This is a genomic window from Arthrobacter sp. CAU 1506 (assembly GCF_005047635.1).
Classification (GTDB): domain Bacteria; phylum Actinomycetota; class Actinomycetes; order Actinomycetales; family Micrococcaceae; genus Crystallibacter.
On sequence record NZ_SUKC01000025.1, the window covers coordinates 1 to 42,821 of the forward strand.

Annotated in this window: 36 protein-coding genes; 17 read left to right on the forward strand and 19 right to left on the reverse strand. The window is 64.2% G+C overall.

Going from position 1 to position 42,821, the window contains the following annotated elements; translation table 11 throughout:
* Nucleotides 1-1,177 precede the first annotated feature (1,177 nt).
* The 8 genes from E4J89_RS18625 to E4J89_RS18660 all read right to left on the reverse strand — a co-directional run bounded on the left by E4J89_RS18625 (nt 1,178) and on the right by E4J89_RS18660 (nt 11,889).
* Nucleotides 1,178-2,263 (reverse strand): MBL fold metallo-hydrolase, encoded by a 1,086-nt coding sequence (locus E4J89_RS18625; RefSeq protein ID WP_136787709.1) that lies wholly within the window; start codon nt 2,261-2,263, stop codon nt 1,178-1,180.
* A gap of 89 nt (nt 2,264-2,352) precedes the next feature.
* Complete coding sequence (locus E4J89_RS18630) at nt 2,353-4,470, reverse strand: hydantoinase/oxoprolinase family protein (protein ID WP_136787710.1); 2,118 nt, start codon at nt 4,468-4,470, stop codon at nt 2,353-2,355.
* A 2-nt stretch (nt 4,471-4,472) separates the two neighbouring features.
* Entirely contained in the window at nt 4,473-6,251 is a 1,779-nt protein-coding gene (locus E4J89_RS18635) for a hydantoinase B/oxoprolinase family protein (protein WP_136787711.1), read from the reverse strand.
* A 426-nt stretch (nt 6,252-6,677) separates the two neighbouring features.
* Complete coding sequence (locus E4J89_RS18640) at nt 6,678-7,427, reverse strand: helix-turn-helix domain-containing protein (RefSeq protein ID WP_136787712.1); 750 nt, start codon at nt 7,425-7,427, stop codon at nt 6,678-6,680.
* A 365-nt stretch (nt 7,428-7,792) separates the two neighbouring features.
* On the reverse strand, nt 7,793-9,073 hold the full coding sequence (locus tag E4J89_RS18645) for an acyl-CoA dehydrogenase family protein (RefSeq protein WP_136787713.1): 1,281 nt from the start codon (nt 9,071-9,073) through the stop codon (nt 7,793-7,795).
* A 136-nt stretch (nt 9,074-9,209) separates the two neighbouring features.
* Entirely contained in the window at nt 9,210-9,827 is a 618-nt protein-coding gene (locus tag E4J89_RS18650; RefSeq protein ID WP_136787714.1) for a flavin reductase family protein, read from the reverse strand.
* Nucleotides 9,828-9,840: 13 nt separating this feature from the next.
* On the reverse strand, nt 9,841-10,902 hold the full coding sequence (locus E4J89_RS18655; RefSeq protein WP_136787715.1) for an asparaginase: 1,062 nt from the start codon (nt 10,900-10,902) through the stop codon (nt 9,841-9,843).
* Between the two features lie 6 nt (nt 10,903-10,908).
* Nucleotides 10,909-11,889 carry a VOC family protein gene (locus tag E4J89_RS18660; protein ID WP_136787716.1) on the reverse strand — a complete coding sequence of 327 codons (981 nt, stop codon included), beginning with the start codon at nt 11,887-11,889 and terminating at the stop codon, nt 10,909-10,911.
* A gap of 516 nt (nt 11,890-12,405) precedes the next feature.
* Here E4J89_RS18660 and E4J89_RS18665 point away from each other — a divergent pair.
* The 10 genes from E4J89_RS18665 to bcp all read left to right on the forward strand — a co-directional run bounded on the left by E4J89_RS18665 (nt 12,406) and on the right by bcp (nt 23,225).
* Nucleotides 12,406-13,242 carry an ABC transporter permease gene (locus tag E4J89_RS18665; RefSeq protein ID WP_169304069.1) on the forward strand — a complete coding sequence of 279 codons (837 nt, stop codon included), beginning with the start codon at nt 12,406-12,408 and terminating at the stop codon, nt 13,240-13,242.
* On the forward strand, nt 13,239-14,123 hold the full coding sequence (locus E4J89_RS18670) for an ABC transporter permease (RefSeq protein WP_169304070.1): 885 nt from the start codon (nt 13,239-13,241) through the stop codon (nt 14,121-14,123). The genes E4J89_RS18665 and E4J89_RS18670 overlap by 4 nt, the downstream gene beginning before the upstream one ends.
* On the forward strand, nt 14,123-14,911 hold the full coding sequence (locus tag E4J89_RS18675) for an ABC transporter ATP-binding protein (protein ID WP_169304071.1): 789 nt from the start codon (nt 14,123-14,125) through the stop codon (nt 14,909-14,911). The genes E4J89_RS18670 and E4J89_RS18675 overlap by 1 nt, the downstream gene beginning before the upstream one ends.
* Nucleotides 14,912-15,019: 108 nt before the next feature.
* Complete coding sequence (locus E4J89_RS18680) at nt 15,020-15,997, forward strand: ABC transporter substrate-binding protein (RefSeq protein ID WP_169304072.1); 978 nt, start codon at nt 15,020-15,022, stop codon at nt 15,995-15,997.
* A gap of 1 nt (nt 15,998) precedes the next feature.
* Nucleotides 15,999-16,826 (forward strand): SDR family oxidoreductase, encoded by an 828-nt coding sequence (locus E4J89_RS18685; RefSeq protein ID WP_205754541.1) that lies wholly within the window; start codon nt 15,999-16,001, stop codon nt 16,824-16,826.
* Nucleotides 16,823-18,058, forward strand: coding sequence for a styrene monooxygenase/indole monooxygenase family protein (locus E4J89_RS18690; protein WP_205754542.1), 1,236 nt, complete (start codon nt 16,823-16,825; stop codon nt 18,056-18,058). Before E4J89_RS18685 ends, E4J89_RS18690 begins: the two co-directional genes overlap by 4 nt.
* A 37-nt stretch (nt 18,059-18,095) precedes the next feature.
* Nucleotides 18,096-19,223 carry a flavin reductase gene (locus E4J89_RS19500; RefSeq protein ID WP_169304073.1) on the forward strand — a complete coding sequence of 376 codons (1,128 nt, stop codon included), beginning with the start codon at nt 18,096-18,098 and terminating at the stop codon, nt 19,221-19,223.
* A 760-nt stretch (nt 19,224-19,983) separates the two neighbouring features.
* Nucleotides 19,984-21,381, forward strand: a complete 1,398-nt coding sequence (locus E4J89_RS18700; protein WP_136787720.1) for an MFS transporter — start codon at nt 19,984-19,986, stop codon at nt 21,379-21,381.
* A gap of 374 nt (nt 21,382-21,755) precedes the next feature.
* Nucleotides 21,756-22,622, forward strand: coding sequence for an SGNH/GDSL hydrolase family protein (locus tag E4J89_RS18705; protein WP_136787721.1), 867 nt, complete (start codon nt 21,756-21,758; stop codon nt 22,620-22,622).
* A gap of 159 nt (nt 22,623-22,781) precedes the next feature.
* The gene (bcp, locus tag E4J89_RS18710; protein ID WP_240691992.1) at nt 22,782-23,225 is read left to right on the forward strand and encodes a thioredoxin-dependent thiol peroxidase; all 444 of its coding nucleotides are present in this window, start codon (nt 22,782-22,784) and stop codon (nt 23,223-23,225) included.
* A gap of 140 nt (nt 23,226-23,365) precedes the next feature.
* On the opposite strand, the gene E4J89_RS18715 is transcribed toward bcp, so the two are convergent.
* Nucleotides 23,366-24,610 carry an MFS transporter gene (locus E4J89_RS18715; protein WP_240691988.1) on the reverse strand — a complete coding sequence of 415 codons (1,245 nt, stop codon included), beginning with the start codon at nt 24,608-24,610 and terminating at the stop codon, nt 23,366-23,368.
* Between the two features lie 97 nt (nt 24,611-24,707).
* Here E4J89_RS18715 and E4J89_RS18720 point away from each other — a divergent pair, with 97 nt between their 5' ends.
* The 3 genes from E4J89_RS18720 to E4J89_RS18730 all read left to right on the forward strand — a co-directional run bounded on the left by E4J89_RS18720 (nt 24,708) and on the right by E4J89_RS18730 (nt 26,416).
* Entirely contained in the window at nt 24,708-25,805 is a 1,098-nt protein-coding gene (locus E4J89_RS18720) for a glycoside hydrolase (RefSeq protein ID WP_205754543.1), read from the forward strand.
* A 15-nt stretch (nt 25,806-25,820) separates the two neighbouring features.
* Nucleotides 25,821-26,123: a MoaD/ThiS family protein gene (locus E4J89_RS18725; protein WP_240691989.1), complete on the forward strand. Its 303-nt coding sequence runs from the start codon at nt 25,821-25,823 to the stop codon at nt 26,121-26,123.
* Nucleotides 26,124-26,194: 71 nt separating this feature from the next.
* Entirely contained in the window at nt 26,195-26,416 is a 222-nt protein-coding gene (locus E4J89_RS18730) for a hypothetical protein (protein WP_136787725.1), read from the forward strand.
* Between the two features lie 85 nt (nt 26,417-26,501).
* On the opposite strand, the gene E4J89_RS18735 is transcribed toward E4J89_RS18730, so the two are convergent.
* Complete coding sequence (locus E4J89_RS18735) at nt 26,502-27,056, reverse strand: DinB family protein (protein ID WP_136787726.1); 555 nt, start codon at nt 27,054-27,056, stop codon at nt 26,502-26,504.
* Between the two features lie 34 nt (nt 27,057-27,090).
* Here E4J89_RS18735 and E4J89_RS18740 point away from each other — a divergent pair, with 34 nt between their 5' ends.
* The gene (locus E4J89_RS18740) at nt 27,091-27,675 is read left to right on the forward strand and encodes a TIGR00730 family Rossman fold protein (protein WP_136787727.1); all 585 of its coding nucleotides are present in this window, start codon (nt 27,091-27,093) and stop codon (nt 27,673-27,675) included.
* Between the two features lie 289 nt (nt 27,676-27,964).
* On the opposite strand, the gene E4J89_RS18745 is transcribed toward E4J89_RS18740, so the two are convergent.
* From E4J89_RS18745 to E4J89_RS18765, 5 genes are all read right to left on the reverse strand, one after another.
* Nucleotides 27,965-28,945: an ABC transporter substrate-binding protein gene (locus tag E4J89_RS18745; protein ID WP_136787728.1), complete on the reverse strand. Its 981-nt coding sequence runs from the start codon at nt 28,943-28,945 to the stop codon at nt 27,965-27,967.
* 204 nt (nt 28,946-29,149) lie between these two features.
* The gene (locus tag E4J89_RS18750; RefSeq protein ID WP_136787729.1) at nt 29,150-30,841 is read right to left on the reverse strand and encodes a long-chain-fatty-acid--CoA ligase; all 1,692 of its coding nucleotides are present in this window, start codon (nt 30,839-30,841) and stop codon (nt 29,150-29,152) included.
* Nucleotides 30,842-30,952: 111 nt separating this feature from the next.
* Nucleotides 30,953-31,552 (reverse strand): transglycosylase family protein, encoded by a 600-nt coding sequence (locus E4J89_RS18755; RefSeq protein WP_136787740.1) that lies wholly within the window; start codon nt 31,550-31,552, stop codon nt 30,953-30,955.
* An 850-nt stretch (nt 31,553-32,402) separates the two neighbouring features.
* Nucleotides 32,403-32,927 carry a metallophosphoesterase gene (locus E4J89_RS18760; protein WP_136787730.1) on the reverse strand — a complete coding sequence of 175 codons (525 nt, stop codon included), beginning with the start codon at nt 32,925-32,927 and terminating at the stop codon, nt 32,403-32,405.
* A 22-nt stretch (nt 32,928-32,949) separates the two neighbouring features.
* Nucleotides 32,950-33,570 carry a LysE family transporter gene (locus tag E4J89_RS18765; protein WP_240691990.1) on the reverse strand — a complete coding sequence of 207 codons (621 nt, stop codon included), beginning with the start codon at nt 33,568-33,570 and terminating at the stop codon, nt 32,950-32,952.
* 70 nt (nt 33,571-33,640) lie between these two features.
* Between E4J89_RS18765 and E4J89_RS18770 the strand changes: the two genes are divergently transcribed.
* The 3 genes from E4J89_RS18770 (at nt 33,641) to E4J89_RS18780 (ending at nt 37,534) form a co-directional block, all read left to right on the forward strand.
* On the forward strand, nt 33,641-34,540 hold the full coding sequence (locus E4J89_RS18770) for a LysR family transcriptional regulator ArgP (protein WP_136787731.1): 900 nt from the start codon (nt 33,641-33,643) through the stop codon (nt 34,538-34,540).
* A gap of 121 nt (nt 34,541-34,661) precedes the next feature.
* Nucleotides 34,662-36,182 (forward strand): acetyl-CoA hydrolase/transferase family protein, encoded by a 1,521-nt coding sequence (locus E4J89_RS18775; RefSeq protein WP_205754544.1) that lies wholly within the window; start codon nt 34,662-34,664, stop codon nt 36,180-36,182.
* Nucleotides 36,183-36,349: 167 nt separating this feature from the next.
* Complete coding sequence (locus tag E4J89_RS18780; protein ID WP_136787733.1) at nt 36,350-37,534, forward strand: GGDEF domain-containing protein; 1,185 nt, start codon at nt 36,350-36,352, stop codon at nt 37,532-37,534.
* Nucleotides 37,535-37,565: 31 nt separating this feature from the next.
* Here the strand turns inward: E4J89_RS18780 and E4J89_RS18785 are convergent, their stop codons facing one another.
* From E4J89_RS18785 to E4J89_RS18800, 4 genes are all read right to left on the reverse strand, one after another.
* The gene (locus E4J89_RS18785; RefSeq protein WP_136787734.1) at nt 37,566-38,390 is read right to left on the reverse strand and encodes an oxidoreductase; all 825 of its coding nucleotides are present in this window, start codon (nt 38,388-38,390) and stop codon (nt 37,566-37,568) included.
* 9 nt (nt 38,391-38,399) lie between these two features.
* Nucleotides 38,400-39,518 carry a hypothetical protein gene (locus E4J89_RS18790; protein WP_136787735.1) on the reverse strand — a complete coding sequence of 373 codons (1,119 nt, stop codon included), beginning with the start codon at nt 39,516-39,518 and terminating at the stop codon, nt 38,400-38,402.
* Nucleotides 39,519-39,879: 361 nt separating this feature from the next.
* The gene (locus E4J89_RS18795; RefSeq protein ID WP_240691991.1) at nt 39,880-40,764 is read right to left on the reverse strand and encodes a DMT family transporter; all 885 of its coding nucleotides are present in this window, start codon (nt 40,762-40,764) and stop codon (nt 39,880-39,882) included.
* A 529-nt stretch (nt 40,765-41,293) separates the two neighbouring features.
* The coding region (locus E4J89_RS18800) for a sulfatase-like hydrolase/transferase (protein ID WP_136787737.1) at nt 41,294-42,821 on the reverse strand (1,528 nt) is incomplete at its 5' end.

Sequence of the window (42,821 nt, forward strand, 5' to 3'; positions counted from 1 at the left end):
TAGCGTTGGACACGTCGAGGTCTTTCGGATGGGCAGTGTGAGAACTTCCATCATCGGAAGACCTCGACCTCTATCCGGGAACCGACGCGCCAACGCTATCTACACTCTCGATTCCGATGAGCCGGTAAACGAGACTCAAGCCTCCTGACGCGAAGGGGCCCTTGCATCTCTGCTGCATCCCGGCCAAAGACTACAGCAGCAGGGCGAAGCGTGAATTCCGAAATCCCATTGAAGTTCGAAACCTTTTTTATGACGACACACTCATGAAAAGTGGCTGACCCCTGTGTCGAGACGAAGAGTAGATTGCCAGGGACTCCGATACCTTCAGTCCAAGCGTCAACTCTTTCCGAAGGCGCTCCATCGAAAATGTCATAGAGAAACGCAATCTTGAGGACTGGGCCGTAGGTTTCGTCATGGAGCAGGGTTCCATATGCTGCGAACTCCTGGCCAGGGGCCACAAATATGGCGCCAGGTAGAGAGGTTCCTGGCAGGATTTCAGCGAGTTTGCTCATGCAGTCGATCCTAAGCCGATTGAACGATCGCGCCGCTCCCATCAGTCCCAGCAAAGGGTACTGCTCTAAGCGCTGAGAATATCTCAGTGAGGCATATTGATGAGACGAGAGCGGTCCGGGGAATCAGAGGGTAAAGGAGCAAGGTGACCACATGGTCGCCCTGTCTCGGCAAACGGTCCTTTGCTGAGACGGCTAGAGAGCATCCCGATGGGTGGAGTTCGACGCCTCCTAAGGGACTGCCCCGAGTTCAGTTGACTCAGGCGGTTAGTGGTTTCACCGCGGCTTTGAGGGGCGCGTTTATTGTCTCAAACTCGATCGGGGTGAGCACGCTAGCAGAAGCAAGGCAATTGGTAACGCCCTCTGCTTTAATGGCTCGATCAAGGGGCCACCGGAGATCAGCTTGTTCGGTAATTTGCCGTAGACGCGGATAACAGTGCTTGCGTCGCATGAGCAGTGGATGCGGCGACGGCTCCTTGGTACAAAGTCATTGAGCATAGTGCGGGCTGTTTGGTCCGGGCCAGTAGTCTAGGCTTCCATGCTCCAAGGGTGTCAGTTATCCATTAGTGAAGGTCCCAGTCTCCTAAGACTGGGACCTTCACGTCGAAGGGATGGTCACTAAGAGTGTTTCTGTATATCGATGTTCTGTTGGCTCCCGCAGGCGATGTTCAGGATATGGCACCGCTCACGGTTTCCTGGCGCCCTTTTAAACCCGGGGTTTCAGAGGGCAGACCGCCGCCAGGCATTTCGATCTTGAGGAGGTCCCGGCCGACCAGCACCTTGCCTGTGAAGCCGCGGCGTGCCCGGCGGGCCCACTCCTCGTCCTTCACCGCGGTGACATCGGCGGGCACAAGGTGGCTCAGTGCCAGTGTGTGTACTCCGGCGGACTCAGCCACTGCACCCACTCTGTCGACGGAGGTATGGGACTCCTCCAAGTGCTCGGCGATTCCGGGCGCCAGCGCTTGGGAGCGTACCCAGTCGAGCGCGATCACTTCGTGGACCAGGATGTCAGCACCGGAAGCGAGCCGGACGAGGTTTTCGCTGGGTGCCGTATCACCGGAGACGACTACGGATCCGAATGCGGTGTCGAGACGAAACGCGAAGGCAGGAAAAACCGGCGGGTGGACGACAAGCACCGCAGACACACGGACATGCTCATCCTCGAAGATGACGAACGGCTCCATGTCGGGGCACAGGTCCCCGTCTGCAGCAGCTCCAACTGACGGGATCTCGATGTCACGGGGAACGATTCTGGTCCGGATGTCGTGCCAGCCTTCGTCCCTTATTCGGATGTTGAGATCGTAGGCCATGGCCGCCGTTGTGTGCTCGATAAGATCGACCGTCCCGGGCGTCGGGTTCTCCGGGGCGACCGTCGGCACCTGTCTGCCCCCGCGGGCCGGCGGGAGAGCGCCGGCCCTGCCAGGTCCCACGATATGGAGGGGGCGTTTGAGCCCGCCGAGGCCTCCGTGCCGCAGGAACGGCAACTGGTAGAGCTCCGATACGTGGTCGGAGTGCAGATGAGTGACGAACACGCCGCGGACGTCGGCCACGTCGAGTCCCGCGTTGTGCAACTGGGTGAAGCTCCCGTGTCCCATGTCGATGATGTACGTGGCACCTTTTACGGTCAGCGCGGTGCAGATCCCGGACCGTCCGGGCAGCGGAGTTGGTCCGCCGGCTGTGCCGAGGAGGGTGACGAACGCTTCGCTCGGTGCGGAGCGTTCGTCACCCCTTGCCGTGTCAGACCTGGCCGACATGAGTACCTCGCTCTGCGACTTGCGCCGTTGGGGGCACTCTCGGTCCGGAGGCGACCAGTTGGTGAGCATGCCGTTCACCTGAATAACGCTTAGACATGGACTGGTGTGCTCCCTGTCTGGATACGCTCCCGCATCTCCGACGCACGTTCACGCAGATACAGCACAAACGAACCCGAGACATCGACCACGGCGTCATACTCGTCGAGCACGACGATGCTGGTTGTTCCGAGCTCGATGATGGCAGGGCCCTGAATCTCTGCGCCTGGGCCCATGGATGAGCCGGAGTAGATATCGGCTTCGACCATCCTGCGGTGCAGCGGGGACCAGATTTCCCGTCGTCCGAGGTGCGCGTCGAGTGCTGTTCCCCCTTCCCGCTCGGAGGGCTGGGTCGAGCCCTCGACAAGACCGGTCGCCGTGAGGCGGACGTTCAGCACCTCGATGTCTGTGTCCTCGGTGTGGTAGCCGAACTGCTCATTGTGGATCTGGTGGAACTTATCGGCCGCCGCCGCGATGTCCAGGCTGTCCAAGGAACTTTCGTCGAGCGGGACGTTGATTTCGAACCACTGCCCCCTGTATCGCATGTCCAGGGACGGGAGGAAGGAGATCCTGTCCGTGGAGACGCCCTCGTCCATGAGGGTCGTGCGGCCTTGTTCGGCCATGGACGCCCAGATCCCTGTTACCTCGCTCGTTTGCATGCTGCTGAGGTTCCATTGCTGACTCTGGACGTAGTCGTGCCGGAAATCGCACACGAGCATGCCGGCTGCGCAGAAGATCGAGGACTCGCGGGGGACGACGAGCAGGGGGATCTCGAGCTCCCGGGCGATGGCTGCGGCGTGCACCGGGCCGGCACCGCCGGCCACGACGATCGGGAAGTCGCGTGGGTCGAGACCGCGCCGCACAGTGATTTCCCGCACCCCGGCGGCCATCGACACGTTGACCACTTCGTAGATCCCTGCTGCCGCTTCCGTCGGGTCCAAGCCGAGCGGCTCGCCGATCTGCTGGGCGATCGCCTTGCGCGCAGCATCAACATCGAGGGTCATTTCTCCACCGAGGAAGCTTGTCGGGGCAATGTAACCGAGCACGACGTCGGCATCGGTGGTGGTCGGTTGTATTCCACCGCGTCGGTAGGAGATTGGGCCGGGGACTGCACCGGCGCTCTGCGGACCCACGCGGAGCATGCCGCCTTCGTCGACACTTGCGATGCTGCCACCGCCGGCACCGATGGTGTGGATGTCGACCATGGGCAGCGCAATGCGCCAGCGATCAATTGTGCCGTCCGTTTTGACCAGCGGACGTCCGCCGTCAACAATCGCAGCGTCGAAGCTGGTTCCGCCCATGTCGACGGTCAGGCAGCGGTCCCAGCCATGCGGGGCTACCTCCAGCAGACCCGCGGTGGGGGCAGATGCCGGACCCGAGAGCAGCGAGAGAGCGGCACGCGCGGTAAGGCCTTCGGGAGTAGTGACGCCCCCGTTCGATTGCATGATGAGGAGAATTCCCTTGAACGAAACCTCCTCAAGCGTGGCGGTCAGCACACCGATGTAGTCGCGAATGATCGGACCCACGTACGAGTTGAGAACAGAGGTGCTCGTACGATCGTAGTAACGGGCCTGTGCCAACAGTTCAGAGGACCGTGTGATGTAGGCACCGGGGATTTCCTGGGCGAGGATCTGCTCCGCCCGCACCTCGTGCTCTTCGTTCGCGTACGAGTGCATGAAGGAAATGGCGATGCTGGTGATGCCACGCTCGTGGAACAGCTGACCAGCTGCGCGCACTGCGTCCTCGGACAGTGCGGTGACTTCCTCACCGGCGGACGTCACGCGTCCGGGCACCGCAAGAGTGTCCCGCCGCTCTACGATAGGAGTCGGCGGCAGCAGCCGGTTGTCGTATGCCTCCTCGCGCGTCCCGTCACGCAGTGCGAGCACGTCACGGAACCCTTCGGTCGTCAGCAGTCCTGTGCGGTTGCCCCGCCGGGTGAGTAAGGCATTGGTTGCCACCGTCGTCCCGTGGACAATGGTGTCGACGCCGGCAAGGAATTCCTCGATCGCCAGGCCCTGGGTCTCTGCTATTTCCCGGAGCCCCTGCGTCACAGCTCGCGCGGGGTCCGACGGTATCGAACTGGTCTTGTGGACGAGCCGGGATCCGTCGGGATTGATCAGGAGAAAATCGGTAAACGTGCCGCCGACGTCAATTCCAATTCGTGCACCCATTGTCACTTACTTCCTTTCAGGTATGCGCCACTGCGAAATGCAAGAGTCGCCCTCTCGTCAAGTTCCTGTGTACCGGGGGCAACGATCACGCCATAGTCCTCACGCGCCTTCTCGACGGAAAGCAGCCCTGACTGGATCTCGGCGACGACGTCGTCGACGTCGCGCTCCAAAGGGTCCCCGTAACCGGCGCCACCGCCACACCACGACCGGATCACGGTGCCCGGGGGCAAGGACACCATCTCTTTGGACCCCCACTCCTTCGTGCTGCCGTCAGGGAACTCAAGGACCATTCGGCTTAGACTGGCGTCACGTCCGCCGAAGATCCCCCGTCCCGGAAGCGCTCCTTCGGCTTCCAAGCCTTCGCCCATGGAAACGCCGTGTGCACCCACTCCTTCCGTGCGCCAGGCTGATCGTGTTCCGTACCCTCCGCGCCATGTTCCTGCTCCCGCAGAGTCCGGGAGGAGTTCGTGATACTCCATAAAGTGCGGCGATGTGATCTCAAGCATCTCTGGATCTGTAGACCGCATCTGGCCGGCCGTCCCGCTGAACCCGAATGCGTCCCAGCCGTGGGTGCCCTGCATCGCACCGGGACCGTTGCGTTGGAACACCGTAAGGGTGACGTACGGGTCGTCCGTGACAGGGTCCCGCCCATGGAGGGCTGTTGACACGTACTTCCCCCATCCTGCCGTCACCCGGTCAGGCAGCGCGTCCGCCAGCGCGGACATGATGCACTCCATGATCTCGTCGCTCATCTGGTTGCCGAAGATCGTCGCCGCCGGGAACCGAGGATTCAGCAATGAGCCCTCACGGAATACTGTTCGGATCGGAGCGAACAATCCCTCGTTGGTCGGGATGATGACGTCGCCTGCGGCGACGAGCATAAGGAACGCGATCCTCACCGCACCCGCAGCCGACGCGGGGGGCATATTCGTGAATCCGGGTGCCTGGTCATCAGTCTCGGAAAAATCAAAGGAGATTTCCTCCCCTGCAATCGTGATCTCACAGGCGATCCGGTACCGACGGCTTGGGTCGATGCCATCTGAGACCATCTCGCTTTCACCCCGGTAGGTGCCGTCCGGCCACCTCGCGATCTCAGCCCGGACTTGCCTTTCGGAGCTGTCGATGACGTACTGCATGTGTGCGTCGAAGGTGGGCCGTCCGTACCGGTCGAGGAGCGCGCTCAGGTGCCTGCGGCCGATTTCACACGCCCCTACCATCGCCTTGACGTCTTCCATGACGAAACCGAACCGGATGTTCGCGGAGATAAGGTCCCAGACGTCCTTCCGGAGCACACCCCGGTCATAGATCTTCACCGGGGGGATCCGCAGGGACTCCTGCCAGACCTCCCGCGCGGCGGGATTATAGCCGCCGGCGGTCATGCCGCCCGTATCAGCCAGGTGGCCCTTTGCAGCCGCCCATGCGACGAGTTCACCTTCGTGGAAGATCGGGACGTAGATGCCAGTGTCCGCGTTCTGGTTTCCGCCCGTAAAGACGTCGTTGTGCACAATCACGTCGCCGTCGCAGATTTCGTCCCCAAAGTACTCAATGATGTAATCAAGCGGCGGCCGGGCGCCGAACGCGATGATGGCCGCGTATTCGGCCTGCGCGAGCGTGCGGCCGCGGGCATCGAAGAGAACGGTGACCAAGTCTCCGATCTCGTTGAAGATGGGCGATCGTGACGATCTCATGAGGAGCGTCGCCATTTCCTTCGAGATGGCGTCGAGGCGACGCTGAAGGACCGATGCCAGGATCGGGTCTATCGCGTGGTCTGTGGCAGTCATACCGTTCCCTAGATTGTGTGAATCTTGACTTGGTGTCGGAGAGCGACCGACGCCGCCTTTGTCCGAGCTGGGCTTACGCCCCATCAAACATGCCGCAACTCTATGGACACCCGAAGCCGATACGAGCCCAGTCGTCCTGCATTGCAGGACAGGCGGCCGGTTCCACCTGGATGCCCGGCGACTGCGGCTCATCGGGGATCAGATGGCGCTCAAATCTGTCGCGCCGGCTCCCCCTTGGGCGCGACGGCGTGAGTCACGGCTCGGATCGAGGTCACTTTAAGCATTCTTAGGTGACCGTCACCCGGCCCTGAGGAGTTGGACGTCTCCGGAAAGGATCCCGGCGCCCGGGAGACGACTGGCCAAAACGAGGCCGGATTCTTTAACGGTCGCCGCCTGCACGCTGCCCCTTGAACTATGACAGACGATTCATCGGTGCTGGGGGTAGGAAGGGAAAAAACCGAGGCCTTTTGAGGAGGCCTCTGCTGTGCGGCGAACGAGCATTCCGACCTCGTGCGTACGTCGGGTATTCATGTATTGGCGAATGTCGCCGGTGCCCACGGACCCGGTCACGTCGCCGTTGCGGTCGAGTATCGGCGCGCCGACGCTGATGAAGTTGGTCTGGCTGCCCTCGAAGACGACGTAACCGCGCTTGGTGTATGTGTCGGCGGACTCGGTGAGGATACGCGTTGACTCTTCATCGACTCCGGAGGCGTGATGTGCCCGGGCCTCCGGAGGCAACGCCGCGTAGACGGCTAGGCCGCAGGCACTCGTGTGGAGCTGCCAATGCCGACCTGTCCGATTGAGGTTCGGTACGCGTCGACCATTCTGCAGCCGCAGGAGGTACACCACTCCGGTTGATACATACTGAGCGACGTGGACCTCCGAGCGCGTGGACGCCAGGATGGACGAGGCAGGACCGAGCGCGGCATCCACGAGTCCGGTCCGCTCGATGACCTGCCCGCCAAGCTTCGCGAGCATGGCGCCGAGCTGGAAACCATCTCCGCTGCCGAGCTCTAGCAGCCCCTCTTCCGCAAGCGTGTTGCACAGGGCGTGGCAGGTGCTGCGCGGTATCCCGGTTCGGGCACTCAGCTGACGGATGGTCAGGACTCGATGACGGCTATCGAAGGCCTTGAGTATCTCCACGGCCTTCCCCACTGATTGCACCAGTGCGGTCACACACTCACCTCGACAGAACTTGAGGACGAGCGCAATGTGCTCCGTCCGATTCGATCACACTGTGCCCGAGCGCCCTACTAAGGTCAAAACGCTTCACATGTGTTACATGAACGGCAATAAGGTGCTGGCAGCGACGGACCAGCCGCAATTGCCGTTTACGCCACCGCTGCGTTCATTTCCGTCCGGTGCACCGACCGCCGGGCGTCCCATGTGAAAGGGAGGCCCACTGCTCCTGCCGTCGCCTTCTGGCGCCCCTGGACCGGGACGGGAAGCCCTCCCGGCCTTCACGTCCCGGTCCCCCGGATGCGCCCCACATCCATTCACCCTGTCACCTGATTCCGGCCTGAGAGAGAGGGATGCCTGGATCAGGATTTCGAGTCGGAAGTACGCGCCGGCACGGTTTCAGTGAACGAGTACGCCATCTCGAGACCGAAATGGCTCCGGGCCACCAGCCTGGCAGCATTCTCGAAAGTCTCCCGCGCTTGCGGGCGCTGCATCTGGAGGCTAAGGAAGTAGTCCTGGATCGGCTCCCCGACTCGCGTGACCGACGAGCCAGATGAGCGGAACAGCAACTCCCCGGCCTCGTAACTCAGCCTGATCGCCGTGTACACCGTGTTCGCAAGTCGCTGGTAGTCCTCGAGGCTGGGCGGCTCACCGGCCAGCCACCGTTTGCCGAGCTGCATGTGGTTCGCGCCGGCGGAGACGAGGATTCCTTCGGCGGCATCGATCATGGAGAGCGCTTCGCCAAAGGCCAGCTGCCCGTCCTCGTGATGCACGCGGAGCACCTGCGGGGGGTAGATCCGCTTCTTCGACGTAATGAGTTCCTCGAATTCATCGAGCGCCGCCCGTGCTGCCCCGACCTGGGCGCAGGCGATGCTGCCCACGTACGGCACCAAACAGTTGCCGAGGTACATGGGGTTGCCCGTCGACGCTATTCCAGGCGAGCCCTCTGCGAAAGCACTCAGTTGCCAGTCCCAGGGAGCTGTCCGATCGGCCGGCACGAAAACGTCCTCGACCACGACGGTGTTGGACCCGCTGGCATTCAGCGCCATGGTGAGCCCGCCGCCCCAGTCGTCGAGGATCGTGTAGTCCCGCCGCGGGATCAGGGCAACGATGGGAGATTTGACCCCTCCCCGCTCGACCAGGGCAGTCACCATTGCGTGCGTGGAGTACGGCACTCCGGACGAGTAGCCCCATTTCCCGGTTACCCGGTATCCACCCTCGACGGGGACCGCTACCCCGCGCGGAGCACTGGAGTGAGGTGAGATGAAGACCCCGTTGTCTCCGTAAGCCTCCTGCACCACCTCCTCAGAGAAGTGAGCCACCAGGGGGATGTTGTGTGCATGGCTCAGAGCCAGTCCCCAGCCGGCACCCGGATCGGCGCGCGAGATCTCAATCATCACCTTGAAGTTGACGTCGAGGCCAAACTCGTACCCGCCGTACCTGCGCGGCTGCAGGATGCGGTAGAAACCGGCCTGCGAGAACGCTTCGTGCAGGTCCGACGAGTATGTCCCCCGCGCAGCGGAATCCGATCGTGCCGCCTGGATATCGGGCCGCAGCGCAGCCGCCCGCTCCACCAACTCCCGGGCCGTAATGGGCTGGTCGGGGGCAGCCAGTGCTGACGCGTACAACGAACTCTGTGTCATTTTTCGACCTCTCTGTTTACAAGAACATGATGAACCGAAGGTTCAGATGCTGTGTGCGGATTACTGCAGGCGTGTCCGCCGGGGAAAATTGCGTGACGTAGGACGGTTGGACGACCGGGCGCAGCCATGACGGCTCTCAGTGCACCTTTAGTGTCGGTCGTTCGATGCTCCATACCGGCCCCGGTTCTCCCCATTCACTCCGTCCGAGGCGCGAGAGGGGGGCGAGCCGCTTGAAAGCGGGATGATGGCGGTCGCCCTCACTCTCGATCACCTCGTCCTTGACCGAGACATGGATAACGTCGCCTAGTACGATCCATGAGTCGCCCACGTCGATGATCCGGTTGAGCCTGCATTCGATCGCTGAAGGGGCCTCTTTTACTCGGGGCGGCCGCACCCGTACCGAGGGCTCACGAGTGACTCCCACGGCGTCGAACTCACTGACCTGTCGGGGGAAGTTGGAGCTTGACTGGTTGATCTGCGTGGCGAGGTCCACCGGGGAGGCGTTGACGACGAACTCGCCGGTCTCGCGGACGTTCTTCAGCGTGTCGTTATCGCCAACTGAGGTGAACTGAACGACCGGCGGGGTCCGACTGGAAACGGTGAAGAACGAGTGCGGAGCGAGGTTGTCCACCCCATCGGCTGATGTGCTTGAGATCCACGCGATTGGCCGGGGAACGACAAGCGCGGTTAACAGGTGGTAGGCAGTCCTGGGGTCCACCGCACCTTGACCGGTCATGGGAAAGTTGTGACGCATTCCTACTCCTCCTTTATCCTGGTTGACCTGCGAGGTCCCGCGCAGCCTGCACTAGGCGACGCGGTGTCGGGAACAAGGCCCGCAATGCGTCCAGGGTCATGCCGGCAGAGAGCGCGCACATGAGCTCCATCCGCGCTTGGAGCGGTCTTTTATCGCCGGCGAACAGAGCCCCTGTGTCCGCGAGATGGAAATCTCCTCCGGCACCGGCATAGCCGAGACCGGTAGCACCGGATCCACATCGCGATGCCATGAGCACGGGCACTCCGTTGGTGATGAGGGCCTCGATGTCCGCCATCCATGCCGACGGCACGTGCCCCAACCCTGTACCCGCGATGACCACCCCGTCACAGTCCTGGGCCAGCTTTGCCAAGGTGGCCCCGTTGGCGCAGGAGTACGTCCATAGGAGCGGGACGTTCGGGGCACGGCGTGCATCCACGGCCAGGTGGGACGTCGGGCAGGGTGGAGTGTTGAAGCGCGGGCCCTCCGCGCCGACGTGTCCGAGGCTCTTGCCGTTCGGGGAACCGAACGCGTCCACTGCCGACGTGTGCATCTTCGTGGCATCCGCTGCCGGAAGGAGTGTTCCGTTCATGCAAACCATGACCCCCCGCCCTCGAGCCTCCTCGTCGCCGGCCACGATGACCGCGTCATGGAGGTTGCGCATACCGTCAAAGCCCGGCAGCGACTGGTTCCGCATCGCGCCCGTCATAACAATGGGCTTCTCCGAGGCCACGACGAGTGAAAGGAAACAGGCAACCTCTTCGAGCACGTCGGTGCCATGGGTGACGACGACGCCCGCCACTTCAGGTTTTTTCAGCTCCTCCTGAAGGAAAGCGGCAAGCTCGCACAGCAGACCCCACTGCAGGTCCCAGCCGAGCGGGTAATGCGCGGCGAAGTCAGTGGCCCGCACGTCGAGGCCGGGAACGGGGGACAGCTCGGCCAAAAGGTCGGCTGCTCCACTGGCCACCTCCGCCATGCCCGGAACCCGTTCGCGTGAGGCGATCGTCCCGCCGGTGCCGACAATAACAACTGTGCGGCGTGACGGGATACTGCCCGTGGAGACCGGGATGGTCATCATGCGGGCCTAGGCCTTGGCGATCTCAAGGTGGCGGGTGGTGATGGTTTCCAGGCGCCCGAGCAGTTCCTGGCGCCGGATCTCGAACTGTGACGGCAGCTGGAACGCCTTGCCCAGCTCCTCCGGGGACTCGTCACACGTCCAGCCCCCCTCGGGGTGTGTGACGGCGAGTTCGAAGAGCGCCCCGCTGGGGGTCCGCACGTAGAAGGACTTGAAGTACTTACGGTCCTTCAGCTCCGAGATGTCGGTGTAGCCGGCACCCTCGATGTCGAATTTGATCTTGCTTTGATTATCGAGGTTGCCCAGGTTCCACGCATAGTGGTGGATCGTACCGGCGGCGTAGGTCCAGGTCCCCTGGTCCGCCTTGCGGTTGCCGATAATCTCGATCGAGCTTCCGGGGCCGTCGTTGCTGCCCACCTTGAATGCGACGCGGTCGCCGTCCTCGATCAGCTTGTCTTGCTTGAGGAAGGAGTCCTCCGTAAACTCCACCATGCTCTCCGGGGCGTAGGCGTGGATGCCGACCCCGTAGACGCCGTGAATGGCGTACTCCAGCGGGACCCCACCCTCGGTCCAGCCGACCCGGGGGTCGTCGGCGACCTCGACCATCACGTACTCAACGCCCGACGGGTGGTCGAACAGGAGCCTGCGGGAGTCAAGGATTTCGACATCGAGCGCCGTGATGCCGTAAGACTCCAGTCGCCGGTGCCAGTAGTCCAGCGAGCCGACCGGCACCGCCAACTGGACCTCCCGCGCCTGGTTGGTGCCGCGCCGTCCGATAACGCCCGCCTGCTTGAACGGAAACGTCGTAATGATCGAGCTGGGATCACCGTTGGCGTTCGAATAATACAGGTGGTACACGGGGACGACGCCGTCGAAAAGGACCGTGCGCTTGATGAGGCGCAGGCCCAAGGCCCCCATATGGAAATCCACGTCCTCCTGTGCACCGTTCACACAGAGAGTGATGTGGTGCCCGCCATTAATGAAAGTCACGAGATGCTCCTTGCTTCAGATGCCACACGCGGCGTGGCTATGTAGTGACGTTGTATAACCGCCCGGTTCTACCGGGCCCGGTGACAGGCTGTCTGCCTGCGACTCAGCGCGGGGTTCGGTTCTGCGAATACCACGTCGACCGGATCACCTCGGACACTATGCACCCGGAGGTAGGCGCAAGTCCGCTCCGTCCCGCATGGCTGGACGCCTTCGCTTCTGGCCGCAGCTGTCCAGTGGTCATCAAACCGTCCTCGCGCGCTAACTCATAGGTGTCGACAGGCCCTTGTGCCTGACCAGCACCGGGATCGCTTGGAGCGAGGATCGCGCTTTCGGTCGGCTGGCTGCTGCTTCTAAGCCCCCCAAGTCTTCCCCGGCGATGTCGCGCCCTTCTGCACGGGTGGGCTGCGGCTGAACTGGTTCAGCAAGTTGCCTAACGGCCAGGCACCGGAGGAGGTGTCCCGTGCTACAGGACAGTCCGGTGTGGGTGGTCTCACAGTACGTGCAATGCTCCTCCGTATGATCAACGGAGCTTCTCTACAGGTGCGTGAACCTGCCACTTCCGTGGCTCCCGTGAACGCAATCCGGCGGGTGCCGACGTGGGCTCTCCAATGGAGCGCAGCAGCGGGGACCTTAGCCATCGTCGAGGTCTTGAGTCGAAGCGGCGTCCTCACGGAGCACATCCCGCCCCCAACCGCCGTCATCGGCGCGTTGGCCGACGCAGTCTCCAACCTCGCGGTTTGGTCCCGGATTGCCGACACAATGATGAGCTGGGCAGGGGGCCTTCTGATCGCAATAACCGTCGGAGTTCCCACCGGGATGCTCATCGGATCCAGCCAAAGAGTTTACGGCAGCCTGCGCCTAGTCATCGAGTTCCTACGCCCTATCCCTCCAATCGCGGTACTTCCACTCGCGGTCCTGCTCTACGGCAGCGGAATACAGATGAAGATCTATCTCGTCGCGTTCTCAGCCTTCTGGATTGTTCTCTTCCAGACGCTCTATGGTGTCCGCGACGTCGACCCAGTTGCGCGGGACACGGTACGGGCCTACGGCTTGAAACGAAGTGATCAGTTTCGACGTGTCGTGCTGCCCTCGGCAGCGTTTTATATAGCCACCGGCCTACGTTTGGCCGCAGCGGTCGGGCTGATTGTCACCATCGCCACTGAGCTCATCGTCGGTTCGTCCGGGATTGGGTATGCCATCAACCAGGAACGCTTCGCGGGCAACGCCGCTGCCATGTACGCACTCGTCGTCATCGCCGGTCTCATTGGAGTGGCGGTCGGCGCCGGCCTGCGAGTCCTAGAGCGCCGCGTCTTGCACTGGCACTCTGCACATAGGAAAGGAGAAAACTCATGAACCGTCTGCGTTCCCTCGCGATTGGGCTGCCGATCCCCGTCATCCTGCTGGGTTTGTGGTGGGTGCTGTCATCGAACAGTTCCTCGCCATACTGGCCGCCTCTGAGTGTAATAGCTCAAACTTTCGGCGAGACATGGTTCTCCGAACGGTTCGAGACCGATCTCCTTCCGAGTCTGGGCCGCTTTGCCGCAGGTTTCGCGATCGCCGTCCTGGCCGGCGTCGGGATGGGCCTGGCCTGCGGCCTTATGCCCACCGTTCGACGTACCGTCGATCCATTCATTGACTTCATGCGTTCCCTGCCGCAGCCCGCGCTCATCCCCATCCTCATTATCCTGCTGGGAATCGACACAACGATGAAGATTTTTATTATCGCTCTGAGTTCGCTCTGGCCGATACTGCTCAACACTATCGACGGTATTCGTGCCGTCGAGCCGGAGAAGGCGGCGTTCGCCAAGATCTATGGCCTGAGCAGCGGACAGTGGCTGACGAAGGTAGTTCTTCCCGCTGCGAGCCCGCAGATATTTGTCGGTGCGAGGCTGGCGCTCGCCATCGCTCTGATCATGATGGTGGTGTCGGAGATGGTTGCATCCAGCGATGGCCTTGGATATTTCATCTTGATCTCTCAGCAAACCTTTGCGATCCCAGAGATGTGGTCAGGAATCGCGATGCTGGGGATCATCGGTTATCTAGTCAACGTCCTTTTCGTGGCGATGGAGAACCGATTTCTGGCCTGGCACCGCGGGTGGCGAGCAGCGTCTCTCGGAGCGCCCGCGCCGATGCCGGCGCCTCGCCGGCGAGTAGCAATACCGGTGCGCCGCCGCACGTCTACGGAGCCACCGAGCTTCGTCCAGCCGTCCACGCCAACGAATGGGGCAAACTAATGCTTGAAGTACAGCACCTGTCCAAGACCTACGGCAGCGGCGAGGCAGCCGTCCGTGTCGTCGACGACCTCACGTTCACCGTCAAAGAGGGTGAGTTCGTGTGCATCGTCGGTCCGTCCGGCTGCGGCAAGACTACGTTGCTCAAGATGATCTCTGGGCTCATGCCCGCGACATCGGGAGAGGCTTCGTTCGACGGGGAGCTCATCGCCGGCGTGCCCGAAACCCTAGCTCTCGTCTTCCAGGAATACACGAGGTCCCTTCTGCCCTGGCTGACCGTCTCCGAGAACATCGCCCTCCCCATCAAGAAAAAGCACAAGAGGGAAGACTGTGAGCGCCTAACTCGCGAAGCGCTACACGCCGTCGGTCTCGACAGCTTCAGCGACCACTACCCGTGGCAGCTCTCTGGGGGGATGCAGCAGCGCGTGGCGATCGCCCGCGCCTTGGCTTACCATCCGAAAGTGCTCCTCATGGATGAGCCGTTTGCGTCGGTTGACGCTCAAACCCGCTCCGACCTTGAGGATCTGATGCTGGGGCTCCGCGCACAGTTCGGCATCACTGTGGTACTCGTGACACACGACATCGATGAATCCGTATACCTCGCCGACCGCGTGGTAGTGCTCGGGCCCTCGCCCACGCGGGTCGTTGAGATTGTGGACATTAACCTGCCTCAGCCGCGGGACCAGATCACTACAAAAGAGCTCCACGAGTTCGCGAACCTGCGCGGCCATGTCATGAGACTGATCAAACAGCGGGTCGACAGCCGAAACGGTGCCGCCACGCTGAGCTAGCAGGACGCAAATGACCCATGATTTTCACCACCGACTTCCTTGGGACACATGTCCCCACAGGTTGTTGTCACCTTTGCCACCACACCTACCGGATTGGAATCAGGAACAATGCAACGACGCATTTTCGTAGCGGCTGCCGCCCTTGCCATCACTTCCCTCGTCGCCGGATGCGCCACCGAAGCAACCGGCACCGCTGACGGTGCGGACGGCACCACCACCGTCACCGTAGGCCTGCTGCCAATCGTCCCCACCGCCGGGTTCCGTCTCGGCGTCGAGAAGGGTTTCTTCAAGGACGAAGGCCTCGACATCAAAATTGCGGAAGCACAGTCGGGTGCTGCCGTAATGGCCTCGGTCGTCAGCGGCGAGTACGACGTTGGTTTCGCCGCAGTCGTCCCTCAGATCCAAGCAGTGGAGCAGGGCTTGCCAATCAAGGTGATCGGCACGGCATCGAGCGTGTCGAACAACGCGGGTTTGTTTGTGGCCCCTGACAGCCCGATCAAGTCGCCCGCCGATCTCAAGGGCGCAAGGATCGGTGTCGTTGCCCTTAAATCGATCGATGAGGTGACTATACGAGGTGCGGCCGATCATCTGGGGGTGGACTCGTCGACATTCCAGTTCGTGTCGGTGCCGTTCCCGGAGATGCTCCCGGCCCTCGAAGCCGGACGGGTTGACGCGGTTGAGCTCCCCGAGCCGTTCTATACAGCCGCGCTCAGCAAGGGCCATCGAGAGATCATCCAGGAGCCCATGGGGGTCTTCCTTGGCGACGGGGCGACAAACTCATCCTTCTTCACGAGCGACTCGCACATCGCGAAAAAGAAGAACGTCGTCGACTCTTTCATCCGCGCCCTCGAGCGGTCCAACGAGTACGCGACGAAGAACCCGCAGGAGGTCGCTAAGACCGTGTCAGCATACACATCCATCTCCTCGGACACCGCGGAAAAGATGGTCCCGACGGTGTTCGGAACGACCGTGACCACCGAGTCCTACGAGGCCTTAGGGGAACTCATGGTCCGATACGGCATTTTGAGCGCGGACCCCAACCTCTCGAACCTCATCTATGAGGATGCCAGCCAAGGAGGCAGCTGACGTGGAAACTGGTCTGCTCGGGCCGCGATTGCAAGGGAAGTCCGCGATCGTCACCGGAGCGTCGACGCTCATCGGTACCGCCGTCTGTGAGCGCTTGGTAGCCGAGGGGGCTGCTGTGACCCTGGCCGATGTTGACGAGTCCGGCGCCGACGCCGCCGACCGCCTTGGAGCGGCCGCCCTCTTCGTTTCCACAGACGTCACGGACGAGCGGGCCGTGCAGGAGTGCGTCGATCGCGCGGTACGCCACGGCGGCGGGGTGAATGTGCTGGTGAACATCGCGTCTACGTATATCGACGGAGGACTCGCGGCAAAGAAGGAGGACTGGCTCACGAGCTATTCCGTCAATGTCGTCGGGGGCGTACTAATGCTCGCGGCAGTTGTCCCTCACATGCGGGAGCGCGGGGGCGGCGCCGTCGTCAACTTCTCCAGCGTCAGTGCGGAACGGGCGCAGCGCGGCCGCTGGCTCTATTCGGCCACGAAGGCTGCGGTCCGGCAGGTGACGCGCAGTGCCGCCATGGACCTGGCTCCTGACGGAATCCGCGTGAACTCTGTATCACCAGGGTGGATCTGGTCGCGCCCGATTGCGGCACGGGCAGCGCAGGATCGCGGAGTCGCGAACACTGTCGCCGCCCCCCTGACGTTGTCGCGTCGCATCGGTTCACCCGAGGAGGTTGCCGCGGCGGTGGCGTTCCTCTGCTCCGACGATGCGGCTTACATCAACGGGACTGACCTCGCTATCGACGGCGGTTACTTGGCCATGGGGCCCGAGCGAGCCGACGAACCGTGGAGCCTGACCGAACTAGAAACTGATGATAAAGGAGATCAATGATGCGACGGGTAGCCATTGTAGGTGCGGGACAGTCAGGGTTGTTTCTTGGCGTCGGACTGCTCGATGCGGGATTTTCGGTCACCCTTTTCTCCAACCGTGAGGGGGCGCAGATTGCCAATGGTCGGGTGATGTCGAGTCAGTGCATGTTCCACCCGACCCTCGAGTTGGAGCGACGGCACGGGCTTGAGCTCTGGGAGGAGAAAGCTCCTCCGATCAACGGCCTCGCTTACCGCTGGGCAACAGCGGAGGCCCAGATCCACACCGAGTTCGAAGTGTCACGGGCACGCCCTGCGCTGTCGATCGACCAGCGGGTCAAGGTCCCCGCGTGGATGGACGTATTCGTAGAGCGCGGCGGCGACCTGCGAATCGAGGATGTCTCCCCCGCCATGTTGGAGGACATCAGCGAAGAGTACGAACTCGTTGTCGTGGCGGCGGGCAAGGGGGACATCGCTGGATTGTTCCCGACAGACGAGGAGCACTCCGAATACACCCGGCCCCAACGGGCGCTCTCGCTGGCCTACCTCAGCGGCGTCGAGCCGCGCCCCGCGTTTGGCGCCAATGACTACAACGTCGTGGACGGCGTGGGAGAAATGTTCCTCTTGCCCGCCCTGACTACGACAGGGCCGTGTGAGATCCTAACGATCGAAGGTATCATCGGCGGACCGATGGACTGCTGGGATGGTGTGCGTGACCCGGCTGAACACCTCGCCCTGACGAAGGATCTTGCGCGTCGGTACTTCCCGTGGATCTATGACCGGATCAGGAATGCGGAACTGACCGACTCGCTAGGCACCCTCGCCGGCAAGGTCACCCCGCGTGTCAGGAAGCCCGTGGCGCACCTGGCGAACGGCCGACACGCGCTAGGAATGGCCGACGTCGTCGTCGTGAACGACCCCATCACGGGGCAGGGCTCGAACAACGCCGCCCGCTGCGCGGAATCTTACCTCGAGTCGATTCTGCAGCATGGAGAAACAAGCTTCACGAGCGACTGGATGCAAGCGACGTTCAACCGCTACTGGGACTTCGCGCGCTGGGGCACTACATGGACGAACTCCATGCTTCGGCCCTATCCCGAACATCTAGGACGCCTGCTTAAGGCCGCCGCCCACGACCCGGAGCTTGCCCTCCAGATCGCAAACGGATTCAGCAACCCACCGTCGCTTTTTCCTTGGTGGGACGACCCTCAAACGGCCGACGCCGTGCTCACGGAAGCCGTCGGTTCCGGCAAGTAACCAGGCTTGGTTCAGCAAAAAAGATAAGGACAAGAAAATGACTACCACAGCAGTGGACTCCAAGGAATTTCGGAACGTCATCGGCCACTTCATGAGCGGCGTGACAATCATTTCAACGCACTTTGACGGTGTCGACTACGGGATGACCGCCAGCTCCGTGTGCTCACTCTCCTTGGAGCCGCCCATGGTCGTGGTCTGCCTCAACAGGCAGATACCTACGCAGACGGCCGTCTCGAACGCGGGCGTCTTCGCGGTCAACATCCTCAGCGAGAAGCAAGGTTGGCTCGCGGAACGATTCGGCAGCCGTCGCGACGACAAGTTCGACGCGGTTGAGGTCGTCAGGGGAAACTCAAACGTCCCGGTACTCGCCGGGAGCCTCGCCCACCTGCGTTGCCGGGTAGTTGAGAAGGTGGAGGCAGGGACGCACACCGTCTTCATGGCTGAGGTGACCGAGGCATTCAGCGACGACGGTCGCCCGCTGGCATACTACCGCGGCGCCTTCGGCCGGTTCGAACTGCAACAGAACGCCGAAGCCTACGCCGTACTGCGCCGTGCCGTGCTCGATCGATCCTACGACGTCGACACCCCTCTCGACCCGCTGCGGCTGGTCGACGATCTAGGTCTGCCGATCGAAGCGGTGCACGATGCGCTGACCAGGCTTGTCGCCGACGGCCTCGTTCAGCGACAGTCGTTCGGCTATGTCCAGCAGCCATACGACATCGAACGCACCCAGAACTCTTTCGAGGTCAAGCGGATCATCGACTTGGCAGCTGCTGACCTGACGGTGGGCCGGGTTACGCCGGAGCAAATCGACGAGCTCCAACGGTTGTGTGATGAAATCGCCCTCCAGATAAATGGCGACGAGATCCTCGATATCGACCAGTACCAAGACGCCAGCGCGGCGTTCCAAGAGTACCTCGTCGGACTTACAGGCAACGACATGCTCATCGACACCGTTCGGCGGCTCAGCATCCCCAGCATCCTCACCCATGTCCCGGGTCTCCGCGACACGACGCCAGCTCATATGGGGCGCAACCGTCAAGAACTGGTGGAGGCTTACCGGGCGGCCGACCTTGAACGTGTCAAGGTCATTCTGAACCGCCAGTCCGATCTGGTGACGTCAGAGTGGGCCCTCGTCATTGAGGCGTTGGGCGGCAAGCTATAGCCCTCGACAACCATCGCTATCGTTGCCGCACTTATGGCACGGGTTCGATATTCACAGCAGGCGACAGCAGAGGCCCGAAAACGTTGGGTCAAGGCCTTCGGCTGTGCCCAGCCCGAAAGGCTGCCGCCCTAGTGGAACTTCGCTGGGGACCGCAAACCTTCCATACGGCAGGCCGTATGGAAGACCGTACAGGGCAGGAGACCTACGGGGCCCACCCTCGTGCGCCAGCGACGCGAATCCATCTTTGCATCCCTTGAAAGGAAACTGCGATGGTAACCCTTATCCGCAAGATCGTCACCGTAGCGCTCGGCCTGCCTACGGACTCAGCCAGCTTCAATAGCGGGCCCGACGCTGATCCGCAATTCCACAGTGAGCAGCTCATCTCCTTCCCTTGGGAAGGCTGGTGGAGGGAGGATGCTCGTCCATGGACTGAATAGGCGATATGGGCATCGGTTATCGTTCAGCGAAATATGGCCCCTATGCAATCGCAAGCCGCCCCTGATCCCCGAAGGTCGCGACGGCGGCGTGACTTTACTGCCACTAGCCATGGATTCGTAAGTCTCGCCATCGGTGATTTACTTCAGATCATCGGCTAGTCCACCTGTTTTCTGGAGACCGAACTCGTCCATGACTAAAGGCACTCGCGCCCTAAAGCTCAACCGTGATTTGAGCTCAAGCTACACAACACTTTTTATGTCCTGCTTTCTTCCACCTCAGGCCTCCGCTCCGGCGTGAGACGTTTCTACTATGGAGTAGATCCATGACCCAGCTCGCCGACCCCAAGCCCCTCCAGACACAGCGGTACTCCTCCAAAGACCCCTCGACGTGGTCCTACGAGAAGCGCCGCCGCTACGGCTGGTCAATTACCTTGTCACTCCTGGTCCTCATGATGCTCAGCTGGGCCGACAAGGCCGTCCTGGGCCTGGCCGCCGTGCCGATCATGAGAGACCTCAACATCACGCCTGAGGCGTTCGGGCTCGTCAGCAGTGCCATGTTCTTGACCTTCGGTCTGGCGCAGCTCTTCGCCGCTCCTTTGGCCAACAAGGTTCAGAGCCGCTGGATCCTGCTCGTCCTTTGCCTCCTGTGGTCTATCGCGCAGGTGCCGGTCATCGTCTTCGCCTCGCTGCCGGCGCTCTTGGCCAGCCGCCTGCTCCTCGGTGCCGGGGAGGGCCCGCTCGCACCGGTCATGGTGCACGGAATCTACAAGTGGTTCCCTGAGAAGAAGGGCGCCACACCGGCGGCGCTAGCCTCCACTGGCGTTACGCTCGGCATCGTCGCGTTCGCCCCCGTTCTTGCCTGGGTTATCGGCACTTACAGCTGGCGCACGGCGTTCGTCCTACTCGCTGTGATCGGGCTCGTCTTCGCAATCTACTGGTTAATCGTCGGAAAGGAGGGCCCGTACACGAGCCGCGCCGCAGAACTCAAGCTCGATGGCGGCGAGGCCGCAATCGCGGCTGCCACTGAGCCGTCAAAGGTCGCCACTGTGGTCGAAAGCCGCGTCCCCTACCTGCGAACAATCCTTTCGCCGAGCTGGATATTCGCTGTCCTGACCTCGTTTTTCGGCTACTGGACCTTTACCCTGGCCATGTCATGGGGCCCGGCATACTTCCAGAACGTCCTCGGACTCACGGGCCAGCAGGCCGGCAGCCTCATCGCTCTCCCCGCAGCCTGGGGCGCCATCGCTACCGTGAGCCTGAGCGCTCTTAGCCAGCGGCTCCATCTCCGCGGCGTTCCCACCCGCAAATCGCGCGCCTGGGTCCTGGGCGGCGGCGCCGTCTTCAGCGGAGCCGCCCTGACTGCCGCAACTATTGTCCCCGACCCGATGCTCACCGTAGGGCTCATGGTATTCGGATTCGGAACCGCCCCGGCCCTCTTCGCACTCACCTTTCTGGTGGTCGCGGAGCTGTCTCCCGTCGTTCAGCGCGGCGCCAACCTTTCAATCTCCAACGCCGTCCTCACAGCCGGCGGTGTCTTCGCCCCCGCCATCTCCGGACTCCTCATCGGCGGGGCCACGACACCAGCGGACGGTTACGCCGCATCCTTCACTCTCGCCGGCGGACTCCTGTTTGCCTTCGGGATCTTGTCCCTGCTCTTCGTCAACCAGCAGCGGGACCGCCGACGTCTCGGCCTCGATCCCCTGCCGGTGCCTGCAGCCTGACCCAAGAACAGGCGGGGCCCGCGACGTCACGCTCGGGCCCCGCCTGCAGCGGAACTATGATGGGCCTTGGCTTTTGCTGCGGGCAAGCAACCCGCTGTATGGGGAACCCGACCGCTCCCAGGCCCGGCGATAAAAACAGCCATATGCCATCACGCCGATAACAGCGCATATGTAGCTTCCTAGTAGAGGACTCATATGAACCGCCCGGGTGCCCGCAACGCCGGTCCACCCGCACAGGGATACTGCCGGATTGGCAGGAGCGAGGCTGAAGCCGGGCAACTGCTGCCGGATCGTAAGCCTGTGGTGCATAGCTTGGCTGCAAACGCAGGCGGTAGATGATGGCGCCCGCAGTTACGCGGGGGCAGTATGGGGTAATGAACGCTTCCAGCGTCGGCGGTCCGCGGCAGAATCTCATTGTTGGGGACGGGGGCACTCTGCACCCGTGGAGCCGCTATATAGCGCTGGGCGATTCTTTCACCGAGGGGCTAGGGGATCCGGAACCGCAGAGTCCCGGGGGACTACGGGGCTGGGCGGACCGGGTAGCGGAGGAGTTGAGCGTCCGCCACGAGGACTTCGCCTACGGGAATCTGGCGGTGCGGGGGCTGCTGCTTCGGCAGATCCTGGATCAGCAGATTGGCCCTGCGCTGGCCCTGAAACCCGATCTCATCACCCTCAACGCCGGGGGAAATGACTTGATCTTTCGCAACAGCGATCCGGATAAACTCGCCGTCAGGATGGATGCGGGAGTTGAACTGCTGGCATCGACGGGCGCGACGGTGGTGATCTTCACCGGGCCGGACTGGGGTGCGAACCCGGTGCTGGGGCGGACCCGCGGGAAGGTGGCTATCTTCAATGAAAACATGCGTACTATCGCGGCCCGCCATGATGCTCTGATCGCTGATCTTTGGGCGCTGAGAGAGCTCACACACCCGCTGACGTGGGATTCTGATCGGCTGCACTTCTCGCCGCTGGGCCACCACACGATTGCCATGATGGTGCTGGATACGCTCAACGTCCCCCACACGCTGCAGCCGATGACGCTCAAGGAGCTGCCCGAGCGCAGCTGGCGCGAGGCTAGGACAGACGACCTTGTTTGGGCTCGTCAGCATCTGGCCCCTTGGGTCCTTCGGCACCTGAAACATCGTTTTTCGGAAGAGGAACGACGGGCGGCAAAACGGCCCGACGCCGGACCGGTCTTCGGAGCCGGGATGCCGCCGGGGTCCACCATGGAGTCCCCGTAGTACGCCGAAAATCACGGGCTGTCCCCCCTGAAGCCGCACGCAATGGTTGACGCGGCGGCGCGCTCCGGCGCCGGCCGCGCCACTAGACTCGGTGACGAAAGCAGTTCCCACTGGTTCTTCCGACGAAAGAGGATATTCGTGTCCCAGCTTCAGCCCGGCATGCCCGCCCCCGAGTTCACGCTCTCCGATGCCGATGGCAAGAAGGTCTCGCTGTCCGACTATGCAGGCTGGAATGTTGTGCTCTACTTCTACCCCAAGGCTGCCACCGCCGGCTGCACCATCGAGGCCTGCGACTTCCGCGACAGCCTCAACTCGCTGCAGGCCGCCAACTACGACGTCATCGGCATCTCGCCGGACGGCGCGGAGGCCATTCAGGCCTTCAGCGACGCAGAGGGCCTGAACTTCCCGCTGCTGTCCGATCCTGATTTTGCAGTCGCCAAGGCGTACGGCTCCTACGGCGACAAGACGTTCGGCGACAAGGTCTTCACCGGCACGCTCCGCAGCACCTTCGTGATCGGCCCGGACGGAACCATCAAGCACGCCGAGTACGACGTGGACGCCAAGGGCCACGTGGCGCGGCTGCGGGAAACTCTGGGGGTCTGAGTCTGGGGCGTTCCAAGGGTCTCCACGCGTTCGCTGGCGCTCACTTGGTCGACCACCGGGTGAGGGGTCTCCACGCGTTCGCTGGCGCTCACTTGGTCGACCACCGGGGGCTGGCGCTCACTTGGTCGACCTACCGGGCATTACTTGCGGACGGTGAGGCGGGCTGTGGCGGCTGCGCCTAGGACGGCGCAGGAGAACCAGATGGCGCCGCCGGGGCCCAGCGGGGCGGCGACCAGACCGGCGGCAAGCGGCAGGACCACCTGCCCCGCGCGGTTGCCCAGCAGCCTCAGCGCCAGCGCGGCTCCGCGGGATTCCGGCCGGACTGCCTGGCTGATCAGCGTCATGGTCAGCGGTTGGCCAAGGCCCAGCAGGAAACCGCCGACAAACAGCGCCACCGCCGCCGGCCAGAACGGTTCCAGCACCAACGGCGTCACGGCGATCGTGAGGCCGGAGCCCAGCAGGCTGGCCACGAGCAGCTGGATCCGACTCCAGCGCTGCACCAGCCAGGGCAGCAGGATCCGCGAGATGATCGATGCGCTGGCGCGGACGGCCAGCAGCACGCCCACCCAAAACGGCGCAACGCCCAGTTCCTCGCCGACCAGCGGCAGGAAGGCTACCAGAATGTCGATCACGGACAGCAGCGCCAGCGAGGCCAGCATGTTCCACGCCACCCCGGGCCGCCGCAGAATCTGCAGCACGGGCTCCTTCACCACCGCCGGCCGGACGGCACCGGCGGCCGCAGCGCCGTCGTTCTTGCGGCGGAACCGCCGCCGGGGTGCCCCGGGATGCGCACCGATCAGCATCAGCGGCGCTCCGGCCAGGGCAATACCCGCAGCCAGCAGCAGGGCCAGGTTGATGGCGCCCAGCCAGTCCGGGCCTACGCCCTCCGTGCCGGTGCCCAGCAGCAAACCGGCCAGCAGCGGGCCGAGCAGTTGGCCCAGCGAGAAGGCGGCGGTGAACCAGCCAAAGCCGCTGTCCATCTGGTTCAGCGGGGCATAACGTCCGATCGCGGACTGGCCGGCGATGGTGAAGACCAGATGCCCCATGCCGAGCAGGGCCATGGAGACGCCGATCAGCAGGAACTCCTCCGCCAGCGCCAGCCCCACGGCCGCCACCGCCAGCATCACCGCGCCGAGCACCACCATGCCCTTGAGCGAGGCCACCCGGTCGCTCACCCGGCCCAGCCACAGCGCCGCAACCACCGGCAGCACCGCATAAATGGCGGTCACCACACCGATCACCGCCGCGTCGCCACCCAGGGCCAGCAGCTTGTAGGACACCACCGGCCGGGACAAGTTCAGCGACGTCTGGGTCAACACGGCGGCTGCCATGAGGACCCAGAGCCATAAGCGGGACCCCGGCTGGTTTGGTGGCTGCGTGCTCAATGTCCTCTTTCTGCGGCGTGCGTCGGCCTCCCCATTCTGCCCCTCCTGTCCCCATTCATCGTAAAAACCGTTGCGCCGGCCGTAGTGCGGTGGTCGAATGGGTGGCATGGCTATCGGGGAGACCGTCCTGGCGATCGGGACGAAGAAAGGGCTGTGGCTGGCCACTAGCCAGGACCGGACCAATTGGTCCCTGTCCGGCCCGCACTTTTTGATGAACGAGATTCCCAGCATCGGGATCGACCAACGCAACGGGTCCACCCGCTTGCTGGTGGGGGCGCGCTCAGAACACTGGGGACCCACCGTCTTCCACTCGGATGACCTCGGCGAGACCTGGACCGAGCCGGAGAACGGCGCCATCCGCTTCAATGACGGCGACGGCGCCGCGCTGGAGCGGGTCTGGCAAATCCAGCCGGACGCAGCGGATCGGCCGGGCGTGGTCTGGGCTGGCTGCGAACCGATATCGGTCTGGAAATCCACCGACGGCGGCGAACACTTCGAACTCAACCGCGCCCTCTGGAACCATCCGGACAAGGACCAGTGGGGCGCCGGCTTCGGCGGGGCGGCCGCCCATTCAATCCTGCCGAGCCCGCATGATCCGGACACCGTGCACGTGGCCATGAGCACCGGCGGGGTCTACCGCAGCACCGACGGTGGAGACAGCTGGCAGGCCCGCAACCACGGCATCAGCGCTTACTTCATGCCCGACCCGAATCCCGAGGTGGGCCAGTGCGTCCACAAGATCGCCCGGGATGCGGTGGAACCGTCCACGCTCTTTGCGCAGAACCACCACGGCGTCTACCGGTCGGATGATTCCGGCGACAACTGGCAATCCATCGCCGACGGCCTGCCCAGCGACTTCGGCTTCGTCATGCTCACGCATCCGCGGAGAACGCGGACCGCGTGGGTGGTCCCGATCAAGGCCGACGGCGAGCGTATTCCGCCGGACGGGCATTTGGCGGTGCATCGGACCGACGACGGCGGTGCCACCTGGGCGCGGTTCGGCACCGGCCTGCCCGACCTCGACTACAACGTGGTGCTGCGGGATGCTGCCGCCGTGGACACCGGCGATCCGGCCGGAGTCTACTTCGGCACCCGCGGTGGTTCGGTGTATGCCAGCGCCAACGAAGGCGAAGCCTTCGTGCAGGTTGCCTCGGGCCTGCCGGACGTCCTGTGTGTCCGGGCCGCAAGTCTGTAGGAGGAGGGACTCGTCGTGGTGGGTGTAGCGCAGAAGTCGGTCACCGTCGTCGTGCCCAGCCTGCTGGCCAAGGTCACCGGCGAGCAGCGGGAGCTCAGCGTGCCCGCGTCCGGCCCACGCTCAGTGGCGGAAATTCTGGACGATCTGGCTGGCGACTACCCGGTGTTCAACCGGCGCGTGCGCAATGAAACCGGCGCGATCCGCCGCTACGTCAACCTCTACCTGGACGGCGAAGACATCCGTACGCTGCAGGGGCCGGACACGCTGGTGGCCCCGGGGCAGGAATTGCTCATCATCCAGTCAGTCGCCGGAGGCTAGGCCGTGCGCATCTCCACCTGCGGGCACCCCATCCACCACATTCGACGGCAGCAAACATCAGGAGGGCAGCGATGACCAGCACCGGCAACCACGATGCAGAAATCCCGGAAGCGGACGAGGCCGACCGTGCCTGGCAGGACCGCCCGGTAGATGAGGACGCTTCGGAGCAACCAGCTTCGACGGTGCCGCCGGTCGGCTGGGAAGCGAACGAGGCCGACCTGCAGGAGCAGCTCGAGTCGATCAGCGAGGACGAGGACGAAGAGTACCCCCGCGAAGTCGAAGAGCCTGAATAACAAGCCTCGGCCGGCGGCCCTTAATGTCCGCCGGCTGTTGCCTGCCAGTGTTGGCGGAGGTTTGTTGCCCGCCGGTTGCTGGCGCCTACTCCCCCACCAGCCCGTCCACTGCCTCGCGCAGCAGGTCGGCGTGGCCGTTGTGCCGGGAATATTCCTCGATCATGTGGACCAGGATCCAGCGCAGGTTCACAACGCTGCCATCCCGGCCTGACCTGCTGGCCATCCGGTCCAAGCCGCCGGCGGCCAAACCGCCGACGGCCAAGGCTTCAGTGGTGAGCACGCGGGAACGTGCCACACTCTCGCTCCACAGTTCCCGGAGCAGTTCCGGGGAATCGCCGGCAGCCGACTCCCAGTCCCAGTCCGGCTCCGCGGACCAGTCCACGCTGTCCCACGGCGGCTGCGGTTCGCGGCCGTGCAGCGTGTGGGAGAACCAGTAGTCCTCCACAAACGCCAGATGCTTGAGCATGCCGCCCAGGGTCATCCGCGACGGCGGCAGCTTGGCGGCCAGTCCAGCGGCTCCCAGCCCGGCACATTTCCACTCCAAGGTGGCGCGGTGGAACTCCAAGAAGCCCAGGAGCATGTCCAGCTCATTGGCGGCCAGCGGCGGTTCCGGGCGGCCTTGCTCGTCGACGTCGGTCATGATCCGAGAGTCTAGCGGCTGGGATAATGGCAGCATGCGACTTGCAGTCTTCACCGGTTCAGCCAGCGGAACAGACCGCCTCTACGCCCGGGAGGCGGCGTCCTTCGCCGCCGAACTGGCATCCCGCGGCATCGGCATTGTGTACGGCGGCGGCCAGGTGGGGTTAATGGGCACCGTGGCGGACAGCGCGGTGGCCGCCGGCGGCGAGGTGGTGGGCGTGATTCCCTCCTCGCTGGACCGGACCGAGGTGGGGCACACCGGACTTAACACCCTGCACGTGGTGGACTCCATGCACGAACGCAAGCAGATGATGGCCGACCTGGCGGACGGTTTCGTGGCGCTGCCGGGCGGGGTGGGCACGCTCGAGGAGATCTTCGAGGCCTGGACCTGGCTGCAGCTGGGCATCCACGAAAAGCCGGTGGCGTTTCTGAACATCAACGGCTTCTGGGACCCGCTGCTGGCGGCGATCGACTCGCTGGTCAGCGCCGGCTTCCTGAAGCAGGACTACCGCGACGCCGTGATTGTGGCCGGCTCCGCCGCGGAGCTGCTGGACGCCATCAACCGCTGGACGCCGCCGGCCCGCAAGTGGCAGGACCCCGGCGAGCGCAGCCGGATCTGATCTCGCAGGTCTGAGCACCTGGCCTGACCGCTCAGCCCTGAGCCAAGACCTGGCCGCCCGGCCCCATCCCCTGCCGCTCAGACCCATCGCTCGACCGTGACCGCTCAGCCCTGACGCCCGGCCCAACCCGCCCAGATCCAACCGCCCAGCTGTGACCGGACGGCAAACGTAGACAGCGCCCCTCCCCTGCGGAAGAGACGCTGTCCGGCGCATCGGACGGCAGGCGGACCCCGCCGTCGTACTGCATTAAGTTGTACTGCTTTAAGGCAGGCCGCTCAGGGCGTGGAGCTTACGGGAAGAACTTGTCCAGCTCCGCCGGCTTGGTCAGCGTGCCGTACTTCAAGGCCGCGTCGGCGAGCTTCTGCGCTGCCTCCATGTTGAAGTCCTTGCGGAAGGCCGGCAGGGCCATCTCCGCGCGGGCGGCTTCGTCGATCTTGGTGTAGGTGCCCACGATGTCGCGGACCTCGTCCGGGTTCTCCTGCGCGTATTCCAGCGAGCGGTTCATCGCGGCCTGGAACTTCTTGACCAGTTCCGGATCGTTGGCCACGGTGTCGCCGGTGGCGAAGTAGCCGGAGATATCTAGGTTCTTGTCGAAGTCGGCGAAGTTGTAGGAGACCACGCGGCCGCCGTCGTCCACGGACTGGGACAGGAACGGATCCAGGATCCAGGCCGCGTCAACCTGGCCGTTGGCCAGGGCTGCCGGCGCGTCCGGGAAGCCCACTTCCACGAACTTCACGCTGTCCGGGTCGCCGCCGTCGGCTTCGATCACGCTGCGGATGGTGGTGTCGCCGATGTTGGAGAGAGTGTTGACGGAGACGGTCTTGCCGGACAGGTCCTTGGGCGACTTGATGTCCGAATCACCGTTGACCACCACGCCGCCGAAGTCGTGCGAGGTATCGCCGGAGGTGGAGTTGCCGTTGGCCACCAGCTGGATGTCCAGGCCCTTGTCATTGGCGACCATGACCGACACCAGGTTGCCGAAGGCGAAGTCGAAGCCACCGCTGACCACGGCCGGGATGGCGGCTGCGCCACCGGCGACGTTCTGGATGTCCAGGTCCAGGCCCTCTTCTTCGAAGAAACCCTTGGAATCGCCGAGCCAGAGCGGTGCGGTGTCAACGATCGGGATCACGCCGACGGTGACCGGGGTGAGTCCGCCCGAGGCTGCCGGTTCGTTGCCGCCGCCCTCGCCGCCGCTGGGAGATCCGGACCCACAGGCCGCCAGGCCCAGCGCGGAGACACCGGCCAGCAGCGTCAGGAATGTTCGCTTCATGTCACTTCCTCAAATCGAAAAACCAAGTGGCAGCGCCCACAGTCTCCCCCAACGGAAGCGCGGTTCAGCACGCGGCCACCGGCACAACTATGTCACGGCTCACAGCCCATCCCTGCGGCCGTGTGCAAATGTGACGCGTCACGCAGTATCGTCAGCGGACGGCATGTCTGCGGCGGGGCTCCATTGCCAACAGAAGCAGCGGCACTACCTCGTGGCGAGCTGCTCCTTGACCTGCTTGCGCAGCACCTTGCCGAGCATGGACTTGGGCAGTTCCGGCACGGCAACAATCCGCCGCGGCACCTTGTACGCCGCCAGGCGGCTGCGGCAAAAGTCGCGCATCTCCTGCTCGCGCAGCGTGAGGTCGTCTTCCGGGCGGAGCACGACGGCGGCGGTCACCTCTTCGCCTCCCTCGGCCCGCGGCAGGCCGACCACTGCCGCTTCCATCACGTCAGGGTGCGAGCGCAGCGCCTCCTCGACTTCCGACGGCGAGACGTTGAAGCCGCCGGTGATGATGAGTTCCTTGACCCGGTCCACGATCCGGGCGTTGTGCTCGGCGTCCACGGTGACGATGTCGCCGGTGCGGACCCAGCCGCCGTCGAGCAGCACTGCGGCGGTCTCATCCGGCTTGCCCCAGTAGCCCTGAAACACCTGCGGTCCGCGGATCAGCAGTTCGCCGGGCTGTCCGGGCTCCACGTCCTGGTCCGGGTTGTCCGGGTCCACTACCCGCATCTCGGTGCTGGGGAAGGGAACGCCGATGGTCCCGTTCCGGCGGGTGGGCGCGAACGGGTTGCCCATCGCCACCGGGGAGGTTTCGGTCATGCCGTAGCCCTCCACCAGCAGGCCGCCGGCGGTGTCCTCCCACAGGTCCACGGTGGCCTGCGGCAGGTTCATCGCCCCGGAAATGGCGAACCGCACCGAGCCCAGGTCCACCCCGCGCTTCCGGGCCTCATTCGCGGTCCGCTCGTAGATGGGCGGCACCGCGCAGAAAATGGTGGGCGGCGTTTTCTTGGCGGCGGAGAGCACCAGGTCCACGTCGAATTTGGGAAAGAGGACAACCCGCGAGCCGGTGAGGACGCCGAAGGTCAGGTACAGGGTCATGCCGAAAGCGTGGAACATCGGCAGCACGGCATACATGACTTCCGTGCCCTCCGCCGCGCCGTGCATCCAGGCGCGCCCCTGTTCCGCATTGGCCCGCAGGTTCAGGTGGGTGAGCATGACCCCCTTGGGCGATCCGGTGGTGCCGGACGTGTACTGGATGGCCGCCAGGTCGGTGACCGCGGGGCGGGGAAAGCTCTTCTTCAGCGGCTTGGACTTCAGCAGCGTTTCCCAGGAAACGGTGTTCTTCACCGGGGCGGTCAAGGCCTTGCGGGATTTCCTGGCGGCCGGGATCGGCAACCTGAGGGCCAGCCGCTTGGCGCGCGGCATGGCGCGGGTCAGATCCACCGACACGATCGTCTTAACGGCCAGGTCGGCGGGGAAGGCCTGGACCTTGGCCACTACGTTGTTCCAGACCACGGCGACGGTGGCGCCATGGTCTTCGAACTGGTGCCGGAGCTCGCGCTCGGTGTAGAGCGGATTGTGTTCGACGACGACGGCGCCCAGCCGCAGCACCGCGTAGAAGGCCACCACATGCTGCGGGCAATTCGGCAGGATCAGCGCCACTCGGCTGCCCGGGCCTACGCCCAGCCGGCGCAGGCCTTCGGCTGCCCGCTCCACCTGACGGCCCAGTTCCTGGAAACTGGTGGACGCGCCGAAGAAGTCCAAGGCCGTCTGCTTCCGGAACTTGCGGGCCGAATCCTCCAGCATGTGCGAAAGGGACGCGGTGGGAATCTCGATCTCGGCCGGCACCCCGGGCTGGTAATTCTGCAGCCATGGTCGGTTCTCAACAGTGGGCATAGCAGTGGCCGGCCCTCTCCCTCGGTTGATGCCAGTCTATGGCTGCCGCTTCGCTGCGCACCGAAAACGCCCCGCCCTCCGGATGGAGAACGGGGCGCTTCAGCGGGCAAATTACTTCGCGGGAACCTGCAGAACCTGGTCCACGAAAATCAGGTTCGGATCCGACACGGTGTCCGCGTTGGCTGCGAACAGGTCCTCCCAGCCACCCTGGAGGCCCAGCGACTCCGCGATCGTGGCCAGGGTGTCGCCGGACTGGACGGCGTAGGTTTCGCCGCTCACGGCCGGGGCCTCTACTGCGGGGGCGGCAGCGGGGGCCGGTGCCTCGGCAACCGGAGCCGGCGCGGCCGGGGCCTGCTGGACCGGCGCCTCGGCGACGGGAGCCTGCTGGACCGGGGCCTGCTCGATCTCGGCAGACTGGCTGCTCACCTGCGATCCCCCGCCGCCGCCGGACAGTCCCAGCTGGGACGAGCAAGCGGGCCATGCGCCCCAGCCCTGGCTGTCCAGGACGTTCTCTGCCACCGCAATTTGCTCGGCGCGGCTGGCGTTCTCTGCCGAACCGGTGCCGCCGTGGGCTGCCCACGTGCTCGGGGTGAACTGCAGGCCACCCGAGAATCCGTTACCGGTGTTGGTGCTCCAGCTGCCGCCCGACTCGCACTCGGCCAGGGCATCCCAGGTGGCGCCATCGGCGGCGTTTGCTGCCGGTCCAATCATGGCCACGCTGGCACCGGTCAGGGCCAGGGCTGCCAAACCGCCACGCAGGGCACGGCTGAAGTTCTTGTTTTTCTGTGAGTTCACAATGCTCCGCTGAGGCCGCCTTGCGCTCAGTCCGTCCCCGGACTTCCCTGCGCCGCCGTCAGCCACTCGTAAAGATCGAGGTCATGTGGACGTCTGCCATTCTGACGGCGAAAGGCGTGGGCAGCGTCCGGGCATATTCATTTGGGTCTATCGGGCCGAGTATTTCGGCACCCCCTGGCGCGGCCAACTGACCTACGCACTCCGAGGACGCTACCGGAAAGTAATCAACGTTGCAAAAACGAGATCTTCAAACGGCGTGTCGATCCGGCCATTCGGGCGGACACAAGACTAAGCAATCTTCCGATCCGGGCGGCGGTCGATGCGGACCTGTCGCCCTTCCGTATCTGCATGCCGCAAGTTCTGGTCGGATCCACCCTCCGATGTGCACAGCAGTTGAGCCCTGAGGCGCGTGTTCATACGGTTTCAGCGGGTTTTGGGATGCGTGCGCAGCGGTCGACATTCGGAGAATGATGGCTCTTTGAGTGCGCACAATAGGCGGGCCATCCAGGCCCCCGCCGAGGGAGAAGTAGCAACGACAGCCCCACGCCGCAATGACCGCGCTTTACGCTGAGAGCGAACGTGGTCGAAAGTGCCGATTATTCCGTGATCGCCGGTCAGGCCTGGGTAGCCGCCGGCGGGGCACTAAGCCTGCCTGGCGCCCGCCTGCAGAAGAGCCTCGCGCCCGGCTCCAGAAGCGGGGTGACGAAGGCTCAGTTCCGACGCCTTCGTGCAGCCCGCAGAGGTAAAGCAGGCCAGGTACCGGCGCCTACTCCTGCGTGCCGCCGGAGGTCTGCACCACCGGCACCAGCTTCACGTCAAGCAGCCTGCCGCCGTCGGCCGTCGCCGTCAGGTAGGTACAGACCGGTTGGCGGCGGCGGTCGGTCGGCGACCCCGGATTGAGCAGCCGGAGGCCGCCGGGCGAGGTGGTGTCCCACGGAATGTGGCTGTGCCCGAACACCAATACATCCACGCCGGGAAACCGCGCCGCACACCGTTGTTCGCGACCCTTCGCCGCCCCTGTCTCGTGGATCATGGCGAAGCGGACACCCTCGACCGCTGCTTCGGCGACTTCCGGCAGCCGCGCGCGCAGGTCGTCGCCGTCGTTGTTTCCATATACGCCGATCAGCCGCCGGCTGCGCTGCTCCAGCTCGTCCAGCAGGTCCGCGGTGACCCAATCGCCGGCGTGGAACACCACTTCCGCCGCGGCCACCGCGTCCCAGACCTGCTCCGGGAGCTGCCGCGCGCGCTTCGGCACGTGGGTATCCGCCAGGAACAGGAGCTTGCTGACCATACGGGCATCCTTGCACACCGGCTCAGAAGCCGAAGGCCATCCGCAGCCCCAGCACCAGCATGACCACCGCGATCAGCCCGTCCAGGATCCGCCAGGAAGCGGGCCGGGCGAAGAACGGGCGCAGCAACCGGGCACCGAACCCGAGTGCAGTGAACCAGGCAATGCTGCCCAATACCGCACCGACACCGAAATACCAGCGCAGTTCCGGGCCCTGGGTGTTGGCGATCGAACCGAGCAGCAGAACGGTGTCCAGGTAGACGTGCGGGTTCAGCCAGGTCAGCGCCAGCGCCGTGGCCGCTGCGGAGGCCAGCCCGCCGGCGCGCGGATTCTCCGAGGCCGTGAGCGCGCCCGGCTTGATGGCCCGTTTGGCCGCGAACACGGCGTAGGCGAGCAGGAAGGCGGCGCCGCCGAGCCGAATGACGTCGACCACCACCGGAGCCGCCTCGATCAGCGCACCGATGCCGGCGATCCCGGCAGCGATCAGCACAGCATCGGAGACTGCACAGATGAGAACGACGACGCCCACATGCTCGCCCCGGATCCCCTGACGCAGCACGAAGGCGTTCTGCGCCCCGATCGCGACGATGAGCGCCAGGCCTGTGCCCAGGCCGAGCAAAATGGTGGGGGCAATAGCTGTAGTCACAGCAGACGACGCTATCCGAGCGCCCCAGATCAGTACAGCTAAAGAAATTTCAGTTGCGTAAGCTGAGCTAATGCAGCCGTTTCAATTCGAGCATTTGGCGACCTTCGCCGTCGTCGTCCAAGAGGGCAGTTTTGATGCCGCCTCGCGGGCACTGCACGTGACGCCCTCCGCGGTCTCGCAGCGGATCAAGGCGATGGAGCAGGCAGCGGGGCAGGTCCTGCTGCAGCGCACCACGCCGGTGCAGCCGACCGCCGCCGGCGATGTGGTGCTCCGGTTGGCACGGCAGGTGCGGGTGCTGCAGGCGGATGCGCAGCACGAACTTGGCGGCAACGTGGCCGGACTGTCCCTGCCGCTGGTGGTCAACGCGGATTCGCTCGCCACCTGGTTCCTGGGCGCACTGGCCCGCATGCCGCGTGAACGGGGCGCGTTCTTTGAAGTGCACCGGGAAGACGAGCAGCACTCCACCTCGCTGCTGCGGTCGGGACGAGTCAACGCGGCAGTGACTGCCACGCCGGAACCGGTCCAGGGCTGCACGGTGGAAGCGCTTGGCTCGCTGCGCTACCGGGCAGTGGCCAGCAGCGACTTTCTGGACCACTGGCGGCCCGGCGGGACGCGGCCTGGCGACGTGGCCTGGCTCGGCGCGGCCCCGGTGTTGGACTTCGACCGCAAAGACGACCTGCAGGAGCGCTTCTACCGGACCTTGACCGGGACTGACCTGGCCGGCCCCCGCCACTACATGCCGGCGTCCGGCGAGTTTGCGGCCGCCGTCCGGCTGGGCATCGGCTGGGCCCTGCTGCCCGAACAACAGTGCCTCGCGGACATTCGAAGCGGCCTGTTGCAGGAACTCGCCCCGGACCTGCCAATGGACGTTCCGTTGTACTGGCAGCGCTGGAAAATCAGTTCACCCATCCTCGATGAACTCTCCGCCTGCGTTCGGCAAACCGCGGCGGAACAACTGCTCCAGCCGTAGCCGCACGGAACTCAACAGCGAGCGCGCCACTGGCTCCCTGAGGCGCGTCCGCCGTCACCGAGGCCCCGACACGAGCGGCCGACGCTTAAGGTGGAGGGGAAGATCCTGACGAAGGGGCATGATGCAAGACCGCATTCGCAATGCCCGCATGCTCGAGCGCGTAATGTCCGCCGAGCAGGCGGCCGAACTGATCAAACCCGGCATGACCGTGGCCATGAGCGGCTTCACCGGGGCCGGCTACCCGAAGGCCGTGCCTCAGGCGCTGGCCGAAAGGATGGAAACCGCCCATGCGGCGGGGGAACAGTTCAAAATCCGCGTGATGACCGGCGCATCAACCGCCCCCGAACTCGACGGCGTGCTGGCCAAGGCCGACGGGATGGAGTTGCGCCTGCCCTACCAGTCCGATCCGGCCCTGCGCGAGCGCATCAATGCCGGGGAACTGGACTACATCGACATGCACCTCAGCCACGTCGCGCAGAACACCTGGTTCGGGTTCTTCGGCGACGTGGACCTCGCCGTCGTCGAAGTGGTCGGTGTGCTGGAAGATGGCCGGCTGATCCCGTCGTCCTCGGTGGGCAACAACAAGACCTGGCTGGAGCAGGCTGACAAGGTCATTGTGGAGGTCAACAGTGCGCAGCCGGCCGAGCTGGAGGGCATGCACGACGTCTACTACGGCACTGCGCTGCCGCCGAACCGGAAACCGATCCAGCTGCTGAGCCCGGACGACCGGATCGGCGAACCGTATTTGCAGGTGGATCCGGACAAGATCGTCGCGATCGTGCATACCAACGCTCCGGACCGGAACTCCCCCTTCAACCCGCCGGACGAGACCTCGCAGCAAATCGCCGGACACCTGCTGGATTTTCTGGACCAGGAGGTCCAGCGCGGCCGCCTGACGGAACAGCTCCTGCCGCTGCAGTCCGGCGTCGGCAATATCCCCAATGCGGTGCTGGAAGGTTTGGCTGCCGGCGGCTACCGCGGCCTGACCGCCTTCACCGAGGTGATCCAGGACGGCATGCTCAAGCTGATCAAGGACGGCGTGCTGCGGATGGCGTCGGCCACGTCCTTCTCGCTGAGCCAGCCCGGCGTGGCGGAATTCAACGCCAACGTTGACTATTACCGCGAGCGCATCATCCTGCGCACCCAGGAGATCTCCAACCACCCCGAACTGATCCGGCGGCTGGGCTGCATTGCGCTCAACGGCATGATCGAGGCGGATATCTACGGCAACATCAACTCCACCCACATCGCCGGCAGCAAGGTGATGAACGGCATCGGCGGCTCCGGGGACTTCGCCCGGAACGGCTACCTGTCCGTGTTCATGTCCCCGAGCACGGCGAAGGGCGGCAAGATCTCCAGCATCGTGCCGATGGCCGGCCACGTGGACCACACCGAGCACGACACCATGATCGTGGTGACCGAACACGGCTTGGCAGACCTGCGCGGGCTCTCGCCCAAGCAGCGCGCCCGCAAGATTATCGAAACCTGTGCACATCCGGACTACCGGCCGCTGCTGCAGGACTATTTCGACCGGGCCTGCCGGGACAGCTATGCGAAGCACACCCCGCACCTGCTCGGCGAGGCCTTGTCCTGGCACCAGCGCTTCGTGGAGACGGGCAGCATGCGTCCGGGTTTGGGCTAGCCGTTATATTTCTTCCGGTAGCGCCAGAAGAGCCGGTCCGGCCACCTGGTTAAAGGTATGCTTTTCGCCGGACGTCGTCTCACCACAGTGAGGGTTGCTGCAACAGACGATGCCAACGATTCCGCCGACGGTACGCCGGCGATTCCGGCAGACGAGGGGACCTGACCTTGCAGCTGGACACCGTGACCCTCAGGGTCGCCTTTGGCGCGATGTCGCTGGCACTGCTGTTGCTGTTCTACCTGGTGACGTTCCGCCGGACCCGCGCAGCCTACAGTGCCTGGTGGTGCGCCGCCTTGGTCCTGTTCCTGTTCTCCGCCACCGCGTACCTGCTGAACGGGACGGCCGTTCAGTGGTGGGCCAATCCGCTCGGAAACGTCTTCGGGGTGGCCGGGGCCTGGAGTGTCTGGACCGCGGCCCGGTCGCTCCGTTCGCTCAAGCCGATGCCGTGGCTGCTGGTTCCGGCCCTTGCCGTGGCGGCCGGCACCGCCGCGGTGGATCATCCGGCCATCAATGTCTGGGCCGGCGGCCCGGCGTTTCTGGGCTGCATGGCACTGTTCCTGGGGCTTTCTTCGGCTGAGCTGTTCCTGCTGCGCCGGGCCTCGCCGCGGCTGCGGACCTCCTTGGCGCTCACCTCGGCTTTCATGGGGTTCTTCTACCTGTGCCGGCTGGTCGCTTTCCTCGCCGACGGGCCCGACGGTGCATTCTTCCAGCGAGTCTTCGGTTCAGGGCCAACCACCCTGGTGACCATGACCCTGCTCATGGTGGTTTCCTTCAGCATGGCCGCGTTCAGCGCCGAACAGGCTGCGGTGGATCTGCGCAAACGCGCGCTGCACGATGGCCTGACCGGATTGTTGAACCGCAGCGCCTTCCTGGAGCTGGCAGCCGCACGCATGCAGGCGCTGCAGAGGGCTGGCGCCTCCGGCACGTTGGTGCTGGCCGACCTGGATCACTTCAAGCAGATTAACGACGCCAACGGGCATGCCGCCGGCGACACCGCCCTGCGGGCCTTTGCCGCCGCGTGCACCGGGACCGTCCGCTCCACGGACTTGGTGGGCCGGTACGGGGGTGAGGAGTTCATCCTCCTGTTGCCCGGGGCGGATGCGGAACAAGCCGAAGACCTGACCCATTTAATCAGCACCGTCCTGCGCCAAACCGCTTCCCCCGACCTGGTTCTGCCGACCGTCAGTTACGGAATCGCGCCGATTGGGGAGCGCGGCGCGGACGCCTTGGCGGACATCATCGCGGCTGCCGACGAGGCGCTCTACCAGGCCAAATCCCAAGGCCGGGACCGGGCGGTGCTGGCCGTCGAGCACGGCAATCCGGACGGGCTGATGCCCGGCGCCAAGGTCTAGCTGGCTGCGCCTTCGCGGCGCCGGCGGCAGCTCAGCGCTGGTATACCCGGGCGAGCACGGCGTCGAAGACCCGGTCCGGCAGCAGCCGGCGGGCGCTCATGATGGTGCGCGCGCCCCGGCCCACCGGGTACCGGCTGCGGGGGCGGCGGGCAGCCGCGACGCGGGCAATCCGCCGACCCACCACTTCCGGCGGCGTTGCGGTCCGCGCCGCATAGGCCGCGGAGACCGTCCGGGCCACGCTCTCGGCCTGCTGCTCGTAGGCCGTCCCCTCCGAGCTCTGCAGCAGGCTGCTCACCGCGATCGAGCTCCACTCGGTCTGAATCGGCCCGGGCTGGATGATCACCACATCGATGCCGAAAGGCTTGAGCTCCACCCGCAGACTGTCCGACAGGCCTTCGACCGCAAATTTGGCCGCGTGGTACCAGCCGCCCAGCGGTTCGTAGAAGACGCCGCCGATCGAGGACACGTTGATGATCCGGCCGCGGCCCTGCGCCCGCATGGCGGGGGCCGCCAATTGGATGAGCCGCCCCATGCCGAACACGTTCACTTCGAATTGCTGCCGGGCATCAGCCAGCGGCACGTCCTCCACGGCACCGTACGACGCATAGCCGGCGTTGTTGACCAGCACGTCGAGGCGGCCCTGTTCGCTCAGGATGCGCTCTATTCCGGCGACCATCGACGCGTCGTCGGTCAGGTCCATGCCGAGGACGCGGACTCCGCGCCCTTCCAGCGGACGCATCCGCTCCACCCGGCGCGCCGCCGCATAGACCGTGAAGCCGCGGCGGGCCAGTTCACGGCAGGCATGCTCGCCGATCCCCGACGACGCCCCGGTCACCAGTGCCACTTTGTCCCTCACGGCTGCCCCTCACTTCCCCAAGGCGACGACGACGGCGGTGCGCGCCTCCTGCGGCAACGTCCGGGCTGCGCCGTCCGGCCCAAAGAGCCGCTGGCATCCGTCGAGCTCTGCGGTCAACGGTGCACCGCCCTCCAGCCCATCGGCGACCGGCCACAAGACCGCGAACTCCGACACCTCGTCATCGCAGGTGGCATCGACAGCGTCAGCAGCGGCCGCCGCCAAAATGGCGTCCTTGGCCGAGCCACCGAGGCTTCCGCCACTGGAGAACGTTCCCGACACGATCTTGATGCTTTTAAACGACGGATCCGGCTCTGTGCCGGTTGGCGGACCATCCTCTTCGTGCGGTGCCGGGTCCGTTCGGTACTGGCAAATCCGCAGTGTGTCGGCTTCGTCCGCGCTGGGCAGCCGGCCAGGGGAGCCTGGTACGGCGTCACCATCGTGGGCAGCGTCGGGACCGGGCAGTTCCCCTATTGGCGGTGCGAGGGCCATTCCGGTCTCGGGCGTGATGCTCCATTCCGCGGGGCAGTTCGCGTCCAGTGCCACCCGCGGTTGGATGAGTTTGATCTTGTGCTGCGTCGATTCAACAACCTGCATGCCGCCGACCATCGTCCGCGCTCCGGGCTTCGTCTTCCCGCAGGAATTCGTCGGCCACGCCGCGCGCATGGCCCGGCCCTGGGCGTCCACCAGCCAGAGGTCGGGAACCAGTTCCATGTCCGCGGTGCAGGCCTGGTTCGGAATCGACCCGTCGCTGGGCTCTGCCAGTGCGTCCACCAGTGCGTCGATGTTTCCGGCGAGGCGCTCCTCCGTCACCGCCGACCACAGGCCTTCCTCGTCTTCGAGAGTGCCCAACATGAACGCGTCGCAGCGGATCACTTCGACCGGGACAAATCCTTCCGGCACTCCGCCGGCGGCCGGGGGCGGAGTGCCGGACGGCTCCCCTAGTTCAGCATCAGCAAGGGCGTCGGTCGCCGTGCAGTCAACGGCGTCTACCAAATCTGCCGGTTCGCGCGGCGATCCGCTGCCCTCCCCCTGAAGCTGCCCGCACGCCGTCACTCCCACTGCCAGCAGCGCCGCCAAGCCCAGCCCGAACATCGACTTTCGATCGCTGCCGAATCCAATCCGCTGCACTCTGCCCGCCCCCAGTCCCAGTCGTTGCCGCCATTCTAGGGCCTCAGCACAAGGCCGCCGCGAGATCAGATGTGTTGCACTTCGCCCCGGAAGCTGTTGCACGGGGCGCATCGGTCTGAGTAATGACGGATGCGCGCGCTGCTTCTTCAGTCGATTCGATGACGAGAACTTCCTGTGGAAGGGGCTAGGAGGGCGCCCCATCGTCGTAAGCGCTTCGGTTCGAGAGAGTGGCTCCCGGTACGCCGCTGCAAAAAGCGACTTGGGGGTGCACCATCCGCCGGACCAAGCTGATGAACCCGACAAATTTGCCTGCCACAGAGCGCCGGTGTTCAATGCCGGCCCCTCACCTCGGGTTACGGCCTCATACGCGCGAAGGCACGATAGCAGCAAGGCGCCCATGCGCCGTCATGATGCCGAGGATGATGAGGGAGGCCCCGAGTGGTTGGTGCCATCCGAGAGGTTCTGCCAGGAAGACCGTCCCTAATATGACACCAACAACCGGAGACAAATATGTGACCGCAGCAGCGTTGGCTGCACCCCATGCAGTGACGATGTTGTTGTTCCAGACGTATGCCATGCCCGTGCCGAAAACCCCCAGGATAAGCATGCTCAAGATGGTGGCACCGCTGAGTTGTTCGATCGGCCTGCCGGCCAACCACGGCGTTGCGGCGGCCATGATCGCGGCACCCAGCAGGACTTGAACGAAAGCGAGAGCCGAAGCGGACAAGCCTCGGCCGGCAACGAAGCGCCTCAAATATGTGAAGGCCAGGGCATAGCAGGTGGCGGCACCGAGGCAGGCCAACTGACCGGCCAAGCCCGCCCCGTCCCCGACGCCGTTCCACGGGCCCATGATGATGACTACGCCGAAGAATCCCAACCCCAAGCCGAGGCTGCGCTGGCGGGTTAAGCGCTCGGTAGCCAGCGCCAGTCCCGCGACCAACATAGTAAGCAGCGGAGTCGTGGCATTGAAGATACTGGCCAGGGCCGAGGAAACGAACTGCTCAGCCCACGCAAACAAGGCGAACGGCACGACACACAGCAACATGCTCACGACCAACAGATGCCCCCACACCCGCAGATCAGATGGAATCGGGCGGCGGGCTGCCAACATCAAAAGCCCCAGGGCGGCCGCGCCGATAGCCATGCGAGCCCACACCACCTGCATCGGAGACAGATCCCGCAGGCCGAGCTTTATGAGCAGGAAACTGGAGCCCCAAGCCAGCGCAAGCAACACAAACTGGATCACGACACCTGAACGTGTCTGAGCGAAACCGCATCCCATCGATTCCTCTTTCCATCAGCTTCGTTGTCCTGGAAGCCTTGGCCAGGCACATCATCACTTCGCAGACACCGGAGCAACCCAAGATGTGAGATCGCCGCCGAATCCCGACGAAAGGACCCGCTGAAAGAAGGTGGCTTGTGGTGCGCTGCACCCCGCATCGATTCCCGTAGGACGGCCCCGTGGACGCGCTCCGGGTTTGGATGCGGGATTCGCGAGCGCATGCCGAGGCCCTGGCCGATGTATACGTAAAACCTTCAGGCTGCGGCCGACCCCGAACCGGTAACGAGCCGGAGAGCGAGCGGGAGGGCGCCGATCGTGCCCGACTTGGGCGCGACCGTCGCAATGAACAAGAAGACGATCGCTGCAAGCCCAATAGAATTCGGGCGTAGCGTCCGCGTCGAGGAAGATGTGTCAAGCTGCTCGGCCGGGTGGACGAGGCCTTGAACGTCGACCACTCGGGCGAGGCCACGCCATAGCGAACTTCAGACCATGACTATGCCGCTGCAGTTGGTGCAGTTCCCGCATCGGCCAGTTCGGCAATTCCATCAAGCATCGCTCTAGTTAGATGCTCCTGGAGGTCTGCGTATTTTTGTTGTCCTGCGACGTTGTTTAGCTCCTCGCGGTCTATTCGGTGATCGTAAAGTTCGGAGATGTCCGTGCCAAAGTACCTGGTGAAGCGTCCGTCTTTGGTGAGGATTGAACGGGTGCGGACGGGGCCGGGCAGGCCAGGCAGACCGAAGGGCTGATCCTCCTCGATGATCAGGGCGTCACGGACGGAATCCTGGGATCGTTCGAGCAGCGGGACTAGCGACCGTCCCTGAATTCCGCGATAGCTCCGCATTCCGGTCAGTGCAAGCAGAGTGGGGGCCAAGTCGGCCGTGGATATCAAGGCGTCGGACCTGCCGGGTCTAGTTCCGGGGACTTTGATCGTCAGCGGTACGTTGGTGACAGCGCGGTAATGGCTGAAGTGCTTGAGCATGAGTCCGTGGTCGCCGAACAAGTCGCCGTGATCGCTGGTGAAGACGACAATGGTGTTCTCCGCCAGCCCCTGGACTTCCAAGGCTGTCAGTATCCGGCCAATTTGTTCGTCCATCAGCGTGATCAGGCCGTACTGCGCCGCCGCAGCCTGCCGGTATTGGACCTCGTTCGCGGCGAACGTCATGGTCGGATCTTCGTTGGGTTCGCCGCGGCGTTGGAACATCTCGCGGATATGCGGCGGCGACTTCGAGTGATCCTGGAAGAAGCCGATCGGCAGTTCAACCTGCTCCGGCGAGTACATGTCCGCGTACCCTTGCGGGGGTGAGAACGGGTGGTGTGGATCCGGAAACGAAACAAACATGAAAAAGGGGTCATCCGCTTGGGCGAATTCCGCCAAGTGTTCGACAGCTTTCTCCCCCACATAGCTGCTGGGATGCACTTCTGCCGGGATGGCTGTCTCATACACCTGGTCCCACCCGGGCAAGCGCCGTTCTGAGTTCTCTACTCCGCCGACGGCCAGCGGATCGATGCCCCGCTCGCGTGCCCAATGTATATAGTGCCCGCCGGGCCGGTCGCCATGCCCAACCACGAGATCCACCTGCCGGTAGCCATAGTAGTCGTCGGGCAATGGGATGAATCCTTGGTCGTGGGCTGCACGGTTCTCCCACTGGTCCCAGCCGTCCGGGCGTTGGACGGAACGCGCGTCCGCGGCAGCCGGGTCAAGGAGCAGCGGATCCGTCTTCTCAATTTCGGCGCGTTGCACCGGTTCAAAGTCCCAGCCCATGTTCTGGTGGTGCAGTTTACCGACCGCCGTCGTCAGGTAGCCGCCACAGGACAGCTGCCGGACCATATTGTTGGTATCCGGATCCAGCGGTATGCCGTTGAACCGGGTGCCGTGCGCCGATGGCCAACGGCCGGTCAGCAGGCTTGCCCGGTTGGGCATGCAGGTGGGATTGGTGACCGTGGCCTCGGTGAAGATCATGCTCTCCGCGGCAAGCCGGTCCAGGTTGGGCGTGCGGACCGTGGGGTTGCCGGCGAAACCC

Bases quoted from the DNA above. Each gene is read 5' to 3' on its own strand.
- E4J89_RS18755 (WP_136787740.1), bottom strand. From the start codon at position 31,552: ATGATTGGACCGGCAGCAAACGCCGCCGATGGCGCCACCTGGGATGCC.
- bcp (WP_240691992.1), top strand. From the start codon at position 22,782: ATGCCCGCCCCCGAGTTCACGCTCTCCGATGCCGATGGCAAGAAGGTC.
- E4J89_RS18720 (WP_205754543.1), top strand. From the start codon at position 24,708: ATGGGTGGCATGGCTATCGGGGAGACCGTCCTGGCGATCGGGACGAAG.
- E4J89_RS18740 (WP_136787727.1), top strand. From the start codon at position 27,091: ATGCGACTTGCAGTCTTCACCGGTTCAGCCAGCGGAACAGACCGCCTC.
- E4J89_RS18650 (WP_136787714.1), bottom strand. From the start codon at position 9,827: ATGCGTCACAACTTTCCCATGACCGGTCAAGGTGCGGTGGACCCCAGG.
- E4J89_RS18625 (WP_136787709.1), bottom strand. From the start codon at position 2,263: ATGTCGGCCAGGTCTGACACGGCAAGGGGTGACGAACGCTCCGCACCG.
- E4J89_RS18690 (WP_205754542.1), top strand. From the start codon at position 16,823: ATGATGCGACGGGTAGCCATTGTAGGTGCGGGACAGTCAGGGTTGTTT.
- E4J89_RS18760 (WP_136787730.1), bottom strand. From the start codon at position 32,927: ATGGTCAGCAAGCTCCTGTTCCTGGCGGATACCCACGTGCCGAAGCGC.
- E4J89_RS18775 (WP_205754544.1), top strand. From the start codon at position 34,662: ATGCAAGACCGCATTCGCAATGCCCGCATGCTCGAGCGCGTAATGTCC.
- E4J89_RS18770 (WP_136787731.1), top strand. From the start codon at position 33,641: ATGCAGCCGTTTCAATTCGAGCATTTGGCGACCTTCGCCGTCGTCGTC.
- E4J89_RS18655 (WP_136787715.1), bottom strand. From the start codon at position 10,902: ATGATGACCATCCCGGTCTCCACGGGCAGTATCCCGTCACGCCGCACA.
- E4J89_RS19500 (WP_169304073.1), top strand. From the start codon at position 18,096: ATGACTACCACAGCAGTGGACTCCAAGGAATTTCGGAACGTCATCGGC.
- E4J89_RS18680 (WP_169304072.1), top strand. From the start codon at position 15,020: ATGCAACGACGCATTTTCGTAGCGGCTGCCGCCCTTGCCATCACTTCC.
- E4J89_RS18665 (WP_169304069.1), top strand. From the start codon at position 12,406: ATGATCAACGGAGCTTCTCTACAGGTGCGTGAACCTGCCACTTCCGTG.
- E4J89_RS18705 (WP_136787721.1), top strand. From the start codon at position 21,756: ATGAACGCTTCCAGCGTCGGCGGTCCGCGGCAGAATCTCATTGTTGGG.
- E4J89_RS18630 (WP_136787710.1), bottom strand. From the start codon at position 4,470: ATGGGTGCACGAATTGGAATTGACGTCGGCGGCACGTTTACCGATTTT.
- E4J89_RS18670 (WP_169304070.1), top strand. From the start codon at position 13,239: ATGAACCGTCTGCGTTCCCTCGCGATTGGGCTGCCGATCCCCGTCATC.
- E4J89_RS18635 (WP_136787711.1), bottom strand. From the start codon at position 6,251: ATGACTGCCACAGACCACGCGATAGACCCGATCCTGGCATCGGTCCTT.
- E4J89_RS18645 (WP_136787713.1), bottom strand. From the start codon at position 9,073: ATGACACAGAGTTCGTTGTACGCGTCAGCACTGGCTGCCCCCGACCAG.
- E4J89_RS18730 (WP_136787725.1), top strand. From the start codon at position 26,195: ATGACCAGCACCGGCAACCACGATGCAGAAATCCCGGAAGCGGACGAG.
- E4J89_RS18750 (WP_136787729.1), bottom strand. From the start codon at position 30,841: ATGCCCACTGTTGAGAACCGACCATGGCTGCAGAATTACCAGCCCGGG.
- E4J89_RS18700 (WP_136787720.1), top strand. From the start codon at position 19,984: ATGACCCAGCTCGCCGACCCCAAGCCCCTCCAGACACAGCGGTACTCC.
- E4J89_RS18745 (WP_136787728.1), bottom strand. From the start codon at position 28,945: ATGAAGCGAACATTCCTGACGCTGCTGGCCGGTGTCTCCGCGCTGGGC.
- E4J89_RS18675 (WP_169304071.1), top strand. From the start codon at position 14,123: ATGCTTGAAGTACAGCACCTGTCCAAGACCTACGGCAGCGGCGAGGCA.
- E4J89_RS18735 (WP_136787726.1), bottom strand. From the start codon at position 27,056: ATGACCGACGTCGACGAGCAAGGCCGCCCGGAACCGCCGCTGGCCGCC.